Genomic DNA, 57385 nt, shown 5'->3' on the forward strand with positions numbered 1-57385 from the left:
CGAGGCTACGGACCCGGCAAGATCGCCTATCTCGCCCACCAGGCCTGGGGCGATGCGGAGGCGGGGGAGTGGCCGGCCGGCTACTCCGAGGAGGACCGCCGCGCCTACTCCCGCGAGGAGATCAAGCACTGGCTGACCGTGTTCACCAGGCGCTTCTTCAACAACCAGTTCAAGCGCTCCGCCCTGCCGAACGCCCCGAAGGTGCTGGCCGGCGGCTCGCTCTCCCCGCGCGGGGACTGGCGGATGCCCTCGGACGCCGCATCGACCGCCTGGCTCGCCGAGATCGAGCGCGACGTCCCCGGCGACTGACGGAACCGGGCGTCGGCCGGACCGCGGGCTCCGGCACGCATCGAGACGTAGGTTCCTGCTCCTATCGCGCTCGATAGGGGCAGGAACCTACGTCTCGGTGGTCGGCCGCGCGGTCCGACTGGCCGGCCGCTTACTTCACCGCACCCATCGACAGGCCGCGCACCAGCTGCTTCTGCGCGATCCAGCCGGCGAGCACCACCGGCAGCGAGGCGAGCACCGAGGCGGCCGAGAGCCGGGCCAGGAACAGGCCCTCCGAGGTCATGGTCGACATCAGGAAGATCGGCACGGTCGCCGCGTTCGCCGCGGTGAGGTTCAGGGCGAAGAAGAACTCGTTCCACGCGAAGATCACGCAGATCAGCGCCGTCGCGGCGACGCCCGGGGCGACCATCGGCAGCAGCACCGTGCGCATGGTGCGCAGCAGCGAGGCGCCGTCGATCGAGGCCGCCTCGAGCACCTCGCCGGGGACCTCGAGGAAGAACGAGCGCATCATCCACACCGCGATCGGAAGGTTCATCGCCGTGTACAGCACGATCAGCGTGAGGATGTTGTCGAGCATCCGGATCTGCCCGGCGATCACGTAGATCGGCATGATCACCGCGACCACCGGCAGCATCTTCGTCGAGATGAAGAAGAACAGCACGTCCTGCGTGCGCTTCACGGGCCGGATGCTCACCGCGTACGCGGCCGGCACCGCGAGCACCAGCACCAGCAGCGTCGAGATGCCGGTGGCGAGCACCGAGTTCAGCACGTACGAGCCGACCTGGGCGGAGCTGATGATCGAGGTGTACTGCTCGAGCGTCGGGGTGAAGAAGAAGGTGGGCGGGTTCGAGGCGGCCTGCGACTCCTGCTTGAAGCTGGTCAGCACCATCCACGCCACCGGGGCGAAGAACAGCAGGCCGACCGCCCAGGCGAGGACGGTGAGCAGGTGCCCGCCGATCCGGCCCTTGCCGCGGCGGGCGCGGGGAGCAGGCACGGCGGCAGGAGCGGCCGACGGCGAGACTGTGGCTGTGCTCATGACTCCCTCTCCTCCCGCTCGTTCCTCGCAGTTCGTCGATCGAGGGTGGCGGTCATGACTGCTCCTTGGAGTTGATGCTCGTGAAGATCAGGCGCAGCGCGAAGGTCGCGATGATGATCGTGGCGATCACCGTGACCACGCCCATCGCGGCGGACTGCCCGATGTCGAAGCCGAGGAAGGCGCGCTGGTAGATGTAGAACGGCAGGTTCGCGGACGCCGTGCCGGGCCCGCCCGCGGTCATGAGGTAGATCTGGTCGAAGGTGTTGACCACGTAGATCGCGCCCAGCAGCACCGACAGCTCGAGGTAGAACCGCAGGTGGGGGAGGGTGATGTGGACGAAGGTGGTCCACGTCGCGGCCCCGTCCATCTGCGCCGCCTCGAGCACGTCGCCGGTCTGGGACTGCAGCCCCGCGAGGAGCAGCAGCATCATGAACGGCGTCCACTGCCACACCAGCGCGATGATGATCGAGAGCATCGGGAACTGGCTGGTCCAGTCCACCGGGGAGATGCCGACGGTGCCGATCAGCCAGTTCACGAGCCCGTAGGTGGGGTCGAACATCGAGATCGACCACAGCATCGCGCCGGCCACCGGCATGATCAGGAACGGCGTGATCAGCAGGGTGCGGATGAATCCGCGGCCCACGAACTCCCGGTCCAGCAGCAGCGCGAGCCCGAGCCCCAGCAGCAGCGAGACGAGCACACAGCCCAGCGTGATGAGGATCGAGTTCAGCGCCGCGGTGCGGAAGGTCGAGTCGACGGCGAGGTCGAGGTAGTTCCGCAGCCCCACGAACGTCTCGCCCTCGGGGCGCAGCAGGTTCCGTGAGCGCAGCGAGTACCAGATCGTGAGCAGGAACGGGATCTGCGTGCAGATCACCACGAACACGAAGGCGGGCATCAGCGGGAGCCGACGGCGCCAGCCCTCGGCGCGGGAGGCCCCGTCCTCGCGACGGCGGGAGCGGGGCCCGTCGGCCGACGGGGCGCGCCCTCCGGGCGCGGGTGCGGTGTCCAGTGCGGTCATGGCTCAGCCCTCCCAGCCGTAGGTGCGGGCGACGGACTCGGCGAAGCCCTGCGCCTGGTCGAGGGCCTCGTCGACGCTCTTCTGCCCGGCGATCGCGGCGGAGAACTGCTGGCCGACGCGGGTGCCGAGGTCCTGGAACTCGGGGATCACGACGTTCTGCAGCCCGTCGTAGGGGACGTCCACGGTCATCGAGTTCTCCTGGGTCGAGTTCTCCATCGAGTCGAGGGTCGGCTCTGCGTAGGTCTTCGAGAGCTCCGCGTACTCGGGGATCTGGTAGGTGGACAGGCGCGATCCGGGCGGCAGCGCCTCCCAGCCGATCTCCTGGCCCACCAGCTGGAAGTAGTCGGGGTGGGTCATCCAGGCGATGAACTCCCAGGCCGCGTCCTTCTTGCGGCTGGTCTCGGGGATCGCGAGCGCCCAGGAGTAGAGCCAGCCGGCGTACTCGGTGTCCTTCGTCGGCCCGAGCGCGTAGCCGGTCTTCCCCACGACGGTCGAGGAGTCGGGGTTCTCGACGCCGGAGACCATGGAGGAGGCGTCGAACCACATGGCGGCGTTGCCCTGGCTGAACTGGGTCAGGCACTCGCCGAAGCCGGAGGTCGCGGCGCCGGGCTGGCCGTAGGAGCGCAGGGTGTCGACGTAGAGCGCGACGGCGTCGTGCACCTCGGGGGAGTCCAGGCGCGGCGCCCAGTCCATGTCGAACCAGCAGCCGCCGAAGGTGTTGATGACGGTGCTCATCGGGGCGAGGTTCTCGCCCCAGCCCGCGAGTCCGCGCAGCGCGATCCCGCTCATGCCCGCCTCGGGGTCGTGCAGGGTCTGGGCGAAGGAGCGGATGTCGTCCCAGCCGGGACGTTCGGGCATGGTCAGGCCCGCCTCGTCGAAGAGGTCCTGGCGGTAGACGAGGAAGGCGCTCTCGCCGTAGAAGGGGACGGAGTACATCGCGCCGTCGACGGTGAGGGCGTCCTTGATCGTGGGGACGAAGTCCTCCGGCGCGTAGCCCTCGGTGCGGGCGATGTACGGCTCGAGGTCGGTGAGCCAGCCGTTCGGGGCCCACAGCGGGGTCTCGTAGTTGGAGATCATCACGACGTCGAACTCGCCGCCGCCGGAGGCGACCGAGGCGGTGATCTTCGCGCGCGCCTCGTTCTCCGGCAGGGACACGAAGCGCACGTCGATGTCGGGATGCTGGGCGGTGAAGCGGTCGATGAGGCTGATCGCGTCCTGCATCTGCGGGTTCGAGACGATCGCGACGACGATCGACTCCTTCCCGCCGGCGGAGGCGCCGGCGCCGCATCCGGCGAGGCCGGCGGCGCCGAGGCCCGCGGCGAGCCCGGCGCCGAGGACCGTGCGCCGACGGGGACGGGAGGGCCGTGGCGGGGGTGAGGGGTGGGGACGGGGACCCATGCGCTGTTCTCCTGTGAACATCGCGGAGACGGGCCGCTCGGGCGCGTCGTCGCGGAGGGCGGGCACGGTCGGCGCCTCGGGGGCGTACCCGGGAGGGCACGGCCGACGGCACGACCGCTCGCTCAGATGAGCGGGGAGACTTCTCAACTGAGGGTGAGCGTAGTCATATACGCTCAGCCGAGCAACCACCTGCCCTCACCTGAGGGGTCGATGCAGGCTGCGGAGGGAGGACCGATGGGGAGCGAGCGGGCCGGAGTCGGGAGACAGGCCGGCGCCGGGGCGCAGGCCGGTGCCGGGGCGCAGGCGGGTGCCGGGATGCAAACCGGACCTGGGTCGGAGGCCGGTCCCGGGGCTGCGGACGCGATCGCGCTCAAGGTCGCCCTCGCGAGCGAGCACCACCTCGAGGGCGTGCCGAAGATCGAGCTCGCCCGGCGCCACGGACTCTCCCGCTTCCAGGTCGCGCGCCTGCTCGACGAGGCGCGCGCCGAGGGCATCGTCCGCATCGAGGTCGTCGACCCGACCGCCGCCGGCCGCGACCTCTCCCCGCTCGCCGAGCGCCTGGGCATCTCCTCGGTCACCGTCGCGGTCGCCCGCCCCGGCGAGGCGCCTCGCGCCGCGATCGCACGCCAGGTCGCGGGCCTGCTGCTTCGTCACCTGCGCGAGGGTGGACGGGTCGGCGTGGCCTGGTCGCGCACCCTCATGCACCTGCCCGCCGCGCTCGACGCGCTGCCCGTGGCCGACATCGTCCAGCTCGTCGGCCCCGTGAGCACCGCCGGGCACTCGACCGCGCAGTCCTCCGCGCTGGTCCACGAGCTCGGCGCCCGCTCCGGCGGGCAGGTCTGGGCCCTGCCCACCCCCCTCATCGTCGACTCCCCGCAGGTCGCGGCCTCGCTGCGCTCCATGGAGGAGGTGCGCACAGCGCTCGACGCGGCCGACGGGCTCGACGTGGCGACCGTGTCCGTCGGCGCCTGGGCCGACGGGGCCTCGACCCTCTGGAGCCGCCTGCGTCCCGCCGAGCAGCAGCGCGCCCTCGACGCCGGCGTCGTCGCCGAGATCTGCGGGATCCTGCTCGGCGAGAGCGGCGCCGTGTGGCACTCCGCCGTGGAGGATCGCGTGATCGGGGTGCGGCCCGACCAGCTCCGCCGCGCCCGCGTCATCGCCGCGATCCCCGCCGTCGGCCATCCCGAGGCGGTGCTCGCCGCGGCCCGCTCCGGCCTCGTCGACGACATCGTCCTCGCCCCCGAGCTCGCCGAGCAGGTCGAGGCGCTCCTGGGCTGAACGCGGCCCCTCCGTCCTCGGCCGGCCGCTCCGCCTCTGCCGTGCTGGCCGATCCGGTCGCGCGTTGCGCCGCCGTGCGGCCTCGGGTCGACCGCGCCGCAGCTCGGCCCCCTCGGGCCCGCGGCGAGCCCGGCGTCGAACAGGTGAGCGCCACCCTCTGCTCATCTGACGCCGAAGTGTGTATCGTCGGGCGCACCCCCGCTTCTCGTCGAAGGATGAGCCGATGACCGCTCCGACCGCCCTGACCTCCGCAGCCCTCTCCGAGATCGCCGCGCGCGGCGAGGTCGCCACCCCGCAGCAGCCCTTGGACGAGCGACGCGTCGGCATCGTCCACTTCGGCGTCGGCGGCTTCCACCGCGCCCACCAGGCGATGTACCTCGACCGCCTCATGAACGCCGGACGCGACCTCGACTGGGCGCTCTGCGGCGTCGGCCTCCTGCCGGGCGACGCCCGGATGCGCGACGCGCTCGACGCCCAGGACTCCCTGTACACCCTGGTCACGAAGGCGCCCGACGGGACGCGCGACCCCCGCGTGATCGGCTCGATCGCCCGCTACCTCTTCGCGCCCGACGACCCCGAGGCCGTGCTCGCCCAGATGACCGACCCGGCCGTGCGGATCGTCTCGCTCACCGTCACCGAGGGCGGCTACAACTACAACCCCTCCACCGGGGAGTTCCAGTACGAGACCGAGGCGGTCGCCGCGGACCTCGCCACGCGGTTCGATCCTGCCGACGCCCAGGCCGCGGGCCTCGCGGGCTCGGACGACGGCGGCGCGAACTCCGCGCAGCAGGTGGGTCGGCCCCGCACGATGTTCGGCTACGTCGTCGAGGCGCTGCGCCGCCGCCGCGAGGCCGGCACCGCCCCCTTCACGGTCATGTCCTGCGACAACGTGCGCGGCAACGGGGACCTCGCCAAGCGCATGATCCTCGCCTATGCGCAGCGCCGCGACGAGAACGGCCTGCACGGCGATGCCCCGATCGCGGACTGGATCGCCTCCGACGTCGCCTTCCCCAACTGCATGGTCGACCGCATCACCCCTGTCACCGCCGAGTCGGACATCGAGATGATCGCCGAGGACTACGGCATCGAGGACGCCTGGCCCGTGGTCAGCGAGGACTTCGTGCAGTGGGTGCTCGAGGACGAGTTCCCCGCGGGCCGCCCCGCCTGGGAGGAGGTCGGCGTGCAGATGGTCGAGGACGTCGAGCCGTACGAGCTGATGAAGCTGCGTCTGCTGAACTGTTCCCACCAGGCCATCGCCTACTTCGGCCTGCTGCTCGGGCAGACCTTCGCCGACGAGGCCGCCGTCGATCCGCACCTCGCCCCCTTCACCCGCACCCTGTACATGGACCGCGAGGGCACCCCGACCGTGCCCGAGGTGCCCGGCATGGACCTCGATGCCTACAAGGACGAGCTCATGGCGCGCTTCGCGAACACGAGCGTGAAGGACACCCTCGCCCGCCTCGCCGCCGAGTCCTCCGACCGCATCCCCACCTGGCTCGTGCCCGTGATCCGGGAGAACCTCGAGGCCGGCCGCGACGTCTCCGCCTCCGCCGCGATCGTCGCCTCCTGGGCCCGGTACGCCGAGGGCACCGGGGAGAACGGCGAGCAGTGGCCCGTCGTGGACCGCCTCCACGACCGCGTCATGGCCGCCGCCGCGAAGCACGACGAGGATCCGCTCGCCTTCCTCCGCGACGAGGAGCTGTTCGGCGACCTCGTCGAGTACGAGGCGTTCACGACGCCCTACCTCCGCGCCCTCGAGGTGCTCCGCACCGACGGTGCCCGCACCCTCCTGAAGGAGCTCACCGCCGCCCTCTGACGTCCGGCGGGGCTGGTCTCGCCGGCCTCGCTCGTCGCCGGCCGAACCGTCCCGGCCGCCCCCGTCGACACCCCCACCCCGCCCGTTCTCGTCATCGACTCGTAGGTTCGTGTCGGTTCAGGAGTGAATACGGGCATGAAGCTACGTCTCGATTGCAGGTCTCCCGGTGGGCGTCGCCTCCTCGGCAGGCCTGTGCCCTCCAGCCCCGGCCGTCCGATACGCGTCCCCTCGCCACGGGCTACCGCGCCTCATCCGGTCATGCCCTGCCGTCGCAGCTCGGCGCGCACCCGATCGACAGCCTGCGAGGCGTCGTGCGCCATGTCCTCCGCGGTGACGATGAGCTCGGTCCACTCGGCCAGGCGGCGTCGCTCCCCGCGGCGGACGTCCTTGGCCTGCTGTGCCTGGGTGCGGTGATGTCGGCCGTCGTACTCGACGCAGACCTTCCAGTCCCGCCATGCCATGTCCGGGTCCCCGAGCCACTGTCCGTCCTGGCGGATCGTGGCGTTCAGAAGGGGATCCGGCAACCCTGCCCGCTGCAGCGCGAGGCGGAGCGCGGTCTCGGGAGGGGAGTCCGCCCCGACGCGCACATCGGCCAGCGCCGCGCGCAGTCGGCGAGCACCTCGTCCGCTGAAGCTGCCGACGGCCTCCGTGAGCAGGGAGAGTTCGACGAACGGCCTCGAGCGTCCTTCCACGGACGGGCGAGGGAGGCGCACCAGATGATCGCCGATCACGACCAGGTCATCCTGTGCCAGGACGTCGGCGAGATCGAGGAACGTGCGGAGGCGCGAGGTGGCCCCGACGCCGCTCACGCGACTGACGTCCGCCGGGGCGAGGTCGAAGGACCTCCACGCTACGAGCCCCCGACTCAGCCGATGAATGCCGGGACGGCTCATCTCGACCTGCGCGACAGGAGCTCCCGCGTCCCACGAGGTAAGTCCCCTCGGCAACGGCAGCCTCCACAGTCGAGCCGCGCTGAGTCCGCACGCGACAGCGTCGGGATCGGCGCGCTGGAGCGCCCGGATCACGTCAGCCTCACGAACTGCGTGCACGCCGTCGTCCGACGGGTCAGCGGAACTCGGAGGTGGGCCCTCGCGGTCCGTGGTCGGGTCGTGCACGAGGTGGCCTGAGGTGTCTCGCCGGTCGTGGATGCCCGCCTGGCCGGGCGCCGACCCGGACTGGTCGACGGAGGCGTCGGTCGCGTCGGCCGGCATCTCGGATCGGGCATAGAGCCCGCGGCCGATCCGGATGACATCGCCCGCTTGGAGGCGACCGCCCGAGACCCCGGCCGCCCGAGCCTCTGCGGTCGTGAACACGTTCCATCGCAGCGAGTCGGGCAGCGGACGGAGGCGGCGTGGCATGACTGGAGACTGCCGCGACGAGGCGGTCGCTGCGTCCGCCCTCCACATCTCTCCGGTGGGCGGTGCGGGAGCCCTGGTCAGGAAGGTGGACCCTTCCTCCCCAGTCCCTCCCCGTCCGGCGTCCCCCATTCCTCCCCGTCGTCGGGCACTACGAGCGTCACTGTCGCCGCTGACCGGTCTCCCCGAGGCAGGGGCGCACGCCGTTGGTGCGCTTCCGTCGAGTCGAGTCGTAGATATCTGTCGGTACAGCGCCCGATATCGATGCCTTCCTACGTCTCGACGGGGTTCTGGGGCCGGAGCTCTCCGCCGCGCCCCGTGCGGGCCGGTCTCTCTCGGCCTGGCCGACGTCGCTCCGTGTCCTGCCCGCCGCCACCCGCCGCGCCCCGGCCCGCACGGCCCGCTGCCCCGCCGCGCCCGGGGCGGTGTTGCGCCGGTCACGTGCGCGAACCGTCCTGACCTGGCCCCTTGTCTCGAATGACGAGGTCACTGGGGCTTCGGGGAGCCGTCTTCGTAGACTGGCCTGCGTGTCGCGACGGCGTCACCGGATCGTCCGGGACGAGCGGTGTCCGGCGGGAGGCGTGCGTCTGCGCCGCTCCCGCGAGGCCGGCTCGGACCGCACGGCACGGGGCGTCCGATCGGCTCGAGCGGACCCGCGACGGCGGAAGTCCGCGCACCCACGCACGATCCGCACCGCCCTCGACAGTCAAAGGAACCCGCTCATGAGCCTGGTCGTCCAGAAATTCGGAGGATCCTCCGTCGCTGACGCCGACTCGATCAAGCGCGTCGCGCGCCGCATCTCCCTGTACGCCCAGGCCGGCCACAAGGTGGTCGTGGTGGTCTCCGCGATGGGCGACACCACCGACGACCTGATCGACCTCGCCGAGCAGGTGAGCCCGAACCCGCCGCCGCGAGAGATGGACATGCTGGTCACGGCCGGCGAGCGGATCTCGATGGCGGTGCTGTCGATGGCGCTGAACGACACCGGCGTCCAGGCCCGCGCCTACACCGGCTCGCAGGCCGGCCTGATCACCGACGAGGTGCACGGCAAGGCTCACATCCTGCGCGTCACCCCGGGCCGGATCGAGGAGGCGCTGGAGGAGGGCGCGGTCGCGATCGTCGCCGGATTCCAGGGCGTCTCGCAGACCACGAAGGACATCACCACCCTCGGCCGCGGCGGCTCGGACACGACCGCCGTCGCGCTCGCCGCGGCGCTCGAGGCGGACGTGTGCGAGATCTACTCCGACGTCGACGGCGTCTTCACCGCCGATCCCCGCATCGCGCCGGCCGCGCGCCGCGTCCCCGTCATCTCCAGCGAGGAGATGCTGGAGATGGCCGCGAACGGCTCGAAGATCCTCATGGCGCGCAGCGTCGAGTACGCGCGCCGCTACGGGGTGCCGCTGCACGTGCGCTCCTCGTACTCGGGCCGGCTCGGCACGATCGTCACCGACGAGCCCGAGCGCGAGATCCCGATCGACCCCGACGTCACCCTCCGCCCCGCGGACGCCGCCCGTCGCGACGCCGCCGACCCGACCAAGGAGCTCCCCATGGACGACATCGCAGCACCGGGCCTCGAGGCGCCGATCATCTCGGGCGTCGCCCACGACCGCAGCGAAGGCAAGATCACCGTCGTCGAGGTCCCGGACGCGCCGGGCAAGGCGGCGCTGCTGTTCGACGTGGTCGCCGGGACCGGCGCGAACATCGACATGATCGTGCAGAACTCCTCGACGGTCGACGACACCGTCGCGATCTCCCTGACCCTCCCGGAGTCCGACGCCCCCGCCGCCCTCGAGGCGATCGAGCAGGCGCGCGAGGCGATCGGCTTCACCGAGGTCCGCTACGACGACCAGATCGGGAAGGTCTCCATCGTCGGCGCCGGGATGCGCGCGCACCCGGGCGTCTCGGCGACCCTGTTCCGCTCGCTCGGCGAGGCGGGCATCAACATCGACATGATCTCCACCTCGGAGATCCGCATCTCCGTCGTCACCGAGCAGTCGCGGCTCGACGACGCGGTGCGCGTGATCCACACGGCGTTCGGCCTCGACGCCGAGCAGACCGAGGCCGTGGTCTACGGAGGGACCGGACGATGAACACCACCAGCACCCCCAGCTCCACCACCGCGCCCGACTTCTCGGGCACCCCCGGCTACGCGGCCGACGGGCCCGTCCTCGGCGTCGTCGGCGCCACCGGCCAGGTCGGGCGTGTGATGCTCGCCCTGCTCGCCGACCGCTCGGTCGCACACTCCGCGATCCGCGTGTTCGCCTCCGCCCGCAGCGCCGGCAGCACCGTCTCCTATGCGGGTCTCGACCTCGTGGTCGAGGACGCGGAGACCGCCGACATCACCTCCGAGGGGCAGCGGCTGGACGTCGCGATCTTCTCCGCCGGCGGCTCGACCTCGAAGGCGCTCGCGCCCCGCTTCGCCGAGGCGGGCGCCGTGGTCGTCGACAACTCCTCGGCCTGGCGCCGTGACGAGGAGGTGCCGCTGGTGGTCTCCGAGGTGAACCCGGAGCAGATCACCGCCCCGAAGCGCGGCATCATCGCGAATCCCAACTGCACCACCATGGCCGCGATGCCGACCCTGAAGGCCCTCCACGACGAGGCGGGCCTGGCCCGGCTGAAGGTCGCCACCTACCAGGCGGTCTCCGGCTCCGGCGTGGCCGGTGTCGCGGAGCTCGCCGCGCAGGTCAGGAAGGGGGTCGACCACGTCGAGGAGCTCGCGCTGGACGGCTCCGCGGTGGATCTGGGCGAGCCCGAGGTGTACCAGGCGCCGATCGCGTACAACGTGGTCGCACTCGCCGGGAACCTGATGGACGACGGCACCGGCGAGACCGACGAGGAGCAGAAGCTCCGCAACGAGTCCCGCCGCATCCTGGGCCTGCCGGACCTGCCCGTGGCCGGCACCTGCGTGCGCGTGCCGGTGATGAGCGGCCACGCCCTCGCGATCCATGCCGAGTTCGATCAGCCGATCACCCCGGAGCGGGCGCGCGAGCTGCTCGAGGCGGCGCCGGGCGTGACCGTCGTGGACCTGCCCACCCCGCTGATGGCGGCCGGCAAGGATGGCACATTCGTCGGCCGCATCCGACAGGACGCCTCGGTGCCGGGCGGCAAGGGGCTGATCCTCTTCGCGGTGGCCGATAATCTTCGCAAGGGGGCGGCGCTGAACGCGATCGAGATCGCGGAGCTGATCGTCTCCCGCTGATGACGAAGGAGGAACGCCGATGACGAGTGTCGTGACCAACGGGTCCCTGGGGGCCGGGACGGGACCGGTGCCGCCGTCGGCGGTCTTCTCCGATCGGGCCGGCGAGGAGTCGCCGTGCCGCGCGGGCGGCGGGGCGCTCGAGGAGCCGCTGGGCCGGGTCCTGCGCAACCTCGACACCCTCACCGAGTCCCAGGACGGGCTCGGCGCGGGCCTCGAGGGCGCGCCCGGCGCCTCGGCCGACGGGGCCGCACGGGTGACCGTCGGGGCCGGCACGACCATCGGCTCCGGCACGGCCGACGGGGCCGTCGCAGCCGAGGGCGCGACCGCCGCCGAGCCCTCGCGGCGGGAGATGATCCTCGACGCCGCCTCGGCCCTGTTCGCCGAGCGCGGCTACGACGGCGCGAGCCTGCGCGACATCTCGCGCCGCGTCGGGATCTCACATCCCGGCATGCTGCACCACTTCTCCTCGAAGGACGTGCTGCTCGGCGCGGTGATCGACCGGATGGAGGCGCATGCGCAGGGGATGCTGGACTCGGCCGACTCGATCGCCTCGTCGCCGGAGACGCTGATCGCGGCGCTGGGCGGTCCGTGGGATCCGCGCAAGCACGCGATGGCGCTGCTGGCGACGCTGTCGGCGGAGATCGTGGACCCCGGGCATCCCGGCCGCTTCCGCATCGCCCGGCTCCGACTGGTCCACGAGCACGTGCTGGAGCGCGTGTTCGGCGGCCTCGGCGAGCAGGGGCGTCTGGTCGCCGGGGCCTCGCCGAAGTTCCTCGCCCGCTCGCTGTTCTCCCTGCTGCTGAGCCTGACGGTGCGCGAGCACACGGTCCGCGAGCTGCAGAAGACCTCCGACGCGGACCCGATCGAGGACGTGCAGGAGTTCGTGCGGCTCTGCTGCGTGACCGACCGAGCGCCGGAGCCCCGTCGGTAGACTCACTGGGCGTGACCCCCTGCGAGGAGACCCGATGAGCGCCGAGCGCACCCCGGAGGATCGCACCTCCGGCCTCACCGGCGGGCCGGAGCCCGAGGACGCGCGGGACCAGCCCCTCGTCCACCACCGGGCGCCGGGCCTCCAGGCGCTCGCCGGGCTCACCGTGCGCGGCAGCGACGACCGGGTCGTCGGCCGGGTGCGCGACGTCTACCAGCACGATGCGAGCGGCGAGCTCGCCGCGCTCACCGTGATGCCCCGCCAGCTGAGCTCGCGCACCGTGATGATCCCGGCCGCGGCGATCGGGGGGCTGACCCCGCCGGGGGCGAGCCCCGCCCCGGACAAGGACGCGGTGGTGCGCCTGCGCGTGGACGCGGCGACGGCACGGGCCGGGAGGCGTCCGCCCGCGACCGCGCACGTCGGCCCCGAGGAGCTGCGTGAGGCCGCCGAGGCGCTCGGGCTGGTGGCCGAGGTCGCCGCCGGCCCGGACGACGGCGGGGCCCCGGACCGCGGGCACCACGTCGAGAGCTCCGCCCCCGAGGACGAGCCCCGCTAGAGCACCGTCTCGGCGCCCATCACCACGGTGCGCGACGGCGGCAGATGCAGCACCTGGGTGCGGTTCGCGGAGCCCTTCTCGAGAAGGCGCACGAGCCGCTTCTGCCAGCGCGGCATGACTGGCTCCTGTCCGGCCTCGATGCGGAACACCGACAGCACGTACATCGCCTCGTCCGCGTCGACCGCGAGCGCGGGCAGATGCCGCCGGCAGTCGTCGGGGCAGTCCGCCTCGTGCGGGTGCCCGAGCAGCGCGACGGCGGTGCGCAGCGCGGAGGGGACGTCCTGCGAGTCGTGGAAGCCGACCAGGTAGGTCACCTGCACGATCCCCGGCCCGATCTCGCGGGCATGGACCCGGTCGTCGCGGTGCGCATGGGGCACCCCGATGTGCTTCATCGTCACGATGACGACGTGCTCGTGGAGCACCCGGTTCATCTCCACCCCGGTGCGCAGCGCGAGCGGCACGGTGGCCGGATCGCCGTGCGGGTAGACGACCAGGCCCGGCACCCGTCGCACCGCGCACTCGGGACCGGCGACGAACTGCTCGAGCGGCCCCTCGAGCTCCCGCCGGCGGCCGAAGAGGATCCGAGCCCCGCGATGCCACACCAGCATGATCGTGGTGAGCGCGGCGGCGATGACCAGCGAGATCCAGCCTCCGGCGGGGATCTTGACGATGTTCGCGGCGAGCAGCAGCAGCTCGAGCCCGCCCACGATTGCCGCGAGCGCCACCACCTGCCACAGCGGCCGGTGCAGGATCCGTCGCGCGTACAGCAGGTACAGCGCGAGCACCAGCAGGATCGTCGCGGTGACGGCCAGGCCGTAGGCCGCAGCGAGCGCCTCGGAGCGGCGGAAGACGAGCACCAGGGTGACCACCCCGGCGAAGAGCAGCAGGTTGATGGCGGGGAGGTAGACCTGGCCGCCGTGCTCGAGGGAGGTCTGGGTGACCTTGAGCCGCGGCAGCAGCGACAGCCGCGTCGCCTGCCGCGCCACCGAGAACGCCCCGGAGATCACGGCCTGGGAGGCGATCACCGTCGCGACGGCCGAGAGCGCCACCAGCGGGATCCGAAGGGCCTCGGGCACGAGGGTGAAGAAGGGGTTCGCGATCGCGGCGGGGTCGGCGAGGATCAGCGCGCCCTGGCCCAGGTAGTTGATCACCAGCGCCGGGAGCACCAGCGCGAGCCAGGCGACCGCGATCGGGCGGCGCCCGAAGTGGCCCATGTCGGCGTACAGCGCCTCCGCGCCGGTGATCGCGAGGACCACCGCGCCGAGTGCGATGAACGCGACGAAGGGCCGCTCCGCCATGAACGCGAGCGCGTGGTGCGGGGACAGCGCGCGCAGGATCGAGGGGCCGGCCAGCAGGTGCGGCAGCCCGATCGCGGCGAGGGTCAGGAACCACAGCGCCATCACCGGGCCGAAGAACCGCCCGATGCCGCCGGTGCCGCGGTGCTGCACGGCGAACAGCGCGGTGAGCACGATCAGCGCGCCGGGCACGATCACGGCGTTGGGCACCGCGGCGGCCACCTCGATGCCCTCGAAGGCGGAGAGCACGGAGATCGCCGGGGTGATCACCGAGTCGCCGAAGAACAGCGCCGCGCCGACCACGCCGAGCACCAGCGCGACGGACGCCTCGCGCGGACCGACCCCGCCGGGCCCGTGCAGCTTGCGCAGCACCAGCGCGGTGAGGGCGAGGATGCCGCCCTCGCCCTGGTTGTCGGCCCGCATGATCAGGCCGATGTAGGCGAAGGTCACGATGATCAGCAGGCACCACACGACCATCGAGATCACCCCGAGCACGTCGGCCTCGGAGGGGCCGACGGCGTGGTGGTGGAGGCTGAACACGGTCTGCAGCGCGTACAGCGGGCTCGTGCCGATGTCGCCGAAGACCACGCCGAGCGCGCCGAGCGAGGCCGCGGCGAGCGGGGTCCTGGAGCGGGGCATGCCGCGGTGGTCGAGATGGTGATGGCTGTGCGGGTGGTCGTGGGGCGCGGCGGGGGAGCGCGTCGCGGCGCCGGTCGGCGGGATCGCGATCGACGGGGAGATCGGGTCGGTCGACGGGGAGATGGGGCCGGCCGGCGGGGAGTCCAGGCCGGCCGACTGGAAGGGCGGCGCGGCCGGTGGGGGAGGGGCCTGCGAGGCGGGCTCGTCGGCCGGAGGGGTTCGCTCGGGATCTGGGGTGAGGGGCTCGTCGGAGCGGGGCGAGCTCGAGGTGTCCTCGTGCACGGAGCGACATCCTGCCACCGCCGCGCCCCGATGCACCCTCCGGGAGCGTGCGGGTTCTGCTCCGTGCGTCACATCCCGCGCCAGATGACTCACACGAACCGAACGGCTCTGGCAGCGAACCGAGCGGTTCGTTAATCTCGAGGGCATGACGACCTCCCGGACCTCCGCCGTCCCCTCGCCACCGACCGCGCCCCTGGCCGGGCACCGCGAGTGGGCGGCGCTCATCGTGCTCGTGCTCGCGGTGACGCTGCTCGCCGTCGACGGCACCGTGCTCTTCCTCGCGATCCCCTCGCTGACTGCGGACCTCGCCCCCACGGCCACGCAGATCCTGTGGATCGGGGACATCTACTCCTTCGTCCTGGCCGGACTGCTGATCACCATGGGCAACCTCGCCGACCGCATCGGCCGCAAGCGCCTGCTCCTGATCGGCGCCGTCGCCTTCGGCGCCGCGTCGCTGCTGGCGGCCTTCGCCCCGAGCGCAGGGATGCTGATCGCCGCCCGTGCGCTGCTCGGTCTCGCGGGCGCCACGATCATGCCCTCGACCCTGTCGATCATCCGCAACCTGTTCCACGATCCGGCCCAGCGCACCCGCGCGATCGCGCTGTGGTCCGCGGGCGCCATGGCAGGCGGTGCCGTCGGGCCTCTGGTCGGCGGGGCGCTGCTCGAGATGTTCTGGTGGGGCTCGGTGTTCCTCATCAACGTCCCGGTGATCGTGGCGGTCGTCGGGCTCGGCGCCTGGCTGCTGCCCGAGTCGCGCAGCCCTGTCGCGGGGCGGATCGACCTGCTCTCCGCGCTGCTGTCGGTGCTGGCCGTGGTGCCCGTCGTCTTCGCGATCAAGCAGGTGCTCGGCGGCGGCACCGGAGCGCCCGCCCTGCTCGCCGCCCTGGTCGGCGTCGTCGCGGCCGTCGTCTTCGTGCGCCGCCAGCGGCGCCTGGCCACCCCGCTGATCGACGTCGAGCTCTTCCGCATCCCCGCCTTCAGCGGTGCGATCGCCGCGAACGGCCTGTCGATCTTCGCCTTCCTCGGGATGCTCTACTTCTTCTCCCAGTACCTCCAGCTGGTCCGCGGCTTCTCGCCCTTCGTGGCCGGGCTCGCGGAGATGCCCGCGACGCTGGCCTCCCTCGTCGTGGTGGTCGTCGTCGGCGTGGCGCTCGCCCGGCTCGGACGGGGCCGCGCGATCGCGCTCGGGCTCGCCGTCGGGGCGCTGGGCCTGGCCGGCCTCGGCGTCGCCGAGGGGTTGCCGGGCTATCTCGGGATCGGGATCGCGCTCGCGGTGATCGGGCTCGGCGCGGGCCTGTCGATGACGCTGTCCACCGACGCCGTGGTCTCCGCGGTGCCGCCCGAGCGCGCCGGTGCCGCCTCCTCGATCTCGGAGACCGCCTACGAGCTGGGCGTCGCGCTCGGCATCGGGGTGCTCGGCTCGCTGCACACCGCGATCTACCGCGCGGACCTCACGATCCCCTCCGGGACCCCCGCGGTGCAGGCCGAGGCGATGGAGGACTCCCTCGCCCACACATCGAGCATCATGGAGGAGGGGGCGCCCCTGCTCGACCTCGCGCAGGACGCCTTCACGCACGCCACCCAGGCCACCGCCTATGTCGCCGCCGGGCTGCTGGCCCTCGCGGCCTTCCTCGCCTGGCGCCTCATCCCTTCCGAGACGACCCCCAGGAGCTGATCGTGGAGAACGACGATCCCGGCACCGCCGACGATCCCGGCACCGCCGACGAGCCCGCCGCGCAGCCCGCGCCCCAGCGCGACAAGGAGCGCACCCGCGCCGCGATCCTCGACGCCGCCGCGAGCATGATCGTGGAGCACGGCAGCGGGGTGAGCCTCGCGGACATCGCTCGGCGGGCCGGGGTGTCCAAGGGGGCGCTGACCCATCACTTCCCGCACCGCCTCGAGCTCGAGAAGGCCCTCGTCCGCCGCTCCAACGAGCAGTTCTGGGCCGATGTGCACGCCCTCGTCGACCTCTCCGAGAACCGTCCCGGCAAGCTGCTGCGCGCCTACGTGCGCGCCCTGACCGCACCGGACTCGCGGGCGGCCGAGATCTTCTCCCCGTCCTCCCTGCTGACCGTCCTCGGCGACCGCCCGGGCATGGAGGAGCTGGTCGACGACGACGCGGCGCGCTGGCGCGAGGCGCTCTCGGCCGACGGCTTCGACCCGGCCCAGGCCCTCGTGGTGCGCCTGGCCAGCGAGGGGCTCGCGATGAACATGGGCACGCCCTACGCGACCGAGCAGGAGCGCGAGCTCGCCCACGCCCGCCTGCTCGAGCTGGCCGAGCCGCGCTGATCGCGCTGGCCGGCCCGACTACGATGGCCGCCATGACGTCACCGAGCCGACCCGTGCGCGGGGCGGCGGACGGGACGCCCGGCCCCGCCGCCTCGACCGGTCGCGCCGCCCCGGTGGGACACGCCGCGATGCGCTCGGCCAACCTGAGCCTGCTGCTGCGCCACCTCCACTCCCGCGGCGGCCGCTCCCGTGCCACCCTCGCTCAGGAGACCGGGCTCTCCAAGGCCTCGGTGACCTCGCTGATCGGCGACCTCGCCGAGCGCGGGCTGGTCCAGGAGGGGCGGGTCGAACGGCGCGGCACCGTGGGCCGTCCCGGCACCGAGGTGCGCATCGACCCCGGTCACGTCGCCGGCATCGGCCTCGAGCTCAACGTCGACCATCTCGCGGTGACCCTGCAGGACCTCGGCGGCCAGGTGCGCTTCCGCTCCTCCGTCCCGACGCCCGTGGTGGACGGCCAGGACGGCCGCTCGCACCCGGTCGCCCCCGTCCTGGACCTCGTCGCGCAGCAGCTGCGCGAGACGCTCGAGGCCGCCGCAGCGCAGGGCCTCTGGGTCGCCGGGGCCACCATCTCCCCGCCCGGCCCCGTGGACTACGCCGGCGCGGGCGTCCGCTTCGCCTCGAACCTCGGCTGGTCCGGCGTCCCACTCGGCGAGGAGCTCGCGAGGCGCCTCGGTCCGGACATGCCGCCGCTCTCGATCGAGAACGACGCCAAGCTCTCCGCGCTCGCCGAGGCGCCGCGCCTGGCCCGGCAGGGGATCACCGACCTCGTCTATCTCACCGGCGAGATCGGCGTGGGCGCCGGCATCATCGCCGACGGACGGCTGATCCGCGGCTGGTCCGGGTTCTCCGGCGAGGTGGGACACATCGGCCTGGACCCCGCCGGGGCGGCATGCCGCTGCGGGCGGCGCGGCTGCTGGGAGACCCTCGTCGGCTTCGACACCGTGCTGGCCGTGCTGGACCCCGACGATCCCGCGCGGTCTGGCCACCTGCCCCTGCAGGAGCGGCTCCGCCGGCTCCGGGGCCTGCTCGACGCCGGGGACGAGCGCCTCGTGCGGCGCTTCCGGACCCTGCCGGGCGATCTCGCGCGGGGGGCCGGGGTGCTCGTGGACGTGCTGAACCCGCAGGCCATCGTGCTGGGCGGCTTCTTCGGCGCTTTCGCCGACGTGCTCGTGCAGCCGGTGCAGGAGGCGCTGGACGCGCGGCTGCTCACCCCGGACGGACGGGTGGAGGTGAGCGCCTCCGCGCTCGGCCTCGACGCGGCGGCGATCGGCGGCGCCGACATGGCCCTCGAGCGCGTGCTCGCGGACCCGCTCCTCGCCCCGGTCCTCCCCGCCGGCGCCTCCCGCTGATCACCCGTCGCGCGGGGTCCGGCAGCAGGTTCTGCTGCCCTGGCGACTCATCCGGGCTCCCACATGGGTCGTGGCGGTACCAGAAGTGGGCACCGGCCGACGGGCGGCACAAGAGGTGGGGCGACGGGCGGTCCAGCTGGCCAGCGTCCCGGCTGAGGAGCGGCGCGGCCGGTGCGCGACCCGGCCGATGCGCGGCCCAGCCGGTGCGTGGCCCCGCCGGCCGGCGGCTCGATCGGTGGCCGCCCCGGTCCGCGCGGCCCAGCCGGGCGGCCCGTCCGGCTCCAGCGGTTGACACGTCGGCCGCTCGGCCCTAGTTTGTTCGCAACGTGAACGTTTGAGGCTTCGAGGAGGAACCACCATGATCAGCTTCGGCACCGGCGGCTGGCGGGCCATCATCGGCGACGAGTTCACCCGCGAGAACGTGCGCTTGCTCGCGCAGGGCCTCGCCGATCGGATGCACGCCGAGGGCGTCGTCGAGCGCGGGCTCGTGATCAGCTACGACCGCCGCTTCCTCTCCGACGTCGCCGCGTGGTGGGCGATCGAGGTGCTCGCCGGCAACGGCGTGCCCGTCCGCGTGATCACCCGTCCCGTGCCCACGCCGATGTGCATGTGGACCGTGCGGCAGACCGGTGCGGCCTACGGCATCGCCGTCACCGCCTCCCACAACCCCGCCCTCTACAACGGGCTGAAGATCTTCACCGAGGGCGGGCGCGACGCCGAGCTCGAGGTCACCGACGAGCTCGCCGCCCACACCGCGACCCTCGACCCCGCGGACGTCCGCTCGCTGGCCCCGTACGAGGTGCGCGACTCGGAGCTCGTCACCCAGCAGTCCTCGATCAACTGGTATCTCGACGCGATCATCGAGCAGCTCGACCTCGAGGTGATCCGTCACGCGCACCTGAAGATCGTGCTGGACCCGATGTTCGGCGTCTCCCAGACCTCCCTGCAGACCGTGCTGATCAGCGCCCGCTGCGAGGTCGAGGTCATCAACGCCCGCCACGATCCGCTCTTCGGCGGGCGCATGCCCTCCCCGGCGGAGGGGTCGATGTCCCCGCTGCGCCAGGCCGTGCTCGAGCGAGGCGCCGACCTCGGCATCGCCACCGACGGCGACGCGGACCGGCTCGGCATCATCGACGACACCGGCGCCTACATCAGCCCCGACCAGGTGCTGGTGCTGCTGTACGAGTACCTGCTGACCGGAAAGGGCTGGACCGGCCCTGTCGTGCGGAACATGTCCACCACCCACCTGCTGGACCGGGTCGCCGAGGCGCACGGCCAGGAGTGCCACGAGGTGCCCGTCGGCTTCAAGTGGATCAGCGCGAAGATGGCCGAGACCGACGCCGTGATCGGCGGGGAGTCCTCCGGCGGCCTCACCGTGCGCGGCCACATCCCCGGCAAGGACGGCATCCAGGCCGCCGGGCTGCTGGTGGAGATGGTCGCCCGCGCCGGCAAGCCGCTCTCGGAGATCTACGCGGACATCGCCCGGCGCTACGGCTCCCTCGTGATGGAGGAGGCCGCCTACGAGTACACCCCCGAGCGGCGCGAGGAGCTGCAGCGGCGGATCTTCGAGGATCACGAGCTGCCCGCCTTCGACCGCGAGATCGAGCGGATCTCCTGGTCGGACGGCGGCAAGGTGTACTTCGCGGACGGCTCCTGGCTCACCATCCGCTTCTCCGGCACCGAGCCCGTGATCCGCGTGTTCTCCGAGGCGCAGACCGCCGAGGAGGCCCAGCGGCTCTCCCGCACCGTCGCCGAGCACTACCGTCTGGGGGCATGACGATGATCGACACCGCAGTGGTCCTGGCCCGGGGACTCGGCTCCCGCATGCGCAAGGAGGGCGCCGGCGACCTCACCCCGGAGCAGGCCGCGGCCGCCGCCTCCGGCCACAAGGCCCTGATGCCCATCGGCCCCCACCGCCTGATCGACTACTCCCTCTCGGCCCTGGCCGACGCCGGCATCCGTCGCGCCGTGCTCGTGGTCGCCCCGGAGCACGGGGAATTCGCCCGCCACGTCGAGCAGCTCGCGCCGCGCCGGCTCGAGATCGGCTTCGCCGTCCAGGCCGGGCCGCAGGGCACCGCCGACGCCGTCGCCTCCGCCCGCGACGCCGTGGGCGAGCGGCCCTTCGTGATGGTCAACGGCGACAACCTCTACCCCCGCGACGGGATCGCGTCCCTGCTCGAGCAGGAGCGCACCACCCTGCTCGGCTTCGAGCGGACCGCGCTCGTGGAGCACTCCAACATCGCCGCCGACCGGGTCGCGGCCTTCGCGATCGTCGAGCACGAGGACGGCGCGCTGCGGCGGATCCTCGAGAAGCCCACGACCGAGCAGCTCGCCGCCGCCGGCCCCGACGCACTGGTCAGCATGAACGCCTTCGCCTTCCAGCCGGAGATCTTCGAGGCCTGCGCCGCGATCGAGCCGTCCGAGCGCGGGGAGCTCGAGATCGTCGACGCCGTCCGCGCCCTGCCCGATGTGCGCGTGCTGCCCTTCGCGGGCGGGGTCCTGGACCTCTCGCGCCGCGACGACATCGACGAGGTCGAGCGCCGCCTGGCCGGCGTCGAGGTCGCCCTGTGAGCGGTGCGGCGCGCTGGACCATGCCCGGCCGCATCGAGGTGCTCGGCAAGCACACCGACTACGGCGGCGGCCGCGTGCTGGTCTGCGCCGTGGACCGCGGCGTCACCGTGCATGCCGAGCGGATCGACGGGCCGACGGGAACCCTCCGGGCGAGCACCGACGCCTACCCGGGCACGCTCCGCCTCGCCGCCGGCACCGCCCCGGACCTTCCCGCCGGGCACTGGGGCCGCTACGTCCACACCGTCATCGAGCGGCTGGGGGCGAACTTCGGTCCGCTGCCCGCCGCGCGGCTCACGATCACCTCGGACCTCCCGCCCGCCTCCGGCATGTCCAGCTCCTCCGCGCTGCTGACCGGCACCGCGCTCGCGCTCGCCGACCTCGCGGACCTGCCCGCCACCGAGGCCTGGACCTCCCAGATCCCCGACCGGGTGGCGCTGGCCGGCTACGCCGCCTCGATCGAGAACGGGAAGACCTTCGGGGCTCTCGCCGGACGGCCCGGCGTCGGCACCAGCGGCGGCTCGCTGGACCACACCGGCATACTCGCAGGCCACGACGGCATGATCTCCTACGCCGAGTTCGACCCGATGCAGATCCTCGACCAGGTCGCCCTGCCGGAGGGCTGGTCCTTCGTCGTTGCCGTCTCCGGCGTGCTCGCGGAGAAGACGGGCGCCGCCCAGGCTTCCTACAACCGCGGCCCCGCCCTGCTCGGGCAGATCCTCGCGCGCTGGAACCGGGAGACCGGACGGGCCGACGACTCGCTGCAGGGGGCGCTGCGCTCCCTGGTGGGGGAGGACCTCGCCGCTCCGCTCGCCGAGGACGAGTACCGCTGGGAGCCGCTGCGCCGCCTCGCCGCCGAGGGCGCCGAGCGGGACCGGCTGGACCAGTTCCTGCTCGAGTCCGCGGTGCTCGTGCCCCGCGCCCATCGCGCCCTGCGCGGCGGCGACCTCGACGCCTTCGCGGCCGCGGTCGACGTCTCCCAGCGGCTCGCCGAGACGCACCTCGGGAACCAGGTCCCCGAGACGATCGCCCTGGTCCGGCACGCGACCGCGCTCGGCGCCCGGGCCGCCTCCTCCTTCGGCGCCGGGTTCGGCGGGAGCGTCTGGGCGCTGGTCCCCACGGCCGACGCCGACGCCTTCGCCGCGGACTGGATGGACCGCTACCGCGCCGCGGGCACGGCTCCGGGCGGGGCCTCCGCGCTGGTCACCCGCCCCGGAGCTCCCGGCAGGCGGGTCGATCCGGTCGCGGGCTGAGCCGGGCTCGATGGGTCGGGCCGGGCGCCCGACGGGGCGCCGACGCAGAGGCTGCCCGAACGATGAGTGGACTCCGTGGTCGTGGCTGTGCGCGGAGAGCTCCGAGGTGCAGGAGCGGGATGAGGATCCTGGTCCTGACCCATTGCTACGCCCCCGAGTACGGGGCTCCCCAGCGCCGCTGGTCCGCGCTGGTCAGCCGCTTCATCGCGGCGGGTCATCGCGTCATGGTCGCCGCCCCCGTCCCGCACTATCCCTCCGGTCGCCCGACGGTCGAGCAGCGGCGTGACCACCGGGTCGGCGGAGCGGAGCACGGCGCGCACGGCGAGACCGTGCTGCGCACCGCCTACCTGCCGCATCGAGGCGACATCGGGACCCGCACCGCGGACCACCTGGTCGCTGCCCTCGATGCCCTGTGCCGTCTCCGTCGACGCTTCGGCCGCCCGGAGGACCGGCCGGAGGTCATCGTCGCGACCGCCCTGCGCAGCAGCGTCGTGGCGCTCGGCAAGCGGGTAGTGCACCGTCAGGTCACCGACTGGCAGACCGAGACGTATGCCGTGGTCACCACCACCTCCCGCCTCGCGACCGGCCGCCATGTCACCGCGCTTCTGGAGGGGGAGGCTGCGGACATCGTCCGCGATTCCGGGGCCGGGGACGTCCTGCCGCCCGAGGACGTGGCGGCGTTGGTGGAGCTGTGGCGCGGACTAGCCGCGGACCGCTCCCGCACCGCGGTGCGGGCGAGCGGGCGGGACTGGGTGAGCGAGCACGCCGATGACGACGGGCTCGCACGCACCTATCTGGAGATCCTGCGCGAGGTCGTCGCGGACTGATGCGGTCCGGTCAGCCCGCTCGTCGCGCCGCCGCGTAGGCGGGGCGCAGGACCTCCTCGCGCAGCGCCTCCCGCTGAGCCGCCGGGGCGAACCCGCTGTCGAGCGCGGTGAGCGCGACCTGCTCGAGCTCGTCGACGCCCCAGTCCAGCGCCTCCGCGACCAGCGCCGTCTCACGGGTGGTGCCGGTGCGGCTCATCAGCCGGTTGTCACTGCTGAGGGCGAGCGCGAAGCCGGCCCGGTGCAGGCGGCCGACGGGGTGCTCCGCGATCGTCCGGGCGATCCCGGTCTGCAGGTTCGAGCTGGGGCACACCTCCAGCACGATCCGCTCCCGGCGCACGCGCTCGGCGACCGGACCGAGGGCGTCGCCGCCGTCGGCATCGAGGTCCTCGACCAGGCGCACCCCGTGGCCGAGCCGCTCGGCGCCGGTCTCCAGCGCGTCGGCGATCGAGGCGGGGCCGTCGCCCTCCCCGGCGTGGATCGTGACGCGCAGCCCCTCGGCCCGGGCGCGGGCGAACTGCGCACCGAAGCGGGAGGCGGGGAAGCCGGCCTCGGGACCGGCGAGGTCCAGCCCCACCACTCCCGCGGAGCCGACGGGCGCCCCGGGGCGCGGGCCGTCGGCTCGCCGCGCGAGCGCGATCTCCACCAGGTCGTCGCCCGGCTCGAGATGGCGCAGGTAGCACAGCAGCTGACCGACCACGATCCGGCCGCCGCGGGCCTCGACCGCCGCGACGCCCTCGTCGAGCCCGTCCTGCACGGCCCGGACCGCCTCCTCGAGGGACAGCCCGCCGTCCGTGTGCTGGTGCGGCGCCCAGCGGGTCTCCGCGTACACGACCCCGTCGGCCGCCATGCCCTCCACGAACTCGCGCGCGACCCGGCGCAGGTGCGCCGCGGACTGCATGAGCGCGACGGTGCGCTCGAAGGTCGAGAGGTACTCGGGCAGCGAGCCGGAGTCCGCGGCGTCGTGGAACCAGTCGGCGACCTGCTGCTCGGTGACCTGCTGGGCGTCCGCGCCCGGCGGGTCGATCCCCAGCTCCCGGCACAGGTCGATCACGGTCGCGGGGCGCAGCCCGCCGTCGAGGTGGTCGTGCAGGACGACCTTGGGTAGGGAGCGGACGAGGTCACGGGGCAGCGGCATCCCCGCAGGATACGCGGCGCGAGGAGCGGGCCGGTCGGGCCCCTGTGGCGGCCCGGCCGGCCCTTCCCGTCGACCCCGGCGGATCCCCATCCAGAGGCCGGGTCGACGCACCGGTGCGGCCTCGCCCGTCAGGAGGCGGCGCCCTTGCGGTAGCCGCTCGCCACCAGATGATCGGCGAGGCCCTCGACGTCCGTGATCGTGACGGCGGCGCGGCGCAGATCGCCGACCAGCGCCTCCGCCGCCGGGGTGCGGACCGGCGGCGCGAGCGCGGCCTCGAGCGCGCGGTCCAGCGCTTCGCGGGCCGCGGGGTCCGGCTCGCCCGGCAGGCCGCTCTCCCGGGCGAAGACCTCCCAGGCCCGCTCCCGCATCTCGTCGGTCAGGCGGGTGCCCGCCTGTGAGGTGCGGCGGACCAGGGCGGAGAGGGTCCCGCCCTCGACCTCGAAGCCGCGGTCCACGACGGACCGCACCACATGGGTGGGGAAGGGACCGACGGTGACCTCCTCGGCGCCGCTGGTGCACGTGATCCACGTCGACTCGTCGCGGATGTAGATCGTCAGGGCGTCCCCGTCGACATCCGTCAGCTCGATGTTGCTCATGACTCTCCGCAGGTTCAGGGCCGGGCGGCCCCCGGTGGGCGCCCTGACCGTTCCACGCGCTGGCACCCGGTTCGTGACGCGTCTCGCCGGATTCGTGACCCACTGGTGACCTTCTGCACAAATAGGACATACTGGGGCAAGTCGCCCGTGGTCCTCGGTAAGGGCCGTCGGCGACGTCACCGGTGGAGCCGCACGTCGCGGCTCCGAGAAGGGAATGGCCGAATGATGACGGAGCCGGAGCCGGAGTCGGAGTCGGAGCCGGGTCCTCGCCGCCGCGGCGGCGCCTCCGAGGCGCTCTCCGAGGACGCCCTGCTCGACGCCGTGCGCGCAGGCGACACGGGCGTCTACGCGGAGCTGTACCACCGCCATCATCACGAGGCGCTGCGCCTGGCGCGGAGCCTCCCCGGCCATCACGACCCCGACGACGTCGCGCAGGAGGCGTTCTTGAAGATCCTCAAGTCGATCCTGCGAGGAGCGGGCCCGCGCCGCGGCTTCGCGCCCTATCTCATGAGGGTGGTGCGCAACGAGGCCGTGGACCGCGGCCGCCGCGCCCACGAGGACGCGGTCGAGGACCTCGAGCGCGCCGCGCCGGGCCGCCTCGTCTCCTCCGACGGCGTGGACGAGCTGCTGAACCGCCAGCTGGTCCGCACCGCCTTCGCCCGCCTGCCCGAGACCTGGCAGCGGATCCTGTGGCTGACGGAGGTCGAGGGGGAGACGCCCCGCGCCCTCGCCACGCAGCTGAATCGCAGCCCGAACGCCATCTCGCAGCTCTCGCGCCGGGCACGCGAGGGGCTGCGCGCCGCCTGGCTCGAGGCCCATCTCGACACCGCCGACGCGTCCCCGCTCTGCCGCAGCACCGCCCGGGATCTCGACGACCTCGACCGCGGCCGCCTCACGCCCGCCCGGGCCGCGGGCGTCGAGCGGCATCTCGCGGCCTGCCCGCGCTGCGCCGCCGCGCGCGAGGAGCTGCGCGGCCTCGCCGTGCAGATGCGCTCGGTGCTGCTGCCGGTGGTGCTCGGCTCGCCGCTGCTGCTCGAGCACCTCACCTCCGACGTGGCCGCCGTCGGCCCCGCGGCCGACGGGGCTCCCGCACCGCGCACCGCGCTGCGCGCCCTCGAGCCGGTCGGGGCCGGGGGCCGCGGTCCCGGCGCTCTCCGGTCCGCGGTCTCCGCCCACGCCGGGGCGCTCGCGACCGCCGGGGCCATCGCCGCCGTGGTCGTCGGCGGCATGGTGCTGCTGGACCCCTCGAGCGTGAGCGGCCCGGTGCTGGGCACCGCGGCGACCTGGATCGACGAGGACGAGCCCGAGGACGGCGAGGGGACCGCGGCCGGCCGGGCGCAGGACGACGCTGCGACGACCGGATCCCCGTCCAGCTCGGGCGGCACGGGGACGGCAGGGGCGACGCCCGCCACATCCGACGGCACCACCGCCCCGGTGCAGGTCCCCGCGGTCGACGAGGACCAGGCAGGCACCACGACGACCGCGAGCGGCACCGCCGACGAGGGCCCCGCCCTGCCCGACTCGCCGACCGGTCTCGCGCCGATCGGGGCGGGCCAGGAGACCGGCGCCCCGTCCGCGACGCAGGCCCCGGGAGGCGGCGCGACCGAGGAGGGCGCGGCGCCCGGATCTCCCACCGCTCCCGGCGGCGCCGAGGACGGCGCGACCGGCGGGACGACGCCCGAAGGCACCCCGACGGGCACCCCGGCGACGGACGGACCCTCGACGGGCACGCCCTCGGACGGTGACCCCTCGGACGGCGAGACCCCGGCGGACGGCTCCCCGTCGGGCGGCGGCACGTCGGACGACCCGGAGAAGGATCCGGCGACCCGCCCCACCCCGCCGGATCGCCCCGCGCAGGTCCCGCTGCCCGGCCTGCCCCGGCCCACCCTCCCGCCCGGGGACACGGACCCCGAGACCGTGGTCGGCGAGGGCGCCGCCGGCGGGCCCGGCGGCGGCACCTCGGCGGAGGGCACTCCCGTCCAGGACGGCTCCGGGGACGGCACCGGCGGCAGCGGCGGGCAGATCATCATCAGGCCGATGCCGCCGCAGCAGGGGACCGGTCCCGGGCCCATGCTGCCGCCGGCGTCCAAGGGGCCGGGAGTGCTGATACCGCTCCCGACCAAGCCCCCCAGTGACTCCCCGCCGTCCAGCGACGGCGGCGGGGAGACCGGCGGCGGTGAGGCGCGCGTGGAGGGCTGACCCGCGTCCGGCTCCGTCGGTCGGGCTCGTGCGCTGACTCCGGACCGGCCCGTGCGCAGAACCGGCCCGGGCTCGTGCGCTGACTCCGGACCGGCCCGTGCGCAGGACCGGTCCGGGCCGTGCGCAGGGCCGGTCCGGGCGCGCGGCGGACCTCAGCCGGCGAGGCGGACGGTGAACTCCGGCTCGGTGACCTCGCGGACGTCGTCCTCGGTGATGCCGGGGGCGAGCTGGGTGAGGACGAGTCCGTCGGCGGTGACGTCGAGGACGGCGAGCTCGGTGATGATGCGGTTGACGACGCCCACGCCGGTCAGCGGGAGCGTGCATTCGTGGACGATCTTGGGGGTGCCGTCCTTGGCGGCGTGCTGCATCATCACGATGACGCGGCGGGCGCCGGCGACGAGGTCCATCGCGCCGCCCATGCCCTTGACGAGCTTGCCGGGGATCTGCCAGTTGGCGATGTCGCCGGTGGCGGTGACCTGCATGGCGCCGAGGATCGCGGTGGCCATCTTCCCGCCGCGGATCATGCCGAAGCTGGTGGCGGAGTCGAAGATCGCGGCGCCTGGACGGAGGGTGATGGTCTGCTTGCCGGCGTTGATGAGGTCGGGGTCCTCCTCGCCCTCGTAGGGGAAGGGGCCCATGCCCATCACGCCGTTCTCGGACTGGAGGGTGATGTCCACGCCGCCCGGGAGGTTGTTGGCGACCAGGGTGGGCATGCCGATGCCGAGGTTGACGTAGTCGCCGTCGCGCAGCTCGGCCGCGGCGATCGCGGCCATCTCGTCACGGGTCCAGGCCATGTCAGGCCACCTCCTGCTTCTGGTCGGCCGCGTCGGGGCGGGGGCGGGTGGTGCGCTGCTCGATGTCCTTGGCGGCGGTGGAGCGCATCAGGTGGTGCACGAACACGCCGGGGGTGTGGATGTCGTCGGGGCCGATCTCGCCGGGGTCGACGAGGTGCTCGGCCTCGGCGAAGGTGGTGCGCCCGCACATCGCGGCGAGCGGGTTGAAGTTCCGGGCGGTGAGGCGGTAGCGGAGGTTGCCGTAGGTGTCGGCGGTGTGGGCGTGGACGAGGGCGATGTCGGCGTCGATGGCGCGTTCGAGGACGTAGTGGCGGCCGTCGAACTCGGCGACGGGCTTGCCCTCGGCGATGGGGGTGCCGTAGCCGGTGGCGGTGTAGAAGGCGGGGATGCCGGAGCCGCCGGCGCGCATCCGCTCGGCGAGGGTGCCCTGGGGGACGAACTCCACGTCGAGCTTCCCGTCGATGTACTGCTGCATGAAGTACTTGTTCTCGCCGACGTAGCTGGAGAGGACCTTGTCGATCTGGCCGTTCTCCAGCAGGATCCCCAGTCCCTTGCCGTCCACGCCGAGGTTGTTCGAGGCGACGGTGAGGCCGGTGACCCCGCTGTCGCGCACGATCTCGATGAGATCGCTGGGGATGCCGCACAGGCCGAATCCCCCGACCGCGATCGTCATCCCGTCGCGCAGCGTCTCGCCGAGCACGGCGGCGATGTCGTCCGAGACCTTGGACATCGATGTCCCTCCTGTCAGTCGGTGCGCCCGGTGCCGGGGTCGGCGACGGTGCCGACGGCGGGGCGGATCTGCCCCGAGCCTATGCGTCGGCGGGGCGGTGTCGCGGGGATCGCGCCGACGTCAACCGTCCCGATCGGGCCAGGGAGCCGGTGACGCGTCCGGTGCCTCCTCGCGGTCGTGCCCGGGAGCGGCCTCCCGCACCCCGGGGATCGGGGTCGTGCCGGAGAACTCGGACGCGAGGGCGTCGACGCCGTGTTGAGGATGCGCTCGGTCGAGCAGCTGCTGCCGCCGCTCCCGGGTCGCGTCGGGGTCCAGGCCCAGGACCCGGGCGCGATCGGAGGCGAGGCCAGGGTCGCCTTCGCCGTCGCGGTTGAACGACCACATCAGCATCGGGTCGCCCAGGGGGAGCGGATGCCCGCCTCCCGTGTCATGCCGTCCCGTGTGCCAGGTGTGCCAGGTCTTCCCGTACGAGTTCACCAGCTCGGCCATGAGCTGCTGCTCCGCGAACGCCGGCAGGCCCGGAGCGATGAGCTGACCGGAGAGGATCTCGTAGTTGTGCGGGTGCCAGTACCCGCGCTCCTCCTCGGGGAGGGTGTCGAACAGTGACTCCGAGACGATGTACTCGATGCCGATCAGATTCGCCTCGGAGGTGTTGCCGTCGAAGAGGACGCACTGGATGAGGTCGTCGTCGACGACCTTGCAGTAGTGATGGGCCTCCATCTGCATGTCCGGCGAGTCCTTCGCAGGATGGAAGCCGACGAGGTAGGCGTCGAACCCGCGCAGCGGGGCGGCGGACTGGAGGGCTTTGGCGCCGAGCTGGAGCGCGGCAAACTTCGGGCCCTTGGCGGTCCCCGGGGGACGCAGCGGTGGGGGCCGGTGAGGGATGCCGATGCCCAAGGGTCCTCCTCTCCTCAGCGGTACGGCTCGCCCTCGGCCTGGGAGGGGCGGCGGGAGCTCGGATCGTCGGGCTCGGCGCCCTCCTGGGCGGCGTCGGCCTCCTCGGCAACGCCGCTCGAGGGCCTCTCCTCGTCCTGCGCCTCCCCCTCCGCCTGGGAGGGCCGGGCCGGGTTCGGGTCGATGTGCTCGTGCTGGTTCTCGGTCATCGTGCTGACTCCTGTCGGTGTCGGTGTCGGTGTCGGTGTCGGGTGGTCGTGTCGGGCAGGGGTGGGGCGTTGTGGACGCGCGAGATCTGTTGCAGGCCCAGCAGCATCGCCCCCGAGTGGTGCCCGCTGGTGCTCAGCGCATCGACATCGGCAGTGAGGCAGAGGGGGGACGGTAGGGAACCGGTCGGCCCGACCTCCGTCGGGTCTCTCGGAGTCGTGCGCTGTATCGCACGCTACGCATGCACTCGGCCTCTGAGAAGGACACGGACCGATCGGATCGTGACCGGGTCGGACCGGACCAGGGAGGACCGGCGTGGATGGCGAGTGGGCGCAGCCGGTCATCGACCCCGGGAGTCGCGAGCGTCCGTGCAGGTGATCGTGGAGAACTGGCTGCGTCCGGACGGATATGCAGTAATCTGCCATCACGGCGTCACGACATCGATCGCGGTCGGCGCCTGCAGCCAGGTCGTCGGCTGCCGCCTCGGCCCCGCGGGACCACAGATGAGGAGAACGATGTCTGCACAAGGATTCACGGTCGACAGTCCGGATGCCGCGCCGCCGATCGCGAAAGGGTCGGGCGCCACGCCGTCGGCGAGACCGGCAGGTGAGGAATCCCCCGAAATCCGCACCGGTGCTCGAGGACGCCGCGAGGAGATCATCGACGGCGCAGCGGAGATGTTCGCGGACCACGGCTATCACGGCTCCAGCCTGCGCGAGATCTCGAAGCACATCGGTATCTCCCACTCCGGGATGCTGCACCATTTCGACTGCAAGACCGCGCTGCTCGACGGCGTGATCGACCGGCTCGAGGAGCACGCCCAGAGCGCACTCGACCGCGCTCCCGAGCTGCGCGCGAGCCGGCGTGCGCTGCTGCAGGGGCTGGTCGAGCTCTGGCACCCCGCTGCTCTTCCCATTCGTCTGCTCGCCACGCTGGATGCGGAGTCCGTCAGCGAGGACCACCCCGGTCGCTACCGGATGGCCAGGCTGCGGAAGGTGCACGAGCACATCCTGGAGGACTGCTTCACGAGCTTCGCTGAGCAGGGGCTCCTGCGTGCCGGATCGGATCCGGCTTTCGCCGGCCGCGCCCTGTTCGCCCAGGTGCTCAACCTCGCCGTCCGTGAGAAGACCGTGCAGCCGCTGCAGCACCGCTCCCACGACGATGCGCCGCTGAAGGACCTCGCCATGCAGGTGGACATCTTCTTTCTCGAGGAGCAGCTCTCGGTCGATTGACGGCGGTGTGCTCCTCGGCTGCCCTGCCCTCGCGGACGTGACTCAGCGGTCGTCCCGATAGTGGTCGGAGAGGGCGCTCTCGTCGGCGCCCAGAGCATCGAGGGCGGAGCCCAGCCCCGACGGCATGTCGAGGCGCACCACCTGGTGCACCGCACCGAACCGGCCGAGGCGCAGCAGAACGCTGCCCGCCGTCCGATCCACCTCGACAGCGAGGAGCTCGCCGGTGGCGTCCTGACCCACCAGGATCTCTCCCGCGTCGACCGAGTAGGGTTCGCCGGCACGCAGCTCGAGTTCATGCCTGCCGCATATCTCGTACTCGAAGCTCCCGGCGGAGTACCACGTCTGCGGTGGCGCCGTGCATCGACGGACCTCGCATCTGCGCGGGAAGATCTCGGAGTTGTGATGCTTGTGAAGTGTCATGAAGGCTTCCACTCTCCCCGGTCCAGAGGTGCGCGGACGTTCGGGAGGGTAGGCCTGCCTTCCGGCACGGGACGATGAGTGCCAGCGGTCAGCCCTTGTCGCGGTGCGGCAGGCCTCCCTGCTCCTCGAGCCCGAGCGCGATGCCGATGGCGAAGAAGGTCGGTGCCCACTCGCCGACGAACAGGCCCCACCGGTCGGCCTGTGCGCAGGAGTCCTCGGTCTTCATCGCCGACATCCCCCATGCGGACGAGGGAGAGGCCGATGGAGACGAGGCCGGCGGCGTACATGTGGTTCGCCATCACGCCCACCTCCTCGAGGAGGCGATGTTCGGAATCTCGGTTGGTGCGTACCACCCTGGCACGGTCGGGCCCCGACCAGAAGCGGCCGGACCGATCGTATGGATATCGAGCGTGCGGTCGACCATGACGTGGTGCCCGGTCCGGAACCGCATGCCGTCCGCGTCCCTCGGGCACCCGCAGGAGCCGTCCTACGCGCGGAAGTGGTTCTCGAGGTAGTCCGGGTCCAGGGACGAGACGAGCTCGACGGCGAGATCGCGGAGCTTGACGTTGCGGTGGTTGGAGGCGTCCTTGAGGATGCGCATCGCCTCGGCGTGGGTGCAGCGGTTCTGGCCCATGATGATCCCCGCCGCGAGGCTGATCGCCGTGTGGGAGCTCATCGCGGCGTGCAGGTCGTGCTCAGCCTCGCGATGCGAGGCCAGGCGGATGGCGAGACGCAGGGCGCCCGAGGCCCGGTCGACCTCCTGCTGGATGCTCGCGATCACGTCCGCCTCGAAATGGTGGGGCGCGGGGGAGTAGACGTTCAGGCCGGCCCAGGCATCGTCGTCCACCTCGAAAGGGACGCCGAGGATGGAGCGCACGCCCTGTTCCGCGGCCGCAGGGAGATAGTCCGGCCACCGCGTGTCCTCGCGCACGTCGCCCACCCTGATCACGGTGTCCTCCCGGATCGCCGTCATGCACGGCCCGTCGGTGAAGCTGTTCTGCAGCTCGTCGAGGGCTTGCGCCTCGAGCCCGGAGGCCGCGGCGGTGCTCGCCTTCCTCTTCCGCAGCAGAGTCACCGCGCACCACGCCGGGGCGTCGCCATCTGAGATCTCCCGAGCGAGCATCGCGGTGAAGTCCTCGAGGAACGCGGAGATGTCGTCGCTGTGCAGGAGAAGATCCTGGAGCTCCTGTCGATCCATCGCGACTACGTCATCGGTCATCTCGGCTCCGTTCTTGCCGTGCGGGTGATCGGTCGTGGCCCGGGACGACCGACGGTCTTGACATCAACGGTACAGTCGCGCGAGGAATACCCGCCCGGGGCGGCGCTGCAGGGGGAGCGAGAGGGTGCGCGAGCGGCCTGAGCGGGTTCGGCCGAGTGGTCAGCGCTCGCCGGACGATTCCTCTCTGCGGACAGTTCTCTCGGGGTGACCCGCACCGGATCGTGCACCACCGGCGCGCAGGACTCGCAGCGCCGAGCTGACCGCCGCGTGACGACGTCGCCAGATCCTGACTGTCGGCCTCTTCTACGCCCACTACGGGATCGGCTGAGTCCTCCGGGGCCCTGAGCACGCTGTGTCGGGAATCGGGCGAGGCGTTGCGGGATCGTCCGACCGATGTTCGCCGCGATTCATCCCGAGTCCATCTGCGGCGGTGACGGTGAGGGAGCACCCCTGCCCCCCGACCGGGAGTCCCCATGTCCAGCGCGCCCACCGCCGCCCCCGTCAGCCGTCGCCGCCTGCTCCAGCTCAGCGGCGCCTCCGCCGCCATGCTCGCGCTCGGCATCGACGCCCCCTCCGTCGAGGCCGCGCCGCCGCCGGGGACCGAGGGGATGTTCTCCCTCGGCGTCGCCTCCGGCGCCCCGCGACCCGACGGGGCCGTGCTGTGGACCCGTCTGGCCCCCGAGCCGCTGGCCGAGGACGGCCACGGCGGGATGCCGCTGAAGGAGGTGACGGTGCGCTGGGAGGTCGCGACCGACGAGGACTTCCGCGGCATCGTCGCCCATGGCAGGGCGCTCGCCCAGCCCGGCCTCGCCCACTCCGTGCACCCGCGCGTCGAGGGGCTCGAGCCCGGCACCGAGCACTTCTACCGCTTCCGGGCGGGTCGCGAGCTCAGCCCCGTCGGCCGCTTCCGCACCCTGCCCGGTGCGGGCGAGACCCCGGAGTCGTTCTCCTTCGGGCTCGTCTCCTGCCAGGCCTGGTACCACGGCCACTTCACCGCCCACCGCCACCTCGCGGCGGAGGAGGACCTCGATCTGGTCGTCTTCGTCGGCGACTACATCTACGAGTACGGCATCACGGAGACGAACCTGTGGCGCCAGGGAGCCGAGGTGGGCGAGGCGCACCGGGTCGAGATCGAGACGCTCGAGCAGTACCGCCTGCGCTACGCCCTGTTCAAGTCCGATCCGCATCTGCAGGCCGTCCACGCCCGCGCCGCGGCGGTCGCCGTGTGGGACGACCACGAGGTGCAGAACAACTACACCGGCCCCCTCTCCGACACCGGCATCGACGAGGAGGACTTCGCCCACCGGATCGCGGTCGCCTATCGCGCGTTCTACGAGAACATGCCGCTGGACGTCGCCGCGCTGCCCGAGGGCCCGGACACCGACATCACCGCCGGCTTCGACGTCGGCGCCCTCGCCCGCTTCTCCCTTCTGGACTCCCGCCAGTTCCGCGACGCGGAACCGGCCGATGCCGCCGAGCAGCAGCGCGAGGACCGCACCATCCTCGGCACCGCTCAGGAGGAGTGGGTCGGCGAACGGCTCGCGAGCTCGGAGGCGACCTGGAACGTGCTCGCCAACGGGGTGGTGCTGGTCCCGATCACCGAGGACCGCACCGACATGTGGGACGGCTACCCGGCGGCCCGTCGGCGTCTGCTCGCCCAGATGGCCCAGGCGCAGAACCCGGTGATGCTCACCGGCGACATCCACAAGCACGTCGCCGCCGAGATCCCCGCCGACCCCGACGACCCGGGCGAGGAGCGGCTGGGCGTGGAGCTGGTGTGCACCTCGGTCGCCTCCGACGGCGACGGCGCGAAGACCGACAGCGCCACCGAGGACTGGATCCAGCACGACTACGTGCAGCTCTACGACGGCCGACGCGGCTACGTCCACGTGCGCCTCACCCCCGAGGAGATGGTCTCCAGCTTCCACATCGTGGAGTGGATCGAGTCCGACGACACCGCCCCGAAGCAGCTCACCGCCCGCTTCACCACCCCCGCGGGCGAGCCCCGCCTCATCCCGGCCTGAGCCGGACGAAGGAGCACCGCCATGAGCCCGCGCCCCGCCGTCGTCACCGGCCTCGCCGCCGAGCCCGCCCTCGTCGCGATCTCCCTGTCCTGGGACTCGCTCGGCTTCGACCCGCTGATCGACCACTACCGCGTCTACGGCCTCGCCGGCGAGACGGCCCCCGACACGGCCGACGAGTCCGCGCTGCTGGCCAAGACCGTCTATCCCCGCTTCCGGCATACCGGCCTCGACGTGGCCGGTGAGACCTGGACCTACGCGGTCCTCGCCGTCACCGACGCGGGGGAGCGGGGCGAGGCCTCCTCCCCGGTCACCGCCGACTCCGAGCCCTCGGTCACCGCGACCGGGACGCCGGTCGCGACCATCGGCGACTTCGACGGCCGCACCCTCGAGCACCTCCTCGCCCCCGCCTCCTACGCGCAGATCCCCGAGCGGTTCCCCGATGCGCTGATCGAGTACACGGACGGCACCGACGCACCGGGCGAGGCCTGGCCCTACCTGCTGCCCGGGCCGGGCGACGCCTGGGCGGGGAACAGGGCCTACCGCGCCCGCTGGACCGTGACGCTCGAGGGTGCGCTGAGCGAGGACCACGACCTGGCCCTCTGGCTCGTGGACACCACCCGCCTCGGCGGCGTGCTGCGCATCGCGGCGAACGGCGAGCACGTCACCGATCTCGAGCTGCCGATCGGCGCGACCCGCGGCTCCCGCGAAGGCGACGCGACCGTGCCCGGCACCCCGCTGCGCCGCGCCCTGCTCGAGCTGCCCGTCCCGGCCGCCGTGCTCCAGGCGGGACAGAACGTGATCGAGCTCGAGCTCGCCGAGGGCGGCTGGGTGGCCTGGGATGCGCTGGGGCTGTTCGCGCGGCGGTGAGACCGGGCGGGGCGTCGTCCGCGGCGGCACCGCTGCCGAGCGCCCGGCCCCGCTCACCGCAGCATGATCAGCTGGCGCAGCCAGGGCACGTGCCCGCCCAGCAGGGCGACCGCTCCGTCGGCCAGCACGGCGAGGCCGGCCAGGACGAGCACGGCCGCCAGCACCGTCTGCAGCATGCGACGGCGCGGCGAGAAGATCTCGAGCACCCGCGCCACGATCTGCTCGTGGCGGCCGACGGCGGCGGCGACGATCACCGTCGCCAGCGGCAGCTGGTAGACGACGTTCCACACCACCAGCAGCGCGATCCGCAGCGTGAGGTGCTGCTCCTGGGACGCCATCCCCACGGCGATCGTGAACGACGGATCGGCCAGCGCGGTCCCGGCGAAGGCCACCCCGCCGAGGACCAGCGGGACGGTGGCCAGGCGCTTCGGCGCGGCCCTCTCCTCGAGCGGCCCGTGCGGTCCGGGCGGCTGCGACGCGGCGCGGAACTGGTGGGCGCTGAACCCGATCAGCGCCAGGCCCACCGCCGCCTCGACCGCGCCGATCGCGTCGTTCGATTCCAGCACGGGATGCAGCCAGCGTCCCAGCAGGGTCAGCAGCGGGTGCAGCACCAGCGTCGCCGCCACCACGACCGCGACGTAGCCGGCGGAGAAGGCCAGCAGGTGCCGCATCGTGCCGCCGCGCAGCAGCATCCCCATCGCGAGCACCCCGCCGAGCACGTCCATCGTCACCACGGCGAGGCCGAGGAAGGCGAGGAGGCCGGCGAAGGTCATGGGGGGAAGGCTATGTCGCAGCGGGATCCGGGACGAGACGGCGACCTGCAGGAGCGGGGTGGGGCTAGCCCGGGGTGTCGCGGCGACAGCGGCGGCAGGGCACCCTCGACGCCCGGTTCCTCCTCGAGTGGCTCTCCCGGGCCGGCCGGTTCGGTGGGGCCGTAACGGTTGCACCAGATCCGCAGGGTCTCCTCACCGACGCCGAGCTGTGGCGCGACGGCACGGATCGATGCTGCGCGGGGGCCGCCTTCGCGGGCGTGACGGTCGTAGACCATGCGCACGGCACGGTCACGCAGCTCTGGACTGAACTTCTTGGGCATGCTCCGATTCTCCTTGCTGAGACTCGGAACGAAACCCAGGACGCTTCAATCACCGATGTTGCGAGCACGCACGCAACCGCGAGCAAGACCGCGGTCCGGCGTGAAGCGGGGTGCACCGCCAGCTGCCCGCCTGCGAAAACACCGCCGAGGATCAGCAACGGAGCAATGGCATAGGCGAGGCCCGATTTCGCGCCGCCGCCACCCCAGAGCGAGGATAGAAGACCCCAGGTAGCCAACGCGAGGGCAAGGAGTATTAGAGACGTCATCGGGGCGATAGCAGAGCTCCGATCGCGGATGTCGACGTCACTCATTAATGGACACACCCTCGTCCCGGATCGAGCCCTCCTCGCCGCGGGCCATCGGCGCGACTCGGCACATACCCTCCGCCACCCCGCTCTTGACGCTACGGGCCACTCACCTGTCGCGGAAGAACGTCTTCTGCTCTCGTCTCTCAGTTCAAAGACACTGCCAGATCCGTCTCCGCTGACTCGATCACGGCCTCCACGGTCCGCACTGTATGCAGTCCCTCGCGCATCGTGACGATATTGGAGGGATCACCGAGGACCGCGTCACGGAACGCCGCATGCTCTGTCGCTAGTGGCTCTGCGCGTCGCAGGGAGTAGGTGATCGAATCCCCCTCGCTCACTCCGCGGAAGGACGCCATCGAGTCCCACAGATTCGTGGTGCTCTCACCGTTGGCGTGGAAAGTGAGGTCTACGTTCAGAGTGTCGCCCACGAGGGCGCCGTTCTCCCCGGTCACCACGGTGACCCGTTCCTTGAAGGGGGTCAGCCAGTTCACGAGGTGGTTCGTGATGGTCCCGTCCTCGAGGCGGCCGGCGACGGAGACCATATCCTCGTCCTTCCGGCCGGAACGACGGGTCGAGGTCGCGGCGACCTGGGCGTACTTCGACTGAGCGACCCAGGCCGTGAGGTCGAGGTCGTGGGTCGCGAGGTCCTTGACCACGCCCACGTCCGCGATCCGTGCGGGGAAGCCACCCTGGCGGCGGGTGACAATCTGATAGATCTCCCCCAGCTGGCCATCGGCGATGCGCCGACGCATCTCCTGCAGCGCAGGGTTGTATCGCTCGATGTAGCCCACCGCTCCGACCAGGCCGGCCTTCTCGTACGCGGCAGTGATCTCCTCGGCCTCACCGATGTCGAAGGCGAGCGGCTTCTCGACCAGGGTGTGCACCCCGGCCCCGGCGAGGGAGAGCGCCACGTCGCGGTGGAACTGGGTGGGAACCGCCACGACCGCATAGTCGATGCCCGCCGCGATGAGCGCGTCGACGTCGGGCAGCACCTCGAGACCCGGGGCGGCGCCATGGGGATCGCCCTGGGCGTCGGCGACGGCCACGAGCTCCACTCCCTCGAGGGCGCGGAGATTACGGGCGTGATGGCGTCCCATCATTCCCAGGCCGATCAGTCCAGCGCGGAGGGTCTTCGTCATGATCATGCTCCTGCCTTCGCGACGGTGTTCACGGCCTCGACGATCCGCTCACGGTCCTGCTCCGAGATCGAGGGGTGCACCGGCAGCGACAGCACCTCGCGGGCGAGCAGCTCGGTGACGGGGAGATCCAGATCGATCTGGAAGGTCTCCAGCCGGTGCACAGGGGTCGGGTAGTACACGCCGCAGCCCACCCTGTGCTCCTCGCGCAGCGCCGTCGCGAAGGCGTCGCGCTCCGTGGCGGTGGCGCCCTCGATGCGGATCGTGTACTGGTGATAGACGTGGGTCGCACCCTCGCGCACGACCGGGGACAGGACGCCCTCGAAGTGCTGGTCGAAGAACGCGGCGTTCTCCTGCCGGGTCGCGGTCCAGCCGGCGAGCTTGCCGAGCTGGACCCGGCCGATCGCGGCGTGGATGTCGGTCATGCGGTTGTTGTAGCCGGCGACCTCGTTCGCGTACTGCTTCTCCATGCCCTGGTTGCGCAGCAGCCGCACCTGTCGGGCGGTCTCGCTCGTCGCGCAGCCGACCATGCCGCCCTCCCCCGAGGTCATGTTCTTCGTGGGGTACAGCGAGTACATGACGGCATCGCCGAAGGTGCCCACCTGAGCGCCGTTCCAGGTCGCGCCGTGCGCCTGCGCGGCGTCCTCGAAGATCCACAGACCGTGGTGCTGTGCGATCTCGAGGAGTGCATCCATCGGGGCAGGGTGGCCGTAGAGGTGCACAGGCTGGATGCCGACGGTCCGCTCGGTGATCGCGGCCTCGACCGCCGCGGGGTCCACGGTGAAGGTCTCGGGATCGACGTCCACGAACACCGGCACCCCACCGGAGACGGCCACCGAGTTCGCGGTCGCCGCGAAGGTGAAGGAAGGGACGATGACCTCGTCACCGGGCTTCAACCCCAGCGCCAGCATCCCCAGATGCTGGCCGGAGGTGCCCGAGTTCACCGCCACGACATCGCGTCCGCCCACCAGTGCGGCCGAGAACTCCTGCTCGAAGGCGGCGACCTCGGGGCCCTGCGCGACCATCCCGGAAGCGAGCACACGATCCACCGCCTCGCGCTCCTCGGTGCCGATGATCGGCTTCGCCGGGGGGATGAAGCCCAGTTCAGTGCTCATGCGGTGGGTCCGTCCTGTTCGTCGTGGAGGTCTGCGGTGGCGGGCGCTGCCGGTTGCGCGTCGGCGGCCGGCGGCCCGGGGGCGAGGCGGAGCCCGCCCGTGATCTCATCGGGGACGTACCGCTCCCCGGTGGCGGGGCACGTCCAGGCATCCGTGCCGTCGGAGGCGGGCACCAGCTTCTCGCCGGACCTGCCCACCCAGCCCAGACGGCGTGCAGGGACACCAGCGACGAGGGCGTGCGGCGGCACGTCCTTCACCACCGTCGCCCCTGCCGCGACCATCGCCCAGGCACCAATCGTCACGGGCGCGACACAGACCGCTCGGGCACCGATCGAGGAACCCGTCTCACAGGTGACGCCCACGGCCTCCCAGTCCGACGCAGACTTCGGGGTGAGGTCCGGATTCACGGCACGAGGAAAATGATCATTAGTGAATACTGCCGCGGGCCCTACGAACACGCCGTCCGCGAGCTTCGCAGGCTCGTACACGAGGGCATAGTTCTGAACCTTGCAGCCATCGCCCATCTCCACACCGGAGCCGATGTAGGCACCACGGCCCACGATGCATCCGTCACCGAGCCGGGCACCCTCCCGCACCTGCGCGAGATGCCAGATCGCACTGCCGTCCCCGATGGTCGCGTCGTCCGAGATATCCGCCCCCAGGGCGACACGATAAGAAGGAGTGTTAGTCATGGGCCCGACGATACAACGACGCGCTTCGAATCCGCGCACGCGATTCCTCTAGACGTTGTATCCGCCAGCCGATCTGCACCGCTTGCGTCTTAGCGCCGTGCTCGGAAATGTTCATTCCTCCCCTGCGGGCAATCAGGCGAGAGCGGCCTGCTGGTGGGTGGACCCCGAGCCGTCGCCGAGCACGAGGCGGGGGGTACCGGCCCAGTTCTCTGCGGTGGTGATGTTGCGGCCGTCGACGATAAGTTTCACGCCGGGCACGTCCGTGGTGCCGAGCTCGCGGTACTCGGGATGGTTGGTCTGGACGATCACGAGGTCCGCGGCGTCACCGATCGCGTAGGGGTCCCAGCCGAAGCTGCGGATCTCCTCATCGTCGTAGTAGGTGTCGTGCACCGCGACCTCGGCACCGTGTTCAAGCAGCGCTTCCACGACGGGGAACACGCCGGAGAATGCAGTCTCCTTCACACCGGTGCGGTAGGAGGCGCCGAGCACCACTGCCTTCAGGCCCTGCAGCGAGCCGAGCAGGTTCGCGGCGCGCTCGACGAGGTGCCCGGGCACCGAGCCGTTCAGGGTGCGGGCGGTGCGCACGGTGGTCGCTGACGGATCGCCCGAGAGGTACAGGCGCGGATAGACTGGGATGCAGTGCCCGCCCACGGCGATGCCGGGCTGGTGGATGTGCGAGTACGGCTGCGAGTTCGAGGCCTCGATCACCTTGTACACATCGATGCCGTGGTCCTGCGCGAAGAGCGCGAACTCGTTGGCGAGCGCGATGTTCACGTCACGGTAGGTGGTCTCGGCGAGCTTCGCCAGCTCGGACGCCTCGGGGGAGCCGAGGTCCCACACGCCGTTGGGCCGGGGGAGGTCCGCTCGCTCGTCGAAGGTAAGCCCGGACTCGTAGAACTCACGCGCGCGGCGGGCGCCCTCCTCGCTCAGAGCACCGATGAGCTTCGGGTACTTGCGCAGGTCCTCGAACACGCGACCGGTCAGCACGCGCTCGGGGGAGAAGACGGCGAAGAAGTCGTTCGACTCCTTCAGCCCGGAGATCTCCTCGATCATCGGCACGAAGCGGGTGCGCAAGGTGCCCACAGGAAGGGTCGTCTCGTAGGAGACGAGGGTGCCCGGTGTGATGTGCTCGGCCAGTGAGCGGGTCGCCGCGTCCATCCACGCGAAGTCCGGCTCCCACGTGGCGTCATTCACGAACAGCGGGACGACGATCACGATCGCGTCCGCGCCGGGGATCGCCTCGGCGTAATCGGTGACCGCCCGCAGCTTGCCGGCCGGGACCAGCTCGGAGAGCTTCTCCTGCAGGTGCGCCTCGCCAGGGAACGGCTCGGTCGCGGCGTTGATCAACTCGACTTGGCGAGGATTCACGTCAACGCCCACGACCTCGTGACCGGAATCGGCGAACTGCACAGCGAGTGGCAACCCGATCTTCCCCAGGGCGACAACAGCAACCTTCACGATGAACCTTCCAGATGGCGAAGCGAGGCAGACGACCACGTCGAATGATACTGGGCTCCTGAAGCGCCCTGGGTTTCGTTCCGTGCTTAGACGGTCGCGGGCGCGGTCGTCGTCAGGTGAGTGTAGGCCGCTTCGACGCTCGCTGGGGTGCGGTCGCCGAGAGCTTCGTGGAGCCGGGCCGTGTTCCACCAGTAGACCCAGCCCATCGTGGCGAGCTCGACCTCGCTGACGGACTCTCAGATCCGCTTCGAGTAGATCAGCTCCGCCTTATAGAGGCCGTTCACGGTCTCGGCCAGCGCGTTATCGTAGCTATCTCCCACCGTGCCGACTGACGCTTTCACCCCGGCCGCGACGAGAGCATCCAAATAGGCCAGTGAGACGTACTGACTGCCCCTGTCGGAGTGATGGATCAATCCGCTTCCATTCCTGCTCGACCAGGGCGAAAGAGGGGCGTGCTCCAGTGCGAGCAATGGCAGTGACTGCGTGTGGAGCGTGGGTGCAACCGCCCAGCCGATTATTCTGCGGCTGAAGACACCGGTGATGAGCGCGACGTAACAGAACCCGGCGAGAATCCGAACGTAGGTGATGTCGGCGACCCACAACTGCTGAGACCGGTCCGCGACGAACTTCCGGTCCACCAGGTCGGGCCGCTGGTCCTCTCCGGCCGCGGGACGCGTGGTGACTGGCTTGCGACCTCGGCGGACGCCCTGGAGGCCAGCGCTCTTCATCAGTCTCGCCACCTGGTCACGCCCGACGTCCCATCCCGCGTGGCGCATGGCGTGCCACATCTTCCGGACCCCGTAGACGCTGTAGTTCTCCTGATGAATCCGCTTCACCTCCTCGACGAGCATCTCGTCCCGCGGGCTTCGAGCGGATGCCGGCCTGGTCTTGGAGGCGAGGTCTCCTCGGGAGGTGATGAATCCACATTCTGTCGCACCGAGGATGCGGCAGATGGCCTCGACCCCGAACTTCTCGCGATGCATGTCGATGAACGCGATCATTTCGTCGTGGGGCGATCGAGTTCCGCTGCGAAAAAAGCTGAGGCTGCTTTCAGGATCTCGTTCGCGCGTCTTGCCTCGGCGAGTTCGCGCCGAAGCCGGCGGTTCTCCTCCTCGAGTGGCTCTCCCGGGCCGGCCAGCTCGGCGGGGCCGTAACGGTTGCACCAGATCCGCAGGGTCTCCTCACCGACGCCGAGCTGTGGCGCGACGGCACGGACCGATGCTGCGCGGGGGCCGCCTTCGCGGGCATGACGGTCGTAGACCATGCGCACGGCACGGTCACGCAGCCCTGGACTGAACTTCCTGGGCACGCTCCGATTCTCCTTGCTGAGACTCGGAACGGAACCCAGTGCGCTTCAGTGCGGTCGAGACGAGTTCCTTTGCCGCACGAGGGTCGAGATCTCGGTACTGCTTCCATTTCGTCAGGAGGAGGACCAGATCGGCGTCACGAAGGGTTTCGTCTGTCGAGTCCTCGACGTGGAACGAGGGGTACCTGCGCCGAAGGTTCTCCTTCGCCACCGGATCGGTGATGATCACCCGGGCGCCCTCGGAGCAGAGTTTCAGGGCGATGACGAGGAATGGGGAGTCGCGGACATCGTCGGTGTAGGGCTTGAACGCAGCTCCGAGGACGGCGATGCGCTTGTCATCCACTGCTTCGTCGAGAAGGCGCTTCGCGAGTCGCACCTCGTACTCGCGACGTCCCTGGTTGATCGCATCGATGTCGCGCAGGAAGGCGAAGCTGTCGACGGTGCCGAGCTCGCCTGCGCGGGAGATCAGACCGCGGATGTCCTTGGGGGGGGGCAACCGCCGCCGAAGCCGATGCCGGCGCGGAGGAACTTCGGCCCGATCCGATCGTCCATGCCGATCGCCTCGGCGACGTCGTTGACATCGGCCCCGGTTACGTCGCAGAGCTCGGAGATTGCGTTGATGAACGAGATCCTCGTCGCGAGGAAGGAGTTGGCCGACACCTTGACCAGCTCGGCAGACTCGAAGTTGTAGACCCGGCGAGGAGTGTTGAGGTCGAGGATCTGCTGGTAGACGGCGTCGAGGAGTGCGATCTCGGCCTCGCCGTCGCTGGTGTCTGCGACCCCGTAGACCAGGCGGTCCGGACGCAGCGTGTCGTCGACGGCGAAGCCCTCTCGGAGGAACTCCGGGTTCCAGGCGAGTGCGACGCCGTCGATCGAGGTGATTCGGGCATGCAGCTCACGGGCAGTGCCGACCGGCACCGTTGACTTGCCGGCGATGAGTGTTGGCTTGCCGTCCCGCGCCTCGAGGATCGGTGCGAGAGCATCCAGTGCCGAGTGGATGTAGGTGAGGTCCGCACCGAGGCCGTCGTCGCGCTGCGGGGTTCCCAGGGCGAGGAAGTGCACGTCCGCGTCCGCCAGCTCGGCGTAGTCGATCGTGAAGGTGAGCCGACCGCTGTCGACGTTGCGGCGCAGCAGCTCGTCGAACCCCGGTTCGTGGAGCGGGGACTGCCCCTCCGAGAGTGCGTCGATCCGGGCTTGGTCGACGTCGAGACCGATGACGCGGTGACCCAGCTCCGCCATTGCTGCGGCGTGCACGGCTCCGAGGTAGCCAACGCCGATGACCGACAGGGTGAGCAGTGCCGGGGGACCGTCGTTCACGGAGGGGTTCCTTCTGCCTGGTGGCGTTCAAGGTCGCGGAGGAGGACGGCTGGTCGCCGGGACGGACCAAGCTGGCGAAGATGATCGCCATCGTGGGGGCGGTGCTGTCGGTGGGCTTCCTGCTGCTGCTGATCGTGCCCGGCTCCCCGGGCGCCCTGGCCACCGAGCCGCTGATCGCCCTGGCCGCCTGGGTGGTGATGGGCATCGTGTTCTTCGTGCTGCGCAAGCCCACGGTGGACGCGATGCCCGAGAAGGAGCTGGAGCAGGTGATTCTCGAGGGGTGAGCGGGGCGCGGGGCCGTCCGGCGGGAGGCCCGTCGGCCGGTGACCACCGCCGCCGTGTTGCCCGCAAATGCGAGAAATACCGGCTACTCGCGTTTTTTCTGTGACCGATTCGTAGTGTCCACCCTGGGAAAACTCTGAGACCTCGCGGTACGATCTGATCAGCCGTGCACAAAGCACGGCCGTCGACCATGCGGGAGGCAGCGTGGCTCGCAGCATCCCCCCGCTGCTGCGCAATTTGCAGTTGCTCGCCCAATCCGGGCTGGAGCATCTTGTCGACGATCCCGCACTTCCCGCCGTCCAGGTGAGCCGCCGCGCCCCCCGCCCCTTCGCACCGGCGCATTCAGCTGGCGCAGGCGGGCCGGGAGATCGCCGCGGATCGTCGTTGGGACGCGCTGGTGAGACGATACGAGACGGTGTACGGGCGGGCTTCCGGACAGGCAGCGAGCACGAGCAAGCAGACCCCGCGAAGCCGGAGTGCTGACTGATGGAGGAAAGGGCTGGAATGACCGAGTCGATGGAAGCTGAGACTCCCGTACCGGTGACGAGGCGCACCCGCCCGTTCCCTCCCTGGATGGGTCTGGTCACGGATTCCACCGCGTGGTTGATCACCCTGACGGTGCTCACCGTCTCCCGCTATCTGCTAGCGGACGTCGAGGTGACAGCGGCGTGGGGCAATGTGCTGCGGAATGTAGGCCTGTTGACCCTGCTGGCGATGGCGCTGCAGATCGCAGGCGGGTTCATGAGCGGGCTGTACCGCCGCAAGTACGTGGTGGGCTCGCTGGATGAGGCGCGGGTACTCACCATCCTCACCTTCGGGGTGACCGTCATCCTGTCCGCGGCGGTGCTGGCCACGGCAGCCATCCCGCGCAGCGTGATCCTGGCGATGTTCCCCATGGCACTGCTGCTGATGGGCGGCATTCGCCTGGTGTTCCGCCTGTTCGTCGAGGGCCGATCCGTGCCGGGCGAGGAGGCCGTTCCCGCGCTGCTGTACGGCGCCGGCGAGCTGGGCCACTCCGTGGTGCGGCAGATGCGTGTGGACCCCTTCTCGAAGATCAACCCCGTCGGATTCATCGACGACGATCCCAGCAAGCGTGGCTTCGTACTGAACGGCCTGAAGGTGCTGGGCAAGGGCAAGGACCTCGAAGTCATCGCCAAGCGCACCGATGCGCAGGCCGTGGTGATCTGCCAGAGCCGGGTGGACTCCGCCTTCCTGCGCGACGTGCACGACGTCACCGACGCCCTGGGGATCCGCCTGCTGGTGTTCCCCTCGACCAACGACGCCCTGACCCACAAGCGCAACGCGCGCAGCCTGCGTGACGTATCGGTGGACGACCTGGTGGGCCGGCACCCGGCCGACATCGACCTGTCCTCCGTCGCCGGGTACCTCTCCGGCAAGCGGGTGCTGGTCACCGGTGCAGGCGGCTCGATCGGCTCGGAGCTGTGCCGCCAGATCCACAAGTACGGTCCCGGTGAGCTGTACATGCTGGACCGCGACGAGTCCGGGCTGCACACCACCCAGATCTCGATCTTCGGCCATGGTCTGCTGGACACCAGCGACGCCGTGCTGGCCGACATCCGGGATCCTGAGGCGCTGCGCCACGTGTTCGCCGAGCGCAAGCCCGAAGTGGTGTTCCACGCCGCTGCGCTGAAGCACCTCCCGATGCTGGAGCAGTACCCCACCGAGGCGTGGAAGACGAACGTGCTGGGCACCCTGAACGTGCTGAACGCGTCCATGGAGGTCGGCGTGGAGCGCTTCGTGAACATCTCCACCGACAAGGCGGCCGACCCCACCAGCGTGCTGGGCCACTCCAAGCGCATGGCGGAGCGCCTCACCGCCTGGGCCGCACGCCAGGACGCCGGTAGCTACGTCTCGGTGCGGTTCGGCAACGTGCTGGGCTCACGCGGCTCGATGCTTCCCACGTTCCAGGCACAGATCGAGAAGGGCGGCCCGGTCACGGTCACCCATCCGGATGTGACCCGCTACTTCATGACCATCCCCGAAGCGTGCGAACTGGTGGTCCAGGCCGGCGCGATCGGCGAGGATGGCCAGGTGATGATCCTGGACATGGGCGAGCCCGTGCGCATTCTCGATGTGGCCCAGCGCATGATCGAGATGTCCGGCAAGGACGTGGAGATCGTGTTCACCGGACTGCGCCACGGCGAGAAGCTCCACGAGGACCTGTTCTCCGTGAATGAGCAGGTGGAGAGCCCCCACCATCCCCGCATCTCCCACGCGCCCGTGGATCCCTCGGACCCGGCCCACCTCGAGTTCGAGTCGTGGCTCGAGGCCGCGCGGGACAAGTCCGCGCTCACGAACGATGAACCGGACGGTCCCCAGCAGCGCAGGTCGCTATCGTTGCGGGACGAGGTGTTCGCTGCAGGAGGCAGTGGGCGATGAGCCCTCGCATCTCCTGCAATCGCCCGACCACAACCTGCGGGTGGACACTCACCTGTAGAGCGGAGTCCTGATGTCCCAGAGTTCGCGCCGCCACGTCGTCGTCCTCAACCAGTTCGCACTTCCCCTGTCGCAAGGCGGAGGTACACGACACACCGAGCTGTTCTCTCGTCTGGACGGCTGGTCGCATCAGATCATCGCTGGGAACCGGAACCACTACACACAGGAGGTGTTCCGCACCCAGGAGAAGTCGTTCCGACTCGTCCCGGTCTCCACCCAGAGAGGCGGGGCCGCTGCGCGCCTGGCCGGGTGGGTCGCCTACAGCGCCCAGGCGTTCTGGCACACGGTGCGCGCCCCTCGGGTCGACGTCGTCTACGCGTCGACGCCTCACCCCCTCACCCCCTTGGCGGGGTGGGCGGCTGCTCGGGTGCGCCGGGCGCCGTTCGTGCTCGAGGTCCGAGACCTGTGGCCGGAGTCGATCGTCTCAGCAGGGAAGCTGAAACGAGGTTCGGCGGTCCACCGCATCCTGTCGGCGGTGGAGCGGTTCTCCGTTCGGCAGGCCGACCAGGTCGTCGGCGTCACCGAGGGATGGGACTCCCATTTCCGTGCGCTCGGGTCCACGCCGTTCCACGTCGTGCCAAACGGAGCAGAGTTCCGAGGGAAATCGGCGGGGCAGCCCGCACGTGACCTCTCAAAGCTCCGACCGGACGTCGCTGGGCCCTTCGGGATCTTCGCCGGCGCACATGGGCCCAAGGACGGGATCGACGCGATCCTTGACGCGGCCAGCGCTCACCCCACCGTCGGTTTCACCCTGATCGGTTCCGGGGTCATGAAGGATCCCGCGAAGGAACGGGTGCAGCGTGAGGGTCTTTCGAACGTGACATTCCTGGACCCCGTTCCGAAAGCGGAACTGGCAGGTATCCTCGCCGCCTTCGACTTCGGCATCCATGCAGTCTCCCCCCTCAACGTCTTCTCCAAGGGCATGAGCCCCAATAAGCTCTTCGACTACCTCGCCCATGACATGCCGGTCGTCTCGAATGCTGGTGGCGCACTGGACAGGATCGTCGGCGATGGTCCGATCGGGGTCGTGACCAGCGACCTGGCGGTATCGGTGGCTCGTTTTCTCGAGACAGGCACGGACGAGAAGGAGAAGTGGGCCACGAATCGTCGCAACCTCATGACCGGGCGATACAGCCGGACGAGCAGTGCGCGCACTCTGAAGGGCATTCTCGATGCAGCCGTAGCCTCCAGAACCGCATCCCGACGGCCGAGGCAACGACGCCGTCCGCGTGTCGTCCATGTCTCCTCTGCGCACGGTCCCGTCGACAACCGGATCCTGCGCAAGGAGTGCCGTGCGCTCTCCGATGCGGGATTCGACGTCCACTTGGTGACGCGCGGTCCGAAGCAGCAGGTGGTCCCCTCTGTACAGCACCATGTGATCGAACGGGCTCCGACAGGTCGTCTCGCTCGGATGGCAGTGGGGCCGTGGAAGGCGATACTCCGGGCGTTGAAGCTCAGGCCGCAGATTGTCCATCTCCACGACCCGGAACTCATCCCCCTGGGACTCCTGGTCGAGCTTATGACTCCCGTGAAGGTCGTCTTCGATGCTCACGAGGACCTTCCTGCGCAGGTCATGGGCAAGCACTATCTTCCCAAGAGCATCCGACCCGCCATCGCACGATTCGCGTCCCTGCTGGAGAATGTCGCCGGGCGTTGCCTGTCAGGGGTGGTCGCCGCTACGCCCGCAGTAGGGCGAAGCTTTCCGCCCGCCAGAACTGCAGTGGTGAAGAACTTCCCCTGGATGGGTGACTACGGCGATCTGCCGGTGAGGCGGGAGACTTCGGGAGAGCCGTTCACATTCGGCTATGTCGGGGCTATGTCCCGTATCCGGGGCATCGACGAGATGATCGCGGCGACAGCCGGATACCGACTCCTGCTGGCCGGCCAGGCAGACGAGTACGCCAGGCGAGCGATCGAGCGCGCCGGTGACCACGTGGAGTACGTGGGAGCGGTCTCGGCCGACAGGATCCCGTCGATCCTCGCGCAGATGGATGCCGGACTCGTCCTCCTGCACGACGTCCCCAACTACCGGGAGTCCATCCCCACGAAGCTCATCGAGTACATGGCCAGCGGCATCCCGTTCATCGCCACGGACTTCGAGGCATGGCGTGTTCTGGTCGACCGCGAGGACGTTTGCATCTTCGTGGATGTCTCCAAGCCGCAGGAGGTCTGTGAGGCCGTGGAGCAGATGGCTTCCGGGCGTGGGGAGGCAACGCGGCGTGGACGCAGGGGCAGGGAGCTCTTCGAGTCGAACCTGACCTTCGACAGTCAGGCCGGAGCACTGGTCGACTTCTACCGCAGTCTCGTGTGATGCACCGGCGAGCGAAGAGCGTTGGAGGGAGCAAAGGACTCCCGTCAGCAGCTCCGGGAGCGCCCGACTACGCGGGTGAAGGTTCGAAACGGTCGGCCGGCGGCGGTGCAGTTCGTGTGGTGGTCCCCGTGATCGGGCTGCTGGTGCTGGCCTATATCGGATACATCAAGGGGGCGCCTCTGCTGTCGCGGTCGCCGGTCGACCTGACGTTCGTCGGCGCAGGCGTGGTGGCAGTTGTTCTAGCGTCCAGCGCCCACCGGCTCCACACACTGCCCGGGCTGATGCCGCTGATCGCGATGTATGTTGCGCTTGTAGCGGGTGCGGTCCCTTCCGGTGTGTCGACCACCTATAGCTCTGGGAAGACGCTCCAGATACTTCTCCTTGTGCCCCTGTGCATGCTGGGTGGTCGAATCATTCTTAGCACGGAGGAGGGGCGGCAGGCATGGTTGCGCGGCGTCGTGATCCTTGGCCTCATCGTCGCGGTATTTGCGTTGTTGTTCCCTGACGATACGGCTGCCGTTTCCGGACGGCTCTCCATCGAGGGTGGAAACACCATCGGGGCAGGACGAGGGGTTGGCGCCGCTGTCACGGTCCTCGCCGTGTGGGGCCTCTGGGGCAGGAAAAGACGAGCGGTAGCCATCTGTGTAGCAGCGTCCCTCGTTGCAGTGCTCCTGCTGATTGGGTCGCGTGGACCGATCTTGGCAGCAGTCGTAGCCATCGGCGTGGCGGTACTCGTCTCACGGCAGCAGGGGAAGCCGATCAGGCTCTTCATCGCCCTCGTCGGGTTCGGGGTCGCGGCATGGGTGATGACTCGAGAGAGCGATGTGCTCTCAGCACGTTTATTCACCTTGGAGGATCGGTCCAGTGAGGCACGTCGGGTGATCTGGGCTGAGTCTCTGCGAGTCGCTGGGGACAACCCACTGGGCGTTGGTTGGGGCCAGCTGTTCGCCTTCATGCGGCCGGGTCGGATGCTTGACTCCGGTGTTGCGCAGTATCCCCATAATCTGATTCTTGAGGTTACCGTTGAGGCGGGCTGGATACCGGCCATCGTCCTCGTCGTCGTCATCGGGTATGCGTTGTTTCGACAGCAGCAGGCAACGGTCGGGACGACGGAGACCGCCATGCTGGCGCTTCTCGTCTTCGCACTGGTCACCGTCATGGTGTCCGGTGATGTCCCCTCTAATCGGGGACTCTGGGTCGCTTTAGGAGCGGCGATGGCAAGTCCGGCGCTCATACGGGAACGGCAAGCTCACCGCTGAGTGCAAGCTAGGAGGACCAGTAGGCCCGGCGGCTCAAGAGGTAGAGAGCGAGACGCGTCGGCAGGCGGACCTCACCAGGATCACTGCGGCGATGTACAGCACCAGCATGGTCACCGAGTACAGGAGGCTGACCAGGACGATCCCGCCTCCGGCCAACGGCACCGCGATGAACGTGGCTGCGATGGCGATGAGTCGGGCGGCATCCCACTTCATCAGGACCTTGGAGTGGTGCGTGAGGTTCAGGATCTGGGTGAGTGGAGAGCCGACAGCCTGGGCGAATGCTCCGAGGGTGAGGACCTGGATCACCAGCCCGGTCTGTTCCCAGCCGGGACCGAGCGCCAGCGTGACCAGGCTTGGCGCAAACACTGCAGCAAGCAGGCAGGGCACCGCCATCATGAGTGCCAGCTGTCGAAGAAGTGAGTCGACGGTGGGCAGCAACTGGGCATCGCGCCTGGATGCCAGTCGACCGATCTCACCCATGCTCGTCGACCCGACGGCCTGGGCAACGATCGCGAGAGGACCCACAAGGAGCCGCACCGCCATCGCGAAGACCCCGGCTCCGGCGGTCCCGAACATCACTGTCATGAGGAGAACGGGCGCCTGCCCCCCCGTGCTGTTCAACAGTGCGCTCACCCCCGCAGAGCGAGCGAACGAGCGTGCACGGCGCCATGTGCCCAACAGGGGCATCCGATTCGCGCGATGACCGCGCAGCGCCAACAACCAATGCACTCGAGCCAGCAAGAAGCCGAGCACGAGTGAGATCGCGGTCGGGGACATGGCAGCCAACGCGAGCTGAGCAACACCGGTTCCTCCGCCCTGCACGAAGTTCCCCACACCCATGGTGGTGTAGGCGCGTGCCACGGAGTAGCGGGCGGTGGCGATGAGCTGGACGGACCCCATGAAGACCATCGGGGCGGCGAGCAGCCACAGGGGTGACACATCGGCAATCAGCCATGCTGCTGCACAAGCGACGAGGATGATGAGCGAGATCATCACGGCGACGATGAGTGCGAGCAGACGAGCATTCCGCTGGTGCGCGCTGGAGGCGATGCTCGCGGCGAACACCTCGAGTCTGAGGGTCGAGAACCCCGTGAAAAGGGATGCGAGCGCCAGGACCGCAGAGAACACACCGAAGGTTTCGGGTGTGACGAGTCGACCGAGCAGCGGTGTGACCAGGTACGAGATCCCGTACCCCAACACGCTGCCTGCGAAAACGATCGCAGATCCCCGACGAAGTCGCGTGATGGCGCTGGAGCCCCGTGACTCACCGTCCCCGTGCGCAGTCGGCTCCGGATCTACCACCGTCCCGGCACTCCCTTCACGGTGACCCCGCCGGGGACATTCCGTGTGACCAGCGCGGATGCACCGATGACCGTGCGTGGTCCGATTGATTGTCCCTGCAGGATGGTCGAACTGCCGCCGATGAGCACGTCCTGCCCGCAGAAGACCTCGCCTGAGATGCGGGCGCCCGGGTTGACGGACACGTAGTCGTCCAGGATCGAGTCGTGGCCGATGTAGCACTGCGCATTGAGGATCGCGTACCGACCGACGTTCACGTTCGTCGAGATCTGGGCACCCGCATAGACCACGCTTCCCTCGCCGAGGTTCACCTGCGACCCGATCACGGCTTTCGGGTGCACGAGGGTGGCGGGATGGTGGCCTGCCCCTTCGAACACATCGGCGACGGCTCGCCGAACTTGGGGCCACGCGATCGCGATGACGAAGCTGCAGGGATCGGAGCGACTCGCGATCCAGTCATCGACGCTTCCCAGGAACGGGACGCTCCTGGCTTCGAGACGTTCGAGGTGTGCGGGAGCCGGGAAGTCGTCCAGCACGCCGAGCACGTCGATCCCTGCCCCTGCTTGGTTCATCGCCTCGATGATGTCGAGGGTCTCGCGCCCTGTGCCGGCTGCTCCGACAACGACGAGGGGGGTGCCCGTCATCGCGCTGCGCCCTCAGCGCTCGGTGTGCCGAGGTGCTGGGTGGAGCCGGTGAACTTCGGCATTGTTGCCGAGCCCTCGTTCGAGATTCCGTCCCGCCGCAGCACCGTGGTGACCGTGCGGGCCAGGATCTTCAGGTCCAGTGCCAGGGACCGCTCCCGGGCGTACTTCACGTCATGGGCGAATCGGTCCTCCCAGGTGGTGGCGTTACGGCCGCTTACCTGTGCCAGTCCGGTCACCCCGGGGCGCACGTCGTGGCGGCGCGCCTGCTCGGGCGTGTACAGCTCGAGGTACTCCATCAGGAGGGGGCGAGGCCCCACCAGGCTCATGTCGCCGCGCACCACGTTCCACAGGGACGGGAGCTCATCGAGGCTCGTGGAGCGCAGGAGTCGGCCGAACCGGGTGAGCCGATCCGCATCTGGCTCACCCTCGTACGCGGGATTGCGCATGCTGCGGAACTTCAGCAGCTCGAACGGCCTGCCGTACCGGCCCGGGCGCTGCTGACGGAACAGCACGGGGGATCCGAGCTGAGTCCTCACCGCTGCCGCGACCGCAGCCTGCACAGGAAGGGTGACGACCGCCAGCGGCAAGGACACGACAATGTCGAGCGCACGCTTGACCGGGTCGTACAGCTTCACCGCGGGGTCTCCGCGAAGGTGCGGATCGCCTCGCACACACGCTCGATCGTCGCCTCGTCATGGGCGGAACCACTGGGCAGGGACAGACCGGTCCGGAAAAGGCGCTCCGAGGTCCCGTTCACGAACGCGGTCCGATCCTCGAACACCGGCTGCAGGTGCATCGGCTTCCACAGTGGCCGTGCTTCGATGTCCAGCCCTGCGAGATGCGCCTGGAGGTCGCCGGAGGTGTAACCCGACTTCTGCTCATCGATCAGGATCGAGGTGAGCCAGGCGTTGTCGCGGGTGGAGCCGTCCTCGCTGGCATCGGGAAGGCCGAACACGGTGACGCCGCCGAGATCATCTGCCAGGTCGATGTAGGCCCTCCGGATGGCGTGGCGACGGTCGATCATCTGCGGCAGGCGCTCCAGCTGTGCACGGCCCAGGGCTGCCAGCAGGTTGGAGAGCCGGTAGTTGTATCCCACGTCCACGTGCTCGTAGTGGACCACGGGCTGACGGGCCTGGGTGGCGAGATACCGCGTGCGGGCCGCCATGTCCGCATCATCGGTGAGCAGGGCGCCGCCCCCGGAGGTGGTCATGATCTTGTTCCCGTTGAACGACACCGCAGCCGCGACGCCGTACGCGGGCGCGGGTCGGCCGTTCCGGGTGGCACCCACGGACTCTGCCGCATCCGACAGCACCGGAATTCCGTGCTCCGCTGCGATCCTGCCGGTCGCCTCGTGGTCGACGACCTTGCCCAGCAGATCGACAGGAACCAAGGCGCGAACAGTGCGGCCCTGCTCGGCCAGTTCGGCGAGGGCCGTCGCGAGCAGATCCGGGTCCATGGAACCGGTGTCGTCGCAGTCCACGAACACCGGCTCCGCGCCGGTGTACACGATCGCGTTGGCCGTCGCAGCGAAGGTCATCGTGGAGGTGACCACCACATCCCCGGGCCCTGCCCCGAGCTGGATCAGTGCGAGGTGCAGCGCAGCGGTTCCCGAGGAGAGCGCGACGGCATGGTCGCGCCCGCAGAACTCGGCGAGTTCCTTCTCGAATGCGTCCACCTCGGGCCCTAGGGGCGCGATCCATCCTCCGCGGAATGCGCGGATGACGGCCTCTTCCTCGGCGGCCGTGACATCCGGGGGTGACATAAAGATGCGATCAGCCATGGTGGGGTTCTCCTGCGTCGATCTGGAGGTGGGTGCGAAGGGCGGGGATGACGAGTGCGCAGGTCTGGGCGATCGTGCGGAACGAGGATTCGTACCCCTCCGGCGGGCCGCCGTACGGGTCCGGGATGTCCGTGGAGGTGCCACCGGCCCCGGCTCGTGCGCGCAGCCGCGAGGCGGCCATGGCCAGCTCGCGCACCGTCTCGAACGTCTGGTCCGGGCGCAGCAGGGCGAGCACATGCTGCAGTTCCACCAGGGTGAAGATGCGGCGCACCGTGCGGGGGGCAAGTTTCGCCACCCATGAACGGTGCTCCTCGGTCATGGTGATGATGAGGTCGGTGGATTCCGCAGTGGACTGGTCCAGCTGCCGGCCCACGTGGTGCAGGTCCCGGTCCAACTCGCGGCTCGCGAACTCGATCGTCACGGGCTCGGCCTCGCGCCCGGCGGCTGCATGGGTGCCGGCGCTGGTCACCGTGATCCCCTGGGCGCTGAGGGCGTCGTGCAGGATCGCCTCACCCAGGGGGGAACGGCAGATGTTCCCGGTGCACACCACCAGGATCGAGCCGCGGCTCATCGGTGAGCGTCCTCGCCCCTGCTTACGGAGGTCACCGGCCAGGTGCGCGGCGTGGTGCTGGGATCATCAGGTCGCGTGCTGGCCCGCCTGCGCCCGGCCCGGCGACGTGTGGGACGCAGGTACGACCCCAGTTCATCCGAAGAAGCTCCCTGCTCGAGCAGCTGCTGGCGGGCCGGTTCGGCGGAGGCAACGGTTTCCGTCGTCGCCGCGGGCGTGACTGACCCGGCGGCTTCGGCCACCGCGCTCGGCTTCACCGCGGACTCGTCCGAGGAGTAGGTGTAGGTGTACGAGTACGCACCCCGGTTCCCGGTGGGCACCCGGTTCAGGATCACGCCGAGTGTTCGGCCGCCGGCGGATTCCAGCTTCTGCAGTGCCTGTGCCAGCTGCTGCTTCTTCACGGCCTCGCTGCGCGCCACCACCAGTGCGCCGCCCACGTGGTGGGAGAGCACGACAGCATCGGTGACGGCCAGCAGCGGCGGGGCATCCACCACCACGAAGTCGTACTGTGCCATCGCGGTGGCCAGCAGCTGTTCCATCTTCTCGCTGCCCACCATCTCGCTCGGGTTCGGGGGGATGGGGCCGGAGGTGAGCACATCGAGGCCTTCCGTCTCCAGCGGCTGGACCAGCTCGTCGAGCTCCGCCTCACCGATCAGCACGGTGGTGAGGCCGGCATTGCCCTCCAGGCTCAGGTACTGGTGGATCGAGGGACGGCGCAGATCGGCGTCGATCAGCAGCACGCGGGCACCGGACTGAGCGATCACATGTGCGAGATTGATCGCGGAGCTGGACTTGCCCTCACCGGGCAGCGAGGAGGTGATCAGCACACTGCGCTGCCCCTCCGCCAGCCCCATGAACTGCAGATTGGTGCGCAGGTCGCGATAGGCCTCCGCCTGCAGGCTCTGCGGGTGCTGCGCCGCGATCAGCGGCAGATGCTTGGTATCCCGGCTGGAGGGGATCTTCGCGATCACCGGGCGCTCGAAGGTCTTCTCGATGTCCTCGGGACGGCGCACCCGGTTGTCCAGCAGGTCACGGATGACCGCGGTAGCCACCCCCGCCATCAGGGCCAGCACCAGGCCCACCGCGAGGTTGCGCGGCAGACTGGGGGACGCCGGTGATGACGGAGTGGTGGCCGGAGCGATCACCGTCAGCTCCACCGAGGAGGTGTTGCCGTCGGTCTCCAGCTCGGAGACCGTCTGGCGCAGGCTCTCGGCGGTGGCATTTGCGATCTCCGCTGCCTGCCCCGGATCCTCCGACGAGGCCGCGATCTCGAGGATCAGCGTCTCCGGCGGTACCGAGGTGGAGATCTGGCTCGCCAGGTCCTGCGGGGAGGAATCCAGGCCCAGCTCCTCGATCACCGGTTCCAGCACCAGGGGAGTGGTGGCCAGATCGGCATAGCTGGTGATCTGCTGCTGAGCGAAGATAACACCGCTGTTGAGTTCGGTGACCGAGCCGCCCGCCTGGGTCTGCACGAACATGCGGTTCTTCGCCTGGTATGTCGGGGTCTGCAGGAGGGTGAACCCTACGACTGCTCCGAGAACGAGGAGAGCGGCGATCAAAGCGGGAATCCATCGATCCCTCAGGATCGACAGGTAGTTCTGCAGCTCCACAGGCTTCCATTCCATCGACGTCATGGCCCCGGTGGGCCCGGACCGCTACGGACGGCCCTGCCCACGTGCGCAGGCGAGCGCAAAACCGCATTCAACCGACCAATGTAGCGCACTCAGGGTTTGTTCAGGAGTCGTATTGCCCGACTCCCACCCAACGTGGATGTGACCTTGCTCCAGCCCGGGTGGAACGAGACGGAAACGCCCGGTGAGCAGCAGTCAACAGACACATGTCTGCGCGGACATCAACCTGCCTTCGGGAGCCCCCGCAGCACCTGCCCCCCACTCCATCAGCTCCCCGATCACCCCGTCCTCGGTGCGGTGAGCAGAGGGGCTTCACGCGGCTCCATCGCCGTGTGCGAGGAGCTCACCGCGGAGTCGACGGCGCCCGACCACATCGACCTGCTGCGCCACCATCGGATGCTCTTCGCGGGCCTCGAGTCGATCCTCCCCGCCGAGCCCTGCGGCACCACGGCGCGGCTGCGCGTAGACCTGCGCAACGACGGGCCAGCCCCGCTGGTCGTCCACCGGGCGAACAGCTCCGCCCTGCTCGTCGGCTCCTGGCGACTACTCCACCGCGAAGCGGATCCGGAAGGTCGAGCCCTCCCCGGGCTGGGAGCGCACGCTGATCTGCCCGTTGTGGGAGACGACGATCGGCCGCGTGAGCGAGAGGCCTATGCCGTGGCCGGGGATGTCGCTGTTGCGGGCCGTCTCGGTGCGGTAGAAGTCGGTGAACAGGGTGGTCTGCTCCTGCGCGGTCATGCCGATCCCGGTGTCGGTGACCCGCAGCTCCGCCTGCCCCTCGATCATCTCGGCGGCGACCGTGACGGTCCCGCCACGGCGGGTGTACTGCAGGGCGTCGGGGGGCGGGCTGTCGACGGCCTGCCGCATGCGGACGGTGTCCACCGGCATCTCCGGCGTGGGCTGCAGATCCGAGATGAGGGCGATCCCCGCCCTTTCGGCGCGCAGCGCGAAGGACTCCACGGAATGCTCGGCGCTCTCGGAGAGCCGGCTCGGACGCAGCACCAGCTTCTCCTCTCCGGAGCGGCTCACCTGATCCTG

The 57385-nt window shown here is 70.6% G+C and carries 52 protein-coding genes and 1 other annotated feature (2 of these 53 only partly in view); of the genes, 22 read left to right on the plus strand and 30 right to left on the minus strand.

Annotated elements, in window-relative coordinates:
- On the plus strand, nt 1-309 hold the 3' portion of the coding sequence (locus DEU31_RS02245; RefSeq protein ID WP_133675488.1) for an NAD(+) synthase. 1956 nt of this gene lie to the left of the window's left edge; the window shows 309 of its 2265 coding nt (coding positions 1957-2265); its start codon lies off the left edge, out of view; it ends in the stop codon at nt 307-309.
- A 130-nt stretch (nt 310-439) separates the two neighbouring features.
- Here the strand turns inward: DEU31_RS02245 and DEU31_RS02250 are convergent, their stop codons facing one another.
- Genes DEU31_RS02250 through DEU31_RS02260 form a run of 3 tightly spaced genes read right to left on the minus strand, consistent with a single transcriptional unit; the run spans nt 440 to nt 3740 of the window.
- Entirely contained in the window at nt 440-1324 is an 885-nt protein-coding gene (locus DEU31_RS02250; RefSeq protein WP_126986843.1) for a carbohydrate ABC transporter permease, read from the minus strand.
- 52 nt (nt 1325-1376) lie between these two features.
- Nucleotides 1377-2342, minus strand: a complete 966-nt coding sequence (locus tag DEU31_RS02255; protein ID WP_133675490.1) for a sugar ABC transporter permease — start codon at nt 2340-2342, stop codon at nt 1377-1379.
- Between the two features lie 3 nt (nt 2343-2345).
- Nucleotides 2346-3740, minus strand: a complete 1395-nt coding sequence (locus tag DEU31_RS02260) for a sugar ABC transporter substrate-binding protein (RefSeq protein WP_133676283.1) — start codon at nt 3738-3740, stop codon at nt 2346-2348.
- A gap of 315 nt (nt 3741-4055) precedes the next feature.
- On the opposite strand from DEU31_RS02260, the gene DEU31_RS02265 reads away from it, so the two are divergent.
- Entirely contained in the window at nt 4056-5018 is a 963-nt protein-coding gene (locus DEU31_RS02265; protein ID WP_243733675.1) for a sugar-binding domain-containing protein, read from the plus strand.
- Between the two features lie 223 nt (nt 5019-5241).
- On the plus strand, nt 5242-6834 hold the full coding sequence (locus tag DEU31_RS02270) for a mannitol dehydrogenase family protein (RefSeq protein ID WP_133675494.1): 1593 nt from the start codon (nt 5242-5244) through the stop codon (nt 6832-6834).
- 248 nt (nt 6835-7082) lie between these two features.
- Here the strand turns inward: DEU31_RS02270 and DEU31_RS02275 are convergent, their stop codons facing one another.
- Nucleotides 7083-7643 carry a hypothetical protein gene (locus DEU31_RS02275; protein WP_133675496.1) on the minus strand — a complete coding sequence of 187 codons (561 nt, stop codon included), beginning with the start codon at nt 7641-7643 and terminating at the stop codon, nt 7083-7085.
- 1268 nt (nt 7644-8911) lie between these two features.
- Between DEU31_RS02275 and DEU31_RS02280 the strand changes: the two genes are divergently transcribed.
- From DEU31_RS02280 to DEU31_RS02295, 4 genes are read left to right on the plus strand one after another with little or no spacing between them, the layout of a single operon-like run.
- The gene (locus tag DEU31_RS02280; RefSeq protein ID WP_010549360.1) at nt 8912-10279 is read left to right on the plus strand and encodes an aspartate kinase; all 1368 of its coding nucleotides are present in this window, start codon (nt 8912-8914) and stop codon (nt 10277-10279) included.
- A complete protein-coding gene (locus DEU31_RS02285) occupies nt 10276-11388 on the plus strand; it encodes an aspartate-semialdehyde dehydrogenase (RefSeq protein WP_010549361.1) in 1113 nt (370 codons plus the stop codon). Before DEU31_RS02280 ends, DEU31_RS02285 begins: the two co-directional genes overlap by 4 nt.
- A 19-nt stretch (nt 11389-11407) precedes the next feature.
- Nucleotides 11408-12319, plus strand: coding sequence for a TetR/AcrR family transcriptional regulator (locus DEU31_RS02290; protein ID WP_010549362.1), 912 nt, complete (start codon nt 11408-11410; stop codon nt 12317-12319).
- Nucleotides 12320-12353: 34 nt separating this feature from the next.
- Nucleotides 12354-12872 (plus strand): PRC-barrel domain-containing protein, encoded by a 519-nt coding sequence (locus tag DEU31_RS02295; RefSeq protein ID WP_010549363.1) that lies wholly within the window; start codon nt 12354-12356, stop codon nt 12870-12872.
- Here the strand turns inward: DEU31_RS02295 and DEU31_RS02300 are convergent.
- Nucleotides 12869-15088: a KUP/HAK/KT family potassium transporter gene (locus DEU31_RS02300; RefSeq protein WP_133675498.1), complete on the minus strand. Its 2220-nt coding sequence runs from the start codon at nt 15086-15088 to the stop codon at nt 12869-12871. The genes DEU31_RS02295 and DEU31_RS02300 overlap by 4 nt on opposite strands.
- A 145-nt stretch (nt 15089-15233) precedes the next feature.
- Between DEU31_RS02300 and DEU31_RS02305 the strand changes: the two genes are divergently transcribed.
- The 7 genes from DEU31_RS02305 to DEU31_RS02335 all read left to right on the plus strand — a co-directional run bounded on the left by DEU31_RS02305 (nt 15234) and on the right by DEU31_RS02335 (nt 23374).
- Complete coding sequence (locus DEU31_RS02305) at nt 15234-16763, plus strand: MFS transporter (protein WP_133675500.1); 1530 nt, start codon at nt 15234-15236, stop codon at nt 16761-16763.
- Nucleotides 16764-16765: 2 nt separating this feature from the next.
- Nucleotides 16766-17377 carry a TetR/AcrR family transcriptional regulator gene (locus tag DEU31_RS02310; protein WP_133675502.1) on the plus strand — a complete coding sequence of 204 codons (612 nt, stop codon included), beginning with the start codon at nt 16766-16768 and terminating at the stop codon, nt 17375-17377.
- 32 nt (nt 17378-17409) lie between these two features.
- Nucleotides 17410-18726: an ROK family protein gene (locus tag DEU31_RS02315; protein WP_243733677.1), complete on the plus strand. Its 1317-nt coding sequence runs from the start codon at nt 17410-17412 to the stop codon at nt 18724-18726.
- 358 nt (nt 18727-19084) lie between these two features.
- On the plus strand, nt 19085-20503 hold the full coding sequence (locus tag DEU31_RS02320; protein WP_010549368.1) for a phosphoglucomutase/phosphomannomutase family protein: 1419 nt from the start codon (nt 19085-19087) through the stop codon (nt 20501-20503).
- Nucleotides 20500-21297, plus strand: coding sequence for a sugar phosphate nucleotidyltransferase (locus DEU31_RS02325; protein WP_166649347.1), 798 nt, complete (start codon nt 20500-20502; stop codon nt 21295-21297). Before DEU31_RS02320 ends, DEU31_RS02325 begins: the two co-directional genes overlap by 4 nt.
- Nucleotides 21294-22547 carry a galactokinase family protein gene (locus tag DEU31_RS02330; RefSeq protein WP_208109949.1) on the plus strand — a complete coding sequence of 418 codons (1254 nt, stop codon included), beginning with the start codon at nt 21294-21296 and terminating at the stop codon, nt 22545-22547. Before DEU31_RS02325 ends, DEU31_RS02330 begins: the two co-directional genes overlap by 4 nt.
- Before the next feature lie 119 nt (nt 22548-22666).
- Complete coding sequence (locus DEU31_RS02335; RefSeq protein ID WP_010549371.1) at nt 22667-23374, plus strand: glycosyl transferase; 708 nt, start codon at nt 22667-22669, stop codon at nt 23372-23374.
- A 10-nt stretch (nt 23375-23384) separates the two neighbouring features.
- On the opposite strand, the gene DEU31_RS02340 is transcribed toward DEU31_RS02335, so the two are convergent.
- Together DEU31_RS02340 and DEU31_RS02345 are read right to left on the minus strand one after the other, a co-directional pair.
- A complete protein-coding gene (locus DEU31_RS02340) occupies nt 23385-24509 on the minus strand; it encodes an adenosine deaminase (protein ID WP_133675504.1) in 1125 nt (374 codons plus the stop codon).
- A gap of 128 nt (nt 24510-24637) precedes the next feature.
- Nucleotides 24638-25105, minus strand: a complete 468-nt coding sequence (locus DEU31_RS02345) for a hypothetical protein (protein ID WP_010549373.1) — start codon at nt 25103-25105, stop codon at nt 24638-24640.
- 222 nt (nt 25106-25327) lie between these two features.
- Here DEU31_RS02345 and DEU31_RS02350 point away from each other — a divergent pair, with 222 nt between their 5' ends.
- Nucleotides 25328-27304 (plus strand): sigma-70 family RNA polymerase sigma factor, encoded by a 1977-nt coding sequence (locus DEU31_RS02350; protein WP_166649348.1) that lies wholly within the window; start codon nt 25328-25330, stop codon nt 27302-27304.
- Between the two features lie 152 nt (nt 27305-27456).
- Here the strand turns inward: DEU31_RS02350 and DEU31_RS02355 are convergent, their stop codons facing one another.
- From DEU31_RS02355 to DEU31_RS02370, 4 genes are all read right to left on the minus strand, one after another.
- Nucleotides 27457-28098, minus strand: a complete 642-nt coding sequence (locus DEU31_RS02355) for a CoA transferase subunit B (protein WP_126986875.1) — start codon at nt 28096-28098, stop codon at nt 27457-27459.
- Between the two features lies 1 nt (nt 28099).
- A complete protein-coding gene (locus tag DEU31_RS02360; RefSeq protein ID WP_133675510.1) occupies nt 28100-28828 on the minus strand; it encodes a CoA transferase subunit A in 729 nt (242 codons plus the stop codon).
- Nucleotides 28829-28948: 120 nt separating this feature from the next.
- Nucleotides 28949-29725 (minus strand): OBAP family protein, encoded by a 777-nt coding sequence (locus DEU31_RS02365; RefSeq protein ID WP_133675512.1) that lies wholly within the window; start codon nt 29723-29725, stop codon nt 28949-28951.
- Between the two features lie 14 nt (nt 29726-29739).
- Complete coding sequence (locus DEU31_RS02370) at nt 29740-29931, minus strand: hypothetical protein (RefSeq protein ID WP_010549378.1); 192 nt, start codon at nt 29929-29931, stop codon at nt 29740-29742.
- A 378-nt stretch (nt 29932-30309) separates the two neighbouring features.
- Between DEU31_RS02370 and DEU31_RS02375 the strand changes: the two genes are divergently transcribed.
- Nucleotides 30310-31161, plus strand: coding sequence for a TetR/AcrR family transcriptional regulator (locus DEU31_RS02375; RefSeq protein WP_243733679.1), 852 nt, complete (start codon nt 30310-30312; stop codon nt 31159-31161).
- 42 nt (nt 31162-31203) lie between these two features.
- Here DEU31_RS02375 and DEU31_RS02380 read toward each other — a convergent pair whose 3' ends face one another.
- The 3 genes from DEU31_RS02380 to DEU31_RS02390 all read right to left on the minus strand — a co-directional run bounded on the left by DEU31_RS02380 (nt 31204) and on the right by DEU31_RS02390 (nt 32800).
- The gene (locus DEU31_RS02380; RefSeq protein WP_010549380.1) at nt 31204-31593 is read right to left on the minus strand and encodes a hypothetical protein; all 390 of its coding nucleotides are present in this window, start codon (nt 31591-31593) and stop codon (nt 31204-31206) included.
- A gap of 76 nt (nt 31594-31669) precedes the next feature.
- Nucleotides 31670-31807: a hypothetical protein gene (locus DEU31_RS02385; protein ID WP_010549381.1), complete on the minus strand. Its 138-nt coding sequence runs from the start codon at nt 31805-31807 to the stop codon at nt 31670-31672.
- 261 nt (nt 31808-32068) lie between these two features.
- Entirely contained in the window at nt 32069-32800 is a 732-nt protein-coding gene (locus DEU31_RS02390) for a GAF and ANTAR domain-containing protein (RefSeq protein ID WP_010549382.1), read from the minus strand.
- 473 nt (nt 32801-33273) lie between these two features.
- Between DEU31_RS02390 and DEU31_RS02395 the strand changes: the two genes are divergently transcribed.
- Together DEU31_RS02395 and DEU31_RS02400 are read left to right on the plus strand one after the other, a co-directional pair.
- Nucleotides 33274-34824: an alkaline phosphatase D family protein gene (locus tag DEU31_RS02395; RefSeq protein ID WP_133675513.1), complete on the plus strand. Its 1551-nt coding sequence runs from the start codon at nt 33274-33276 to the stop codon at nt 34822-34824.
- A 21-nt stretch (nt 34825-34845) separates the two neighbouring features.
- Nucleotides 34846-35691, plus strand: coding sequence for a polysaccharide lyase family protein (locus tag DEU31_RS02400; RefSeq protein WP_133675515.1), 846 nt, complete (start codon nt 34846-34848; stop codon nt 35689-35691).
- Between the two features lie 53 nt (nt 35692-35744).
- Here the strand turns inward: DEU31_RS02400 and DEU31_RS02405 are convergent, their stop codons facing one another.
- From DEU31_RS02405 to DEU31_RS17040, 9 genes are all read right to left on the minus strand, one after another.
- On the minus strand, nt 35745-36464 hold the full coding sequence (locus DEU31_RS02405; protein WP_133675517.1) for a GAP family protein: 720 nt from the start codon (nt 36462-36464) through the stop codon (nt 35745-35747).
- A 771-nt stretch (nt 36465-37235) separates the two neighbouring features.
- Nucleotides 37236-38231, minus strand: coding sequence for a Gfo/Idh/MocA family oxidoreductase (locus DEU31_RS02410; protein WP_166649349.1), 996 nt, complete (start codon nt 38229-38231; stop codon nt 37236-37238).
- A gap of 2 nt (nt 38232-38233) precedes the next feature.
- A complete protein-coding gene (locus tag DEU31_RS02415) occupies nt 38234-39343 on the minus strand; it encodes a DegT/DnrJ/EryC1/StrS family aminotransferase (protein WP_133675519.1) in 1110 nt (369 codons plus the stop codon).
- Complete coding sequence (locus DEU31_RS02420; protein WP_133675521.1) at nt 39340-40035, minus strand: acyltransferase; 696 nt, start codon at nt 40033-40035, stop codon at nt 39340-39342. The genes DEU31_RS02415 and DEU31_RS02420 overlap by 4 nt, the downstream gene beginning before the upstream one ends.
- A 132-nt stretch (nt 40036-40167) precedes the next feature.
- Nucleotides 40168-41493, minus strand: a complete 1326-nt coding sequence (locus DEU31_RS02425; protein ID WP_133675523.1) for a nucleotide sugar dehydrogenase — start codon at nt 41491-41493, stop codon at nt 40168-40170.
- 236 nt (nt 41494-41729) lie between these two features.
- On the minus strand, nt 41730-42494 hold the full coding sequence (locus DEU31_RS02435) for an IS3 family transposase (protein WP_133675527.1): 765 nt from the start codon (nt 42492-42494) through the stop codon (nt 41730-41732).
- Nucleotides 42431-42533, minus strand: a sequence feature (AL1L pseudoknot). Its footprint overlaps the gene before it by 64 nt.
- A complete protein-coding gene (locus DEU31_RS02440; RefSeq protein WP_133675529.1) occupies nt 42491-42802 on the minus strand; it encodes a transposase in 312 nt (103 codons plus the stop codon). It overlaps the preceding feature by 43 nt. The genes DEU31_RS02435 and DEU31_RS02440 overlap by 4 nt, the downstream gene beginning before the upstream one ends.
- Entirely contained in the window at nt 42771-43295 is a 525-nt protein-coding gene (locus DEU31_RS17035; protein ID WP_243733681.1) for a UDP binding domain-containing protein, read from the minus strand. The genes DEU31_RS02440 and DEU31_RS17035 overlap by 32 nt, the downstream gene beginning before the upstream one ends.
- On the minus strand, nt 43265-44116 hold the full coding sequence (locus tag DEU31_RS17040) for a nucleotide sugar dehydrogenase (RefSeq protein WP_243733683.1): 852 nt from the start codon (nt 44114-44116) through the stop codon (nt 43265-43267). The genes DEU31_RS17035 and DEU31_RS17040 overlap by 31 nt, the downstream gene beginning before the upstream one ends.
- Before the next feature lie 20 nt (nt 44117-44136).
- On the opposite strand from DEU31_RS17040, the gene DEU31_RS02450 reads away from it, so the two are divergent.
- The 4 genes from DEU31_RS02450 to DEU31_RS02465 all read left to right on the plus strand — a co-directional run bounded on the left by DEU31_RS02450 (nt 44137) and on the right by DEU31_RS02465 (nt 50425).
- Nucleotides 44137-44400 carry a hypothetical protein gene (locus DEU31_RS02450; protein WP_208109950.1) on the plus strand — a complete coding sequence of 88 codons (264 nt, stop codon included), beginning with the start codon at nt 44137-44139 and terminating at the stop codon, nt 44398-44400.
- Between the two features lie 571 nt (nt 44401-44971).
- Nucleotides 44972-46798, plus strand: a complete 1827-nt coding sequence (locus DEU31_RS02455) for a nucleoside-diphosphate sugar epimerase/dehydratase (protein ID WP_133675531.1) — start codon at nt 44972-44974, stop codon at nt 46796-46798.
- A gap of 70 nt (nt 46799-46868) precedes the next feature.
- Nucleotides 46869-49166, plus strand: coding sequence for a glycosyltransferase (locus tag DEU31_RS02460; protein ID WP_133675533.1), 2298 nt, complete (start codon nt 46869-46871; stop codon nt 49164-49166).
- Nucleotides 49167-49294: 128 nt separating this feature from the next.
- Nucleotides 49295-50425, plus strand: coding sequence for an O-antigen ligase family protein (locus tag DEU31_RS02465; RefSeq protein WP_166649350.1), 1131 nt, complete (start codon nt 49295-49297; stop codon nt 50423-50425).
- A gap of 33 nt (nt 50426-50458) precedes the next feature.
- Here the strand turns inward: DEU31_RS02465 and DEU31_RS02470 are convergent, their stop codons facing one another.
- The 7 genes from DEU31_RS02470 to DEU31_RS02500 form a co-directional block, all read right to left on the minus strand.
- On the minus strand, nt 50459-51727 hold the full coding sequence (locus DEU31_RS02470; protein WP_279535625.1) for an oligosaccharide flippase family protein: 1269 nt from the start codon (nt 51725-51727) through the stop codon (nt 50459-50461).
- The gene (locus DEU31_RS02475; RefSeq protein WP_133675539.1) at nt 51721-52368 is read right to left on the minus strand and encodes a NeuD/PglB/VioB family sugar acetyltransferase; all 648 of its coding nucleotides are present in this window, start codon (nt 52366-52368) and stop codon (nt 51721-51723) included. The genes DEU31_RS02470 and DEU31_RS02475 overlap by 7 nt, the downstream gene beginning before the upstream one ends.
- On the minus strand, nt 52365-53003 hold the full coding sequence (locus DEU31_RS02480) for a sugar transferase (protein WP_279535626.1): 639 nt from the start codon (nt 53001-53003) through the stop codon (nt 52365-52367). Before DEU31_RS02480 ends, DEU31_RS02475 begins: the two co-directional genes overlap by 4 nt.
- Entirely contained in the window at nt 53000-54148 is a 1149-nt protein-coding gene (locus DEU31_RS02485; RefSeq protein ID WP_133675541.1) for an aminotransferase class I/II-fold pyridoxal phosphate-dependent enzyme, read from the minus strand. The genes DEU31_RS02480 and DEU31_RS02485 overlap by 4 nt, the downstream gene beginning before the upstream one ends.
- Nucleotides 54141-54719, minus strand: a complete 579-nt coding sequence (locus DEU31_RS02490) for a hypothetical protein (RefSeq protein WP_133675543.1) — start codon at nt 54717-54719, stop codon at nt 54141-54143. The genes DEU31_RS02485 and DEU31_RS02490 overlap by 8 nt, the downstream gene beginning before the upstream one ends.
- Entirely contained in the window at nt 54716-56326 is a 1611-nt protein-coding gene (locus tag DEU31_RS02495; RefSeq protein ID WP_166649352.1) for a polysaccharide biosynthesis tyrosine autokinase, read from the minus strand. Before DEU31_RS02495 ends, DEU31_RS02490 begins: the two co-directional genes overlap by 4 nt.
- A 564-nt stretch (nt 56327-56890) precedes the next feature.
- Nucleotides 56891-57385: the end of a HAMP domain-containing sensor histidine kinase gene (locus DEU31_RS02500; RefSeq protein WP_166649353.1), read on the minus strand. Its footprint extends 582 nt past the window's final position; the window shows 495 of its 1077 coding nt (coding positions 583-1077); the start codon falls outside the window, past its right edge; it ends in the stop codon at nt 56891-56893.

The organism is Brachybacterium sp. AG952 (assembly GCF_004362645.1).
GTDB lineage: Bacteria > Actinomycetota > Actinomycetes > Actinomycetales > Dermabacteraceae > Brachybacterium > Brachybacterium conglomeratum.

Bases quoted from the DNA above. Each gene is read 5' to 3' on its own strand.
- DEU31_RS02250 (WP_126986843.1), bottom strand. From the start codon at position 1,324: ATGAGCACAGCCACAGTCTCGCCGTCGGCCGCTCCTGCCGCCGTGCCT.
- DEU31_RS02255 (WP_133675490.1), bottom strand. From the start codon at position 2,342: ATGACCGCACTGGACACCGCACCCGCGCCCGGAGGGCGCGCCCCGTCG.
- DEU31_RS02260 (WP_133676283.1), bottom strand. From the start codon at position 3,740: ATGGGTCCCCGTCCCCACCCCTCACCCCCGCCACGGCCCTCCCGTCCC.
- DEU31_RS02265 (WP_243733675.1), top strand. From the start codon at position 4,056: ATGCAAACCGGACCTGGGTCGGAGGCCGGTCCCGGGGCTGCGGACGCG.
- DEU31_RS02270 (WP_133675494.1), top strand. From the start codon at position 5,242: ATGACCGCTCCGACCGCCCTGACCTCCGCAGCCCTCTCCGAGATCGCC.
- DEU31_RS02280 (WP_010549360.1), top strand. From the start codon at position 8,912: ATGAGCCTGGTCGTCCAGAAATTCGGAGGATCCTCCGTCGCTGACGCC.
- DEU31_RS02285 (WP_010549361.1), top strand. From the start codon at position 10,276: ATGAACACCACCAGCACCCCCAGCTCCACCACCGCGCCCGACTTCTCG.
- DEU31_RS02290 (WP_010549362.1), top strand. From the start codon at position 11,408: ATGACGAGTGTCGTGACCAACGGGTCCCTGGGGGCCGGGACGGGACCG.
- DEU31_RS02295 (WP_010549363.1), top strand. From the start codon at position 12,354: ATGAGCGCCGAGCGCACCCCGGAGGATCGCACCTCCGGCCTCACCGGC.
- DEU31_RS02305 (WP_133675500.1), top strand. From the start codon at position 15,234: ATGACGACCTCCCGGACCTCCGCCGTCCCCTCGCCACCGACCGCGCCC.
- DEU31_RS02315 (WP_243733677.1), top strand. From the start codon at position 17,410: ATGACGTCACCGAGCCGACCCGTGCGCGGGGCGGCGGACGGGACGCCC.
- DEU31_RS02320 (WP_010549368.1), top strand. From the start codon at position 19,085: ATGATCAGCTTCGGCACCGGCGGCTGGCGGGCCATCATCGGCGACGAG.
- DEU31_RS02325 (WP_166649347.1), top strand. From the start codon at position 20,500: ATGACGATGATCGACACCGCAGTGGTCCTGGCCCGGGGACTCGGCTCC.
- DEU31_RS02335 (WP_010549371.1), top strand. From the start codon at position 22,667: ATGAGGATCCTGGTCCTGACCCATTGCTACGCCCCCGAGTACGGGGCT.
- DEU31_RS02340 (WP_133675504.1), bottom strand. From the start codon at position 24,509: ATGCCGCTGCCCCGTGACCTCGTCCGCTCCCTACCCAAGGTCGTCCTG.
- DEU31_RS02345 (WP_010549373.1), bottom strand. From the start codon at position 25,105: ATGAGCAACATCGAGCTGACGGATGTCGACGGGGACGCCCTGACGATC.
- DEU31_RS02350 (WP_166649348.1), top strand. From the start codon at position 25,328: ATGATGACGGAGCCGGAGCCGGAGTCGGAGTCGGAGCCGGGTCCTCGC.
- DEU31_RS02355 (WP_126986875.1), bottom strand. From the start codon at position 28,098: ATGGCCTGGACCCGTGACGAGATGGCCGCGATCGCCGCGGCCGAGCTG.
- DEU31_RS02360 (WP_133675510.1), bottom strand. From the start codon at position 28,828: ATGTCCAAGGTCTCGGACGACATCGCCGCCGTGCTCGGCGAGACGCTG.
- DEU31_RS02370 (WP_010549378.1), bottom strand. From the start codon at position 29,931: ATGACCGAGAACCAGCACGAGCACATCGACCCGAACCCGGCCCGGCCC.
- DEU31_RS02385 (WP_010549381.1), bottom strand. From the start codon at position 31,807: ATGAAGACCGAGGACTCCTGCGCACAGGCCGACCGGTGGGGCCTGTTC.
- DEU31_RS02390 (WP_010549382.1), bottom strand. From the start codon at position 32,800: ATGACCGATGACGTAGTCGCGATGGATCGACAGGAGCTCCAGGATCTT.
- DEU31_RS02395 (WP_133675513.1), top strand. From the start codon at position 33,274: ATGTCCAGCGCGCCCACCGCCGCCCCCGTCAGCCGTCGCCGCCTGCTC.
- DEU31_RS02400 (WP_133675515.1), top strand. From the start codon at position 34,846: ATGAGCCCGCGCCCCGCCGTCGTCACCGGCCTCGCCGCCGAGCCCGCC.
- DEU31_RS02405 (WP_133675517.1), bottom strand. From the start codon at position 36,464: ATGACCTTCGCCGGCCTCCTCGCCTTCCTCGGCCTCGCCGTGGTGACG.
- DEU31_RS02410 (WP_166649349.1), bottom strand. From the start codon at position 38,231: ATGACGAAGACCCTCCGCGCTGGACTGATCGGCCTGGGAATGATGGGA.
- DEU31_RS02415 (WP_133675519.1), bottom strand. From the start codon at position 39,343: ATGAGCACTGAACTGGGCTTCATCCCCCCGGCGAAGCCGATCATCGGC.
- DEU31_RS02420 (WP_133675521.1), bottom strand. From the start codon at position 40,035: ATGACTAACACTCCTTCTTATCGTGTCGCCCTGGGGGCGGATATCTCG.
- DEU31_RS02435 (WP_133675527.1), bottom strand. From the start codon at position 42,494: ATGATCGCGTTCATCGACATGCATCGCGAGAAGTTCGGGGTCGAGGCC.
- DEU31_RS02455 (WP_133675531.1), top strand. From the start codon at position 44,972: ATGGGTCTGGTCACGGATTCCACCGCGTGGTTGATCACCCTGACGGTG.
- DEU31_RS02460 (WP_133675533.1), top strand. From the start codon at position 46,869: ATGTCCCAGAGTTCGCGCCGCCACGTCGTCGTCCTCAACCAGTTCGCA.
- DEU31_RS02475 (WP_133675539.1), bottom strand. From the start codon at position 52,368: ATGACGGGCACCCCCCTCGTCGTTGTCGGAGCAGCCGGCACAGGGCGC.
- DEU31_RS02485 (WP_133675541.1), bottom strand. From the start codon at position 54,148: ATGGCTGATCGCATCTTTATGTCACCCCCGGATGTCACGGCCGCCGAG.
- DEU31_RS02490 (WP_133675543.1), bottom strand. From the start codon at position 54,719: ATGAGCCGCGGCTCGATCCTGGTGGTGTGCACCGGGAACATCTGCCGT.